Source organism: Thalassotalea sp. SU-HH00458 (assembly GCF_040362795.1).
GTDB lineage: Bacteria > Pseudomonadota > Gammaproteobacteria > Enterobacterales > Alteromonadaceae > Thalassotalea_H > Thalassotalea_H castellviae.
The window spans coordinates 1-57,671 of record NZ_BAABWW010000006.1 but is presented as its reverse complement, the minus strand read 5'-3'; the positions used below and the strand labels follow the sequence as shown (position 1 = coordinate 57,671).

General features: G+C 37.6%; 53 protein-coding genes (1 of these 53 running past the window's edge). 28 read left to right on the top strand and 25 right to left on the bottom strand.

What is annotated here, in order from left to right; translation table 11 throughout:
- Positions 1-1,226 carry the 3' end of an XrtA/PEP-CTERM system TPR-repeat protein PrsT gene (gene prsT, locus ABXH06_RS10540; RefSeq protein ID WP_353518187.1) on the top strand. The gene continues 1,597 nt to the left of window position 1, outside the view, so 1,226 of the gene's 2,823 nt are visible here — the last part of the coding sequence; its start codon lies beyond the left edge, outside the window; the stop codon is at positions 1,224-1,226.
- 64 nt (positions 1,227-1,290) lie between these two features.
- Here the strand turns inward: prsT and ABXH06_RS10535 are convergent, their stop codons facing one another.
- Complete coding sequence (locus ABXH06_RS10535; protein ID WP_353518186.1) at positions 1,291-2,943, bottom strand: DUF8614 domain-containing protein; 1,653 nt, start codon at positions 2,941-2,943, stop codon at positions 1,291-1,293.
- 158 nt (positions 2,944-3,101) lie between these two features.
- Positions 3,102-3,362, bottom strand: coding sequence for a 30S ribosomal protein S20 (gene rpsT, locus ABXH06_RS10530; RefSeq protein WP_311576594.1), 261 nt, complete (start codon positions 3,360-3,362; stop codon positions 3,102-3,104).
- A 247-nt stretch (positions 3,363-3,609) separates the two neighbouring features.
- Between rpsT and murJ the strand changes: the two genes are divergently transcribed.
- From murJ to ABXH06_RS10470, 12 genes are all read left to right on the top strand, one after another.
- The gene (murJ, locus tag ABXH06_RS10525) at positions 3,610-5,181 is read left to right on the top strand and encodes a murein biosynthesis integral membrane protein MurJ (RefSeq protein WP_311576591.1); all 1,572 of its coding nucleotides are present in this window, start codon (positions 3,610-3,612) and stop codon (positions 5,179-5,181) included.
- Positions 5,182-5,314: 133 nt separating this feature from the next.
- On the top strand, positions 5,315-6,265 hold the full coding sequence (gene ribF, locus ABXH06_RS10520) for a bifunctional riboflavin kinase/FAD synthetase (protein WP_311576588.1): 951 nt from the start codon (positions 5,315-5,317) through the stop codon (positions 6,263-6,265).
- A 54-nt stretch (positions 6,266-6,319) separates the two neighbouring features.
- Complete coding sequence (gene ileS, locus ABXH06_RS10515; RefSeq protein WP_353518185.1) at positions 6,320-9,157, top strand: isoleucine--tRNA ligase; 2,838 nt, start codon at positions 6,320-6,322, stop codon at positions 9,155-9,157.
- Between the two features lie 116 nt (positions 9,158-9,273).
- The gene (lspA, locus tag ABXH06_RS10510) at positions 9,274-9,786 is read left to right on the top strand and encodes a signal peptidase II (protein WP_353518184.1); all 513 of its coding nucleotides are present in this window, start codon (positions 9,274-9,276) and stop codon (positions 9,784-9,786) included.
- Between the two features lies 1 nt (position 9,787).
- Positions 9,788-10,222, top strand: coding sequence for an FKBP-type peptidyl-prolyl cis-trans isomerase (gene fkpB / locus ABXH06_RS10505; RefSeq protein ID WP_311576580.1), 435 nt, complete (start codon positions 9,788-9,790; stop codon positions 10,220-10,222).
- 31 nt (positions 10,223-10,253) lie between these two features.
- Positions 10,254-11,183 (top strand): 4-hydroxy-3-methylbut-2-enyl diphosphate reductase, encoded by a 930-nt coding sequence (gene ispH, locus ABXH06_RS10500; RefSeq protein ID WP_353518183.1) that lies wholly within the window; start codon positions 10,254-10,256, stop codon positions 11,181-11,183.
- A 315-nt stretch (positions 11,184-11,498) separates the two neighbouring features.
- Positions 11,499-12,047, top strand: a complete 549-nt coding sequence (pilV, locus tag ABXH06_RS10495; RefSeq protein WP_353518182.1) for a type IV pilus modification protein PilV — start codon at positions 11,499-11,501, stop codon at positions 12,045-12,047.
- Between the two features lies 1 nt (position 12,048).
- Entirely contained in the window at positions 12,049-13,026 is a 978-nt protein-coding gene (locus ABXH06_RS10490; RefSeq protein WP_353518181.1) for a PilW family protein, read from the top strand.
- On the top strand, positions 13,020-13,526 hold the full coding sequence (locus ABXH06_RS10485) for a pilus assembly PilX family protein (protein WP_353518180.1): 507 nt from the start codon (positions 13,020-13,022) through the stop codon (positions 13,524-13,526). Before ABXH06_RS10490 ends, ABXH06_RS10485 begins: the two co-directional genes overlap by 7 nt.
- 30 nt (positions 13,527-13,556) lie before the next feature.
- The gene (locus ABXH06_RS10480; protein ID WP_353518179.1) at positions 13,557-17,108 is read left to right on the top strand and encodes a pilus assembly protein; all 3,552 of its coding nucleotides are present in this window, start codon (positions 13,557-13,559) and stop codon (positions 17,106-17,108) included.
- The gene (locus ABXH06_RS10475) at positions 17,108-17,515 is read left to right on the top strand and encodes a type IV pilin protein (RefSeq protein ID WP_311576562.1); all 408 of its coding nucleotides are present in this window, start codon (positions 17,108-17,110) and stop codon (positions 17,513-17,515) included. The genes ABXH06_RS10480 and ABXH06_RS10475 overlap by 1 nt, the downstream gene beginning before the upstream one ends.
- Position 17,516: 1 nt before the next feature.
- Entirely contained in the window at positions 17,517-17,837 is a 321-nt protein-coding gene (locus tag ABXH06_RS10470) for a TapY2 family type IVa secretion system protein (RefSeq protein ID WP_353518178.1), read from the top strand.
- 42 nt (positions 17,838-17,879) lie between these two features.
- Here ABXH06_RS10470 and ABXH06_RS10465 read toward each other — a convergent pair whose 3' ends face one another.
- The 4 genes from ABXH06_RS10465 to ABXH06_RS10450 form a co-directional block, all read right to left on the bottom strand.
- Complete coding sequence (locus ABXH06_RS10465; protein WP_353518177.1) at positions 17,880-18,653, bottom strand: DUF2884 family protein; 774 nt, start codon at positions 18,651-18,653, stop codon at positions 17,880-17,882.
- A gap of 15 nt (positions 18,654-18,668) precedes the next feature.
- Positions 18,669-20,354, bottom strand: a complete 1,686-nt coding sequence (locus ABXH06_RS10460) for a flagellar assembly protein A (protein ID WP_353518176.1) — start codon at positions 20,352-20,354, stop codon at positions 18,669-18,671.
- A 46-nt stretch (positions 20,355-20,400) separates the two neighbouring features.
- Positions 20,401-20,727, bottom strand: a complete 327-nt coding sequence (locus tag ABXH06_RS10455; RefSeq protein WP_353518175.1) for a hypothetical protein — start codon at positions 20,725-20,727, stop codon at positions 20,401-20,403.
- 240 nt (positions 20,728-20,967) lie between these two features.
- Complete coding sequence (locus ABXH06_RS10450) at positions 20,968-22,245, bottom strand: CinA family nicotinamide mononucleotide deamidase-related protein (protein WP_311576545.1); 1,278 nt, start codon at positions 22,243-22,245, stop codon at positions 20,968-20,970.
- Positions 22,246-22,372: 127 nt separating this feature from the next.
- On the opposite strand from ABXH06_RS10450, the gene ABXH06_RS10445 reads away from it, so the two are divergent.
- The 3 genes from ABXH06_RS10445 to dapA all read left to right on the top strand — a co-directional run bounded on the left by ABXH06_RS10445 (position 22,373) and on the right by dapA (position 24,594).
- Positions 22,373-23,140 (top strand): DUF4097 family beta strand repeat-containing protein, encoded by a 768-nt coding sequence (locus tag ABXH06_RS10445; RefSeq protein ID WP_311576542.1) that lies wholly within the window; start codon positions 22,373-22,375, stop codon positions 23,138-23,140.
- Positions 23,141-23,259: 119 nt separating this feature from the next.
- A complete protein-coding gene (locus tag ABXH06_RS10440; protein WP_311576539.1) occupies positions 23,260-23,640 on the top strand; it encodes a hypothetical protein in 381 nt (126 codons plus the stop codon).
- Between the two features lie 42 nt (positions 23,641-23,682).
- The gene (gene dapA / locus ABXH06_RS10435) at positions 23,683-24,594 is read left to right on the top strand and encodes a 4-hydroxy-tetrahydrodipicolinate synthase (protein ID WP_432280195.1); all 912 of its coding nucleotides are present in this window, start codon (positions 23,683-23,685) and stop codon (positions 24,592-24,594) included.
- Positions 24,595-24,607: 13 nt separating this feature from the next.
- On the opposite strand, the gene ABXH06_RS10430 is transcribed toward dapA, so the two are convergent.
- Positions 24,608-25,495 carry a pseudouridine synthase family protein gene (locus ABXH06_RS10430; protein WP_353518174.1) on the bottom strand — a complete coding sequence of 296 codons (888 nt, stop codon included), beginning with the start codon at positions 25,493-25,495 and terminating at the stop codon, positions 24,608-24,610.
- 260 nt (positions 25,496-25,755) lie between these two features.
- Between ABXH06_RS10430 and ABXH06_RS10425 the strand changes: the two genes are divergently transcribed.
- Together ABXH06_RS10425 and ABXH06_RS10420 are read left to right on the top strand one after the other, a co-directional pair.
- Positions 25,756-26,103: a ribonuclease E inhibitor RraB gene (locus tag ABXH06_RS10425; RefSeq protein ID WP_311576528.1), complete on the top strand. Its 348-nt coding sequence runs from the start codon at positions 25,756-25,758 to the stop codon at positions 26,101-26,103.
- 5 nt (positions 26,104-26,108) lie between these two features.
- Positions 26,109-26,321 carry a hypothetical protein gene (locus ABXH06_RS10420; protein WP_353518173.1) on the top strand — a complete coding sequence of 71 codons (213 nt, stop codon included), beginning with the start codon at positions 26,109-26,111 and terminating at the stop codon, positions 26,319-26,321.
- A gap of 71 nt (positions 26,322-26,392) precedes the next feature.
- Here ABXH06_RS10420 and ABXH06_RS10415 read toward each other — a convergent pair whose 3' ends face one another.
- Positions 26,393-27,067, bottom strand: coding sequence for a nitroreductase family protein (locus tag ABXH06_RS10415; protein WP_311576522.1), 675 nt, complete (start codon positions 27,065-27,067; stop codon positions 26,393-26,395).
- Positions 27,068-27,450: 383 nt separating this feature from the next.
- Between ABXH06_RS10415 and ABXH06_RS10410 the strand changes: the two genes are divergently transcribed.
- Positions 27,451-28,332: a universal stress protein gene (locus ABXH06_RS10410; protein WP_353518172.1), complete on the top strand. Its 882-nt coding sequence runs from the start codon at positions 27,451-27,453 to the stop codon at positions 28,330-28,332.
- An 81-nt stretch (positions 28,333-28,413) separates the two neighbouring features.
- Here the strand turns inward: ABXH06_RS10410 and purL are convergent, their stop codons facing one another.
- A complete protein-coding gene (gene purL, locus ABXH06_RS10405; protein ID WP_353518324.1) occupies positions 28,414-32,334 on the bottom strand; it encodes a phosphoribosylformylglycinamidine synthase in 3,921 nt (1,306 codons plus the stop codon).
- Between the two features lie 178 nt (positions 32,335-32,512).
- Between purL and mltF the strand changes: the two genes are divergently transcribed.
- Together mltF and ABXH06_RS10395 are read left to right on the top strand one after the other, a co-directional pair.
- Positions 32,513-33,982: a membrane-bound lytic murein transglycosylase MltF gene (gene mltF / locus ABXH06_RS10400; RefSeq protein ID WP_353518171.1), complete on the top strand. Its 1,470-nt coding sequence runs from the start codon at positions 32,513-32,515 to the stop codon at positions 33,980-33,982.
- A 212-nt stretch (positions 33,983-34,194) separates the two neighbouring features.
- A complete protein-coding gene (locus ABXH06_RS10395) occupies positions 34,195-34,323 on the top strand; it encodes a hypothetical protein (RefSeq protein ID WP_311576513.1) in 129 nt (42 codons plus the stop codon).
- A 62-nt stretch (positions 34,324-34,385) separates the two neighbouring features.
- Here the strand turns inward: ABXH06_RS10395 and ABXH06_RS10390 are convergent, their stop codons facing one another.
- Genes ABXH06_RS10390 through ABXH06_RS10375 form a run of 4 tightly spaced genes read right to left on the bottom strand, consistent with a single transcriptional unit; the run spans position 34,386 to position 37,230 of the window.
- Complete coding sequence (locus ABXH06_RS10390) at positions 34,386-34,859, bottom strand: GNAT family N-acetyltransferase (protein ID WP_353518170.1); 474 nt, start codon at positions 34,857-34,859, stop codon at positions 34,386-34,388.
- 50 nt (positions 34,860-34,909) lie between these two features.
- Positions 34,910-35,440: a tRNA adenosine(34) deaminase TadA gene (tadA, locus tag ABXH06_RS10385; RefSeq protein WP_353518169.1), complete on the bottom strand. Its 531-nt coding sequence runs from the start codon at positions 35,438-35,440 to the stop codon at positions 34,910-34,912.
- Entirely contained in the window at positions 35,437-36,606 is a 1,170-nt protein-coding gene (hemW, locus tag ABXH06_RS10380) for a radical SAM family heme chaperone HemW (RefSeq protein WP_311576503.1), read from the bottom strand. Before hemW ends, tadA begins: the two co-directional genes overlap by 4 nt.
- A 12-nt stretch (positions 36,607-36,618) precedes the next feature.
- Positions 36,619-37,230, bottom strand: coding sequence for an XTP/dITP diphosphatase (locus ABXH06_RS10375; protein ID WP_311576500.1), 612 nt, complete (start codon positions 37,228-37,230; stop codon positions 36,619-36,621).
- 94 nt (positions 37,231-37,324) lie between these two features.
- On the opposite strand from ABXH06_RS10375, the gene ABXH06_RS10370 reads away from it, so the two are divergent.
- A complete protein-coding gene (locus ABXH06_RS10370; protein ID WP_353518168.1) occupies positions 37,325-38,233 on the top strand; it encodes an EamA family transporter in 909 nt (302 codons plus the stop codon).
- Between the two features lie 76 nt (positions 38,234-38,309).
- Here the strand turns inward: ABXH06_RS10370 and ABXH06_RS10365 are convergent, their stop codons facing one another.
- The 4 genes from ABXH06_RS10365 to ABXH06_RS10350 all read right to left on the bottom strand — a co-directional run bounded on the left by ABXH06_RS10365 (position 38,310) and on the right by ABXH06_RS10350 (position 41,039).
- Entirely contained in the window at positions 38,310-38,750 is a 441-nt protein-coding gene (locus tag ABXH06_RS10365; RefSeq protein ID WP_311576495.1) for a DUF4426 domain-containing protein, read from the bottom strand.
- Positions 38,751-38,833: 83 nt separating this feature from the next.
- The gene (locus ABXH06_RS10360; RefSeq protein WP_311576492.1) at positions 38,834-39,382 is read right to left on the bottom strand and encodes a YggT family protein; all 549 of its coding nucleotides are present in this window, start codon (positions 39,380-39,382) and stop codon (positions 38,834-38,836) included.
- A gap of 77 nt (positions 39,383-39,459) precedes the next feature.
- The gene (gene proC / locus ABXH06_RS10355; protein ID WP_311576489.1) at positions 39,460-40,275 is read right to left on the bottom strand and encodes a pyrroline-5-carboxylate reductase; all 816 of its coding nucleotides are present in this window, start codon (positions 40,273-40,275) and stop codon (positions 39,460-39,462) included.
- A 77-nt stretch (positions 40,276-40,352) separates the two neighbouring features.
- Positions 40,353-41,039 carry a YggS family pyridoxal phosphate-dependent enzyme gene (locus ABXH06_RS10350; RefSeq protein WP_353518167.1) on the bottom strand — a complete coding sequence of 229 codons (687 nt, stop codon included), beginning with the start codon at positions 41,037-41,039 and terminating at the stop codon, positions 40,353-40,355.
- A gap of 168 nt (positions 41,040-41,207) precedes the next feature.
- Here ABXH06_RS10350 and ABXH06_RS10345 point away from each other — a divergent pair, with 168 nt between their 5' ends.
- A complete protein-coding gene (locus ABXH06_RS10345) occupies positions 41,208-42,251 on the top strand; it encodes a type IV pilus twitching motility protein PilT (protein ID WP_303451645.1) in 1,044 nt (347 codons plus the stop codon).
- Between the two features lie 25 nt (positions 42,252-42,276).
- Positions 42,277-43,401 (top strand): PilT/PilU family type 4a pilus ATPase, encoded by a 1,125-nt coding sequence (locus ABXH06_RS10340; RefSeq protein WP_311576479.1) that lies wholly within the window; start codon positions 42,277-42,279, stop codon positions 43,399-43,401.
- A 157-nt stretch (positions 43,402-43,558) separates the two neighbouring features.
- Here ABXH06_RS10340 and ruvX read toward each other — a convergent pair whose 3' ends face one another.
- From ruvX to rsmE, 4 genes are read right to left on the bottom strand one after another with little or no spacing between them, the layout of a single operon-like run.
- On the bottom strand, positions 43,559-43,993 hold the full coding sequence (ruvX, locus tag ABXH06_RS10335) for a Holliday junction resolvase RuvX (protein ID WP_353518166.1): 435 nt from the start codon (positions 43,991-43,993) through the stop codon (positions 43,559-43,561).
- The gene (locus ABXH06_RS10330) at positions 43,993-44,547 is read right to left on the bottom strand and encodes a YqgE/AlgH family protein (protein WP_311576473.1); all 555 of its coding nucleotides are present in this window, start codon (positions 44,545-44,547) and stop codon (positions 43,993-43,995) included. Before ABXH06_RS10330 ends, ruvX begins: the two co-directional genes overlap by 1 nt.
- A gap of 19 nt (positions 44,548-44,566) precedes the next feature.
- Positions 44,567-45,514 carry a glutathione synthase gene (gene gshB / locus ABXH06_RS10325; protein ID WP_311576470.1) on the bottom strand — a complete coding sequence of 316 codons (948 nt, stop codon included), beginning with the start codon at positions 45,512-45,514 and terminating at the stop codon, positions 44,567-44,569.
- Between the two features lie 47 nt (positions 45,515-45,561).
- Positions 45,562-46,308, bottom strand: coding sequence for a 16S rRNA (uracil(1498)-N(3))-methyltransferase (rsmE, locus tag ABXH06_RS10320; protein ID WP_311576467.1), 747 nt, complete (start codon positions 46,306-46,308; stop codon positions 45,562-45,564).
- A gap of 224 nt (positions 46,309-46,532) precedes the next feature.
- On the opposite strand from rsmE, the gene trhO reads away from it, so the two are divergent.
- Complete coding sequence (gene trhO, locus ABXH06_RS10315) at positions 46,533-47,510, top strand: oxygen-dependent tRNA uridine(34) hydroxylase TrhO (protein ID WP_353518165.1); 978 nt, start codon at positions 46,533-46,535, stop codon at positions 47,508-47,510.
- 65 nt (positions 47,511-47,575) lie between these two features.
- On the opposite strand, the gene ABXH06_RS10310 is transcribed toward trhO, so the two are convergent.
- Both ABXH06_RS10310 and ABXH06_RS10305 read right to left on the bottom strand, forming a co-directional pair.
- Positions 47,576-48,925 (bottom strand): sensor histidine kinase, encoded by a 1,350-nt coding sequence (locus ABXH06_RS10310; protein WP_353518164.1) that lies wholly within the window; start codon positions 48,923-48,925, stop codon positions 47,576-47,578.
- Complete coding sequence (locus ABXH06_RS10305) at positions 48,915-50,336, bottom strand: sigma-54-dependent transcriptional regulator (protein WP_353518163.1); 1,422 nt, start codon at positions 50,334-50,336, stop codon at positions 48,915-48,917. The genes ABXH06_RS10310 and ABXH06_RS10305 overlap by 11 nt, the downstream gene beginning before the upstream one ends.
- A 180-nt stretch (positions 50,337-50,516) precedes the next feature.
- On the opposite strand from ABXH06_RS10305, the gene ABXH06_RS10300 reads away from it, so the two are divergent.
- From ABXH06_RS10300 to ABXH06_RS10290, 3 genes are all read left to right on the top strand, one after another.
- Positions 50,517-51,824, top strand: a complete 1,308-nt coding sequence (locus tag ABXH06_RS10300; RefSeq protein ID WP_353518162.1) for an efflux RND transporter periplasmic adaptor subunit — start codon at positions 50,517-50,519, stop codon at positions 51,822-51,824.
- Positions 51,825-51,908: 84 nt separating this feature from the next.
- Positions 51,909-52,589: an ABC transporter ATP-binding protein gene (locus ABXH06_RS10295; protein WP_353518161.1), complete on the top strand. Its 681-nt coding sequence runs from the start codon at positions 51,909-51,911 to the stop codon at positions 52,587-52,589.
- Positions 52,590-52,601: 12 nt separating this feature from the next.
- Positions 52,602-55,118 carry an ABC transporter permease gene (locus tag ABXH06_RS10290; protein WP_353518160.1) on the top strand — a complete coding sequence of 839 codons (2,517 nt, stop codon included), beginning with the start codon at positions 52,602-52,604 and terminating at the stop codon, positions 55,116-55,118.
- 90 nt (positions 55,119-55,208) lie between these two features.
- Here the strand turns inward: ABXH06_RS10290 and metK are convergent, their stop codons facing one another.
- Both metK and murI read right to left on the bottom strand, forming a co-directional pair.
- Complete coding sequence (metK, locus tag ABXH06_RS10285) at positions 55,209-56,396, bottom strand: methionine adenosyltransferase (protein WP_311576446.1); 1,188 nt, start codon at positions 56,394-56,396, stop codon at positions 55,209-55,211.
- Between the two features lie 167 nt (positions 56,397-56,563).
- Positions 56,564-57,376 carry a glutamate racemase gene (gene murI, locus ABXH06_RS10280; protein WP_311576443.1) on the bottom strand — a complete coding sequence of 271 codons (813 nt, stop codon included), beginning with the start codon at positions 57,374-57,376 and terminating at the stop codon, positions 56,564-56,566.
- Between the last annotated feature and the right edge of the window lie 295 nt (positions 57,377-57,671).

Below are 57,671 nucleotides of genomic sequence, written 5' to 3'. Positions count from 1 at the left end.
GAGATATCGCAAGTGCAAGAGAGAGATTGTTAGCGAAGTTATCTACCTTGTCCGATCATCCTAAGTTAATGGTGGAATTAGGGAATACCTACACACAAAAAAATGAAATAGATCAAGCACAAAAATATTATGAGAAAGCCTATAGCTTAAATAGAAATAGTACGCTTGCGGTTAATAAGGTGTTAGATATTTATTCAGCTAAAGGTGACATTGGTAAAGCAATTGAAGTTTCTACAGAATTTCTCGCTAGGAATAATAAAAATGCACAAATTCAACAAAGGCTTGCAGGATTTTACTTGGCGAATAAGAATTTTGATAAAGCAAGTAACTCATTCCAATTAGCGGTGAAATATGCTGCGGATAAATCCGCCGTATTATCTGCTTTTGCTGACGGCCAATTAACCATGCGTAACCCTGAAGGCGCCATTAGTAGTTTACAAAAATCAATTGCTTGGAATGAAAATTTCATTAGTGCCTATTTGAAATTAATCCATTTATTAGCAAAGAATAATCAGGAAGATGAAGCGCTGGCCGTGATTAACAGCCTGAACGAAAAACTCAACTTTCCTGCATTAATATTGTCGTTAAAAGGTGATGTTTACTTACAGTTAGAGAAATTCACGCAAGCAGAACAATTTTATCGTGAATCTTTATCAATGGATAAATCACAAAAAACAACATTAAGTTTGTCTCAAGCTTTAATTGCTCAAGAAAAGTTTGACGAAGCGACTTCAATGTTATTTAACTTACATGCAACTGAGCCGAAAAGTACCTTGATTGCCATAGCCTTAGCAGATGTTTATATGGCTACAAATAAAGCTGAGCAAGCGGCCACTCTTTATGAAAAACAAATTAACATCAATGGTTCATTACCAATCCTACTAAACAATGCTGCCATTGTTAATATTGCGCTTGACCGTCATGATAAAGCGTTAAAATATGCGAAAGAGGCCTATGATAAAATGCCCGATAATGTCGCTATAATGGACACCATGGCGTGGGCACTCACTAAATCAGATCAACCTGACAAAGCCTTAAATATATTTCGAAATGTGTTAGCCGTAGAATCAGATAATGCTGAAGTTAAATATCATCTTGCGGTAAACTTAGTTATGTTGAAACGAGAAAATGAAGCAATAAAATATTTGAAAGAAGCGATCGACTCTACACAAAGCTTTTCTGAAATAGAACAAGCAAAAGCATTGTTGGTTAGATTAGAGTCTTAAAACGAAAGAATTTTATCGTGAACAATAAAGTGAGGCTAGAGTTAAATAGCCTCACTTTTATTTTTTACAATCCGAGAACTTTTTTCCCTTGCTCAAATACGATATCCACAGGTACATTACCGGCAGATAGTTTTGCAAGATCTTGTGCAAGTTGCTCACCTATATTACCACTTTCATTCACTAATTTTTGTACACCTTGATAATCGCCATCACCTTGAATGGTTAATATCAAAGCAGAAAGTGAATTAATTGCCTCAGTCATTTTCTCCATATTCACCGCATATAAACCTTGTTCATTGCGTGTGAATGCACCATGTTCGGCAAAGTAATTAAAGCGAACCATGTTTGCTTTGCCATGTGCAGAGCTTGCGCCAAAGCGTACTGAACGGAATATTCCGGCTAAAAAAGTCGTATAATAATCAGCTAATTCACCCTCGGTGATCGCTTTCTTTTCCAGCAATTGACTGATCATGTATAAACCAAGAATATCTGCCTTGCCTTCTTCTAAAGCAGAAGCATGTTCTTTCAATGCTTGTCTAACGGTACCTTTGTTATTAATCGTATTTTTAATACCTAAACCATGTGCCACTTCATGAAACATAGTGTTGGCAAAGAAAGCGTTAAAGGTTACGTTTTTCCGTTGCTCTGGCACAATTAAAGTTTGAGCAATAGGTTGCATGATTGCATCATACTTTGCACGCATTGCGTTTTTAAGTTGTAAGCGTCTTGTCCCTTTCTCTAATTGTACTTGTTCATCATTCGGTAAATTAATTGCGATAGTTTTACCGCCTGAATTAGCATGACCTGACACATAAACCACGTCGTAGGCATTTAAATCTGCATCAGAGCCAGGTGTTTCTTTTTTATAGGTTTTATTGACAGGTAAGCCTTTTTGTAGCTCTGGCAAATAAGCGGCATACTTGGCAAGTTTTTCACTCCATGCCATATCTTTAACAAGTACATAAGATTCGAAAGCAGCTCTATAACCATATAATTGGTCTTCGTAAGTTTCAATTGGCCCAATGACTACATCAATTGGATTGTTTTTCATGTCCATCCAAGCAAAATCTGATGCTTGATAATCATCGGTTCTTAATGCTTGTGCTCGCATCTTCAAATATTGTGCGAATTCTTTATCTTGGGCAAACGTAGAAGCTTTCTCTAAAATAACGGCAATTCGGTTTAACTCATCACTATATAATTCAGAATATGCGATAGAGGTTAACTTTCCGTTATCGTCTCGTTTTATAACTGAATATAATCCCGTTTTATCAGCAATATTTGATTGTTCAAACTCTTCCTTTGTCATATCGGCAGGGTAAAATTGTGCTCCTAAAGGTTTTGCATCAACCCCGGAAATGAAGGCTTTGTCGCCATTTAATCGATCCCATGGACCGTAATTTATCTGAGTAAATTGTTTGACTTGCTCATCGGTGATTTTCGCGAGGAAGCTATCTTTGTTATCACCAAAGGCTTGCTGCCAATATAAGTCATCAATAATATCTGATGCTTCTATTAATAACGACAGCATTTTTTTTTGATCAGACGTTAAGTGTGAAATATCACTAGAAAGTTTAACGGTTTTATATATATCAAGCTTGTTTTCATATTCAGGAACAAGTGCTACGGAGTAATTATTTGTTGGTGTTTGCTCTAAACAACCAGTAAGTGATGAAGTTGCTATAGCAACAATTGCTGCAATTTTTGAAAGTTTCATTATCTAACCTTTTTGTCATTATTGGTTAGAGACTAAAAAATTATATAGCTAATGGCAACAGTTATAAGCCGATTGTTGAAAGTTTGTGAGAGTAGGGTAAATTTTGCAGAAAAAAAAACCGGCTATTGCCGGTTTTTTAACTATTTTCATTCAAAAAATTAAAGAGCTTTAATAGCTGCGTTTAAACGACTTTTGCTACGTGCTGCTTTATTTTTGTGAATAAGACCTTTACTTGCGTAACGATCAAGAATTGGTGTCGCTGCAACAAATTCTGCTGCTGCAGTTTCTTTGTCACCGGCTTCAATTGCAGCGTTAACTTTCTTTAATAAAGTACGCATCATTGAGCGACGACTTGCATTGTGTTGACGGCGCTTTTCTGATTGTGTTGCGCGCTTCTTAGCTTGCTTTGAATTAGCCAAGGTGAACTCCTAAAATGATTAAATATAGCCTAAATTTAAGGCGACGAAATATGCCTTTTTTTCAGCGTATTGTCAAACCTTTTCGATGTTTTATTTTAACTTGTTACTATGTTTTATCGCAAGCCTTTACTGAGTTTTTTACATAACAATTAAAATTCCCAGGATGTAAAGGAATAAGGACTTGTTTAACAAGGTAAAAACAACGCATAATTCTAGTATTAAAAAACGTGCTTTATTTGAGGGTACCTTGAGTCGTAAATTAGTAAAATCTGGCATAATTGTAAGTGCGATGACTTTAGTTTCGAGAGTGCTAGGTTTAGTAAGGGATGTCGTTATTGCTAATTTAATGGGAGCAGGGGCATCGGCGGATGCTTTTTTCTTTGCTAATAAAATTCCTAATTTTCTACGACGACTTTTTGCTGAAGGTGCGTTTGCTCAATCTTTTGTGCCTGTCTTAAGTGAATATCATCAAAATGATCAGGATAATCAAACGCAAGAAACACGAAAATTAATTGCCCAAGTTTCAGGAACCTTAGGTGTGATCATTACCTTAGTGACGTTATTTGGCATGATTGCTTCTCCTTTAATTGTGATGGTATTTGGCCCTGGGTTTTACATGGAGTCAATACAACAAGATGGTAGTGAAAAGTTTGATTTGGCTTCGAGCTTATTAAAAATCACCTTTCCTTATTTATGGTTTATAAGTTTAACAGCCCTGTCAGGCGCCATTTTAAACACCTATGGTCGATTTGCCGTTTCGTCATTTACTCCGGTATTGTTGAATATCTGCATTATTTCAATGGCAATATTTGGACGAGATTGGTTTGCCAGTCCTGAATATGCATTAGCTTGGGGAGTTTTTCTCGGTGGGCTTGTTCAGTTTATTTTTCAGTTGCCTTTTTTATATCGAGCGGGTGCTTTAGTTAAACCAACATGGGGCTGGCGAACGAAAGGCGTGACTAAAATTCGCAAATTGATGGCTCCAGCTTTATTTGGGGTTTCTGTTACCCAAATTAACTTATTACTCGATACACAAATTGCTACGTTATTAGTGACTGGCTCAGTGAGTTGGTTGTATTATGCGGATAGATTATTAGAATTCCCCTTAGGACTCTTTGGTATTGGTATTGCAACGGTTATTTTACCCAGTTTAGCTAAGCTACATACCAAGAAAAGTCACGATGAATTTGCGTTGACTATCGATTGGGGCATTAAAATAATAAATTTGTTTGGTTGGCCTGCCTTAGTTGGGCTAATGGTATTAGCTCAGCCGATTATTATGATTCTTTTTATGCGGGGTGAATTTACTCAATTTCATGTTGTTCAGGTCTCTTTTGCGTTATTTGCATACCTTTCAGGACTGGTAAGCTTCATGTTTATTAAAGTGTTAGCCCCAGGGTATTATGCTCGACAAGATACTAAAACGCCGGTCAAAATTGGCATTAAAGCTATGGTGGCTAATATGGCCTTTAATATTATGTTGGCGCCGTTTTTTGGTTATGTTGGTTTAGCTATGGCAACGACGTTATCGGCCAGTTTAAATGCTTATTGGCTATATAGCGGATTAAAAACTCAAAATGTATATTGTTTAACAACAGCGGCCAAAAAACTTATCGTGAAAGTGGCCTTGTCATCTATTGTGATGGCGTTCGTGGTTTACTTTTTATCCCCTCCTTTTGAACATTGGTTAACCTTTACATTTCTAGAGCAAATTTTGCAATTACTGTTTTGTATTGTTTCTGGGGGAATTTGTTATTTTGTTTCGATACTTTTGTTAGGTGTGAGATTTAACGATTTTAAAGTAATTTCGACAAAGTAAAAAAATTACCAACAAATTACGCTCAAGTGCTGATTCTTACTATTGACTACGCTATAATTCGTCGATTTTTTAGATAAAGTTGCTTTTCTTTTTTAGAAAATAACGAATAAGGTAAGAAAGGTTTGTTGGTTTAATGCAGTTAATACGTGGGATCCACAATATAAAGTCAGTCGAAAATTCGAGTGATAATAATGGCTGTGTACTAACCATTGGTAATTTTGACGGTGTTCATTTAGGTCATCAACAAGTCATCAAGGCGTTAGTGGAAAAAGCTAAGCGTTTAAATTGTATTGCTACGGTTTTAGTTTTTGAACCTCAACCACAAGAGTTGTTTTCTCCTGAGACAGCGCCTGCGCGTTTAACTCGGTTAAGAGATAAATATGTTTTACTCGAACGTTTAGGTGTTGAACGTTTGATTTGTGTGAACTTTAATCAAAAATTTGCGCAATTAACTGCTAAGGATTTTGTTGAAAAATTATTAGTTAAACAATTGAATGTCAAATATCTCATTATTGGTGATGACTTTCATTTTGGGAAAAATCGTCAAGGAAATTTTGAGACGTTATGCGATGCAGGTAAATATTTTGATTTTGGTGTTTCTGATACTGCTAGTTATAAAGTATCAGCATGCAGAATTAGTAGTACGGAAATACGTAAAGCGCTCGAAAATAATAAATTAAAAGAAGCTGAGCAAATGCTAGGTCGGCCATATTCTATTATCGGTCGGGTATTTCATGGCGATAAAAGAGGGCGTGAATTAGGCTTTCCTACCGCTAATGTTTTGCTAAAAAGACGCGTATCGCCTGTATCGGGTGTTTATGTAGTTAAAGTAAAGACCAATAACGGTGATTTTTTTGGTGTAGCGAATATAGGCTCAAGGCCAACTGTTTCAGGTATCAGACAACAACTAGAAGTTCATATCTTTAATTTTCAGCAAGATATTTATGGGCAATCTATTGAAGTGGTTTTACTGCATAAACTACGTGAAGAACAACGTTTTAATTCACTGAATGAGTTAAAACAACAAATTAGTAAAGATAGTGAGCAAGCTTGGCAATTTACACAGGCTTTAAGCTTAGATTGATTAATATGCATGTTGGTGTGAACCAGCTAGATTAAATAACGGACCGTAATTTAAATGAGTGATTATAAACATACATTGAATTTGCCAGATACTAAGTTTCCAATGAAAGGAAATATGGCAAATCGTGAACCGCAAATGTTAAAAGACTGGAGCGAAAAGGAGCTATACAGCAAAATTCGTGCGGCGAAAAAAGGTAAGAAATCTTTTATTTTGCATGATGGTCCTCCGTACGCAAACGGTAATATTCATTTAGGTCATTCAGTTAATAAAATTTTAAAAGACGTTATTATTAAATCTAAAACATTATCTGATTTTGATTCTCCTTATGTTCCTGGTTGGGATTGTCACGGCTTACCTATTGAATTAATGGTTGAAAAAAAGGTCGGCAAACCGGGTCATAAAGTAACAGCTGCACAATTTCGTCAAAAATGTCGTGAATATGCGGCCAAACAAGTTGATGGTCAACGTCAAGATTTTAAACGTTTAGGTGTTTTTGGTGACTGGGAGAATCCCTATTTAACCATGAACTTCGATACGGAAGCGAATATCATCCGAGCGCTGGGAAAAATAGCTGAAAATGGTCATTTAGAACAGGGCTTTAAACCTGTTCATTGGTGTACAGATTGCGGCAGTGCTTTGGCTGAAGCTGAAGTAGAATATCAAGATAAAATGTCACCAGCGATTGATGTAAAATTCAATGTGGTAGATGAAGCGCTTGCCGATAAATTTTCCCACCCTGAAGGACATTCAGGTGAAGGCCAAATTGGCGTCGTTATCTGGACGACTACTCCATGGACTTTACCGGCAAACCGGGCTGTTTCTGTTCACCCCGATGTAGAATACTCACTAATACAATACGAGAATGAGCAGGGCAAAGCACGTTTAATTCTTGCAACTGATTTGGTGAAAGCGTGTATGGACCGCTTTGGTATTGAAAAATATCACGCCTTAGGTTTTGCTAAAGGTGCTGAGTTAGATCGCGCTGAAGTTAAACATCCATTTTATGATTTTAACGTCCCTATTATTTGTGGTGAGCATGTTACAACTGATTCTGGTACAGGTTGTGTACATACGGCGCCTGGTCATGGTGTTGACGATTTTGTTGTCGGCAAAGCATACAATTTAGAAGTTGCAAACCCTGTTGGCGCTAATGGTGTTTATCTTGAAGGCACTGAGCTTTTTGAAGGTCAGCATGTCTTTAAAGCCAACAATAGTGTTGTTGAAGTGTTAAAACAACATGGTGCCTTAATGCATTATCATGCTTATGAGCATTCTTATCCTCATTGTTGGCGACATAAAACGCCGATAATTTTCCGTGCTACTCCGCAATGGTTTATCAGCATGGACAAAGCTGGTTTGCGTCAAGATTCGTTAAAAGAAATTACTAAAACACAGTGGATCCCTGATTGGGGGCAAAGCCGTATCGAGTCTATGGTAGAAGGTCGCCCTGATTGGTGTATCTCTCGTCAACGTACATGGGGTGTTCCTATTGCGTTATTTATCAATAAAGACACAGGTGCATTGCATCCTCGTAGTATTGAACTTATTGAAGAAGTCGCTAAACGAGTTGAAAAAGAAGGTATACAAGCTTGGTTTGATCTAGAAGCCAGTGAATTGATTGGCGATGACGCTGAACAATTTATCAAAGTACCTGATACGTTAGATGTTTGGTTTGACTCAGGTACTACCCATTACTCTGTGGTGGATGCACGTGAAGAACTTAATGCAGGCGCTGATTTATATTTGGAAGGCTCTGATCAGCACCGTGGTTGGTTTATGTCTTCAATGATATCTTCTGTTGCAATGAATGGTAAAGCGCCATATAAACAAGTGTTAACACATGGTTTTACCGTCGATGAAAAAGGCCATAAAATGTCGAAATCATTAGGGAATGTTATTACTCCTGATGAAATCACCAAGCAATATGGTGCTGATATTTTGCGTTTATGGACGGCTTCGGTGAACTACACGCAAGAAATTACGGTATCGAAAGAGATATTTAAACGTCAGGCAGATGCGTATCGACGTATACGTAATACGTCTCGATTCTTGTTAGCGAATATAAATGGCTTCGAACCGGCGAATCATTCTGTTGCTTTCGAAGATATGGTTGCTTTAGATCGTTGGGTAGTAGGAAAAGCTGCCGAGTTACAAGCTGACATTATTAATGCTTATGATGAATACGAGTTTCATCAAGTTGTTCACAAGATGATGAATTTCTGTACTAATGAGCTAGGTGGTTTTTACTTAGACATAATTAAAGATAGACAATATACCGCTAAAGATAACAGTGTGGCGCGTCGTTCATGCCAAACAGCTATGTATTTGATTGCTGAAGCAATGACCCGTTGGATGGCGCCTATTTTATCTTTCACCGCACAAGAAATTTGGACAGCGTTACCTGCACCAGTTTCAGGTGAGCGTGATGAATTTGTTTTCACCAATGTTTGGTTTGATGGTTTATCATCTATGGCTGACGGAAGTGAATTAAATAACGAATTTTGGAGCCAATTACTGCAAGTACGCGGTGAAGTCAATAAAGCTTTAGAGCTGGCTCGTAAAGAAAAACAAGTGGGTAAAGCACTTGAAGCAAAAGTAACTTTGTATACGAATGAAGCTTTAGCCGCTATTTTAAATCACTTAGGCGATGAACTACGTTTTGTTTTAATTACGTCTGCAGCGAATGTTGAGGTAGTGATTGAAAAACCAGCCAATGCTAATGATACTGAAATTGATGGTTTATGGCTTAGTGTTGAACCTGCAGAAGGTAAAAAATGCGATCGTTGTTGGCATGTCACGACAGATGTTGGTCAACATTCGGCCCATGAATTACTTTGTGGTCGTTGTATTAGTAATGTTGATGGTGATGGCGAAACACGGAAATTTGCTTAATTTTAACTAAGTAGATGAAGAGAATGCTCAGTTATTAGTGATGTCACTATTGGTAACTGAGCATTTTTCATTCAGAGCATTTGGTTGTTTAACTTAATAATATTTTAGAGAAATTAATGACCTTTTTAAAAATCAATTCAAGTTTGCAGTGGCTATGGCTCACGGCAATATTTTTAATCATCGACCAAATAACCAAGCAATGGGTTGCCGGTTCAATGGAACTTTATCAGTCGATTAATATTCTTCCATTTTTTAATATTACTTACGCACAAAATCATGGCGCGGCTTTTAGTTTTTTAGCGGATCAAAGTGGCTGGCAACGTTGGTTTTTCACTTCAATTGCCGCAATCGCTTCGGTAGTATTTCTAGTTTGGTTAAAACGAACGCCAAAAGAACAACCACTTTTAGCCGCAGCACTGGCTTGTATGTTAAGTGGAGCTTTAGGCAATTTAATTGACCGTTCAATGTTTGGTTACGTTATCGACTTCTTGGATTTTTATGTCAAGGGGTATCATTGGCCAACATTTAATGTCGCCGATTCAATCATCTTTGTAGGCGCGGCTTTAATGATAATTGATTCATTTAAGCAAGAAAAAACCTCTAAAAATCAGGATGCGAAAGAGAACTGATATGTCTAAAATTATAGAAAAAAATTCTGAAGTTATCGTTCATATAACTATGAAATTAGCGGATGGCTCAGCAGCTGATAGTACTAAAGTTAATAATAAACCAGCAAAAATTATTATGGGTGATGCGAGTATTTCACCTGCTTTTGAAGCGCAATTATTAGGGCTTTCCGCGAATGAAAGTAAAGAGTTTACCTTAGCGGCTAAAGATGCGTTTGGTGAGTCGAACCCTGATAATATCCATTATGTTGATGCGAGCAAGTTTTCTGCGGAAACACCAGCTAAAGTCGGTAATATTATTACTTTTACCCAACCTGGCGGTGTTGAACTTCCAGGGATGATCAGCGAAGTATCAGGAAGCTCTGTAACCGTTGATTTTAATCATCCATTAGCTGGGCAAGCAGTAACTTTTGTGATTGATGTTGTTGAAGTTTTATAATGTATTTAACCTTATTTTCTAGAGAGCCATTATGGATATTATTTTAGCTAACCCTCGAGGCTTCTGTGCCGGTGTTGATAGAGCCATTAGTATTGTTGATCGTGCGCTAGACTTATTTGATGCACCAATTTATGTTCGCCATGAAGTGGTTCATAATAAATTTGTCGTTAATGGTTTAAAAGATAGGGGAGCAATATTCGTCGATGAGCTGCATGAAGTGCCCGATGATAGTACGGTTATTTTTAGTGCGCATGGTGTTTCTAAAGCCGTTAGAAATCAAGCTAAAAGCCGTGGATTAAAAGTTTTTGATGCGACTTGTCCGCTTGTGACTAAAGTACATATGGAAGTCACTCGCGCTAGTAGAAAAAATGTTGAATGTATATTAATTGGACATCAAGGCCACCCAGAAGTTGAAGGCACTATGGGGCAATATGAAAGTGAAGAAGGTGGAATTTATTTAGTTGAATCGGTTGATGATGTTGCGGGTTTACAAGTAAAAAATCCTCAAGAACTTTATTATTGTAGTCAAACCACTTTGTCAGTTGACGATACTAGTGATGTTATCAACGCATTAAGAATAAAATTTCCTGAGATTCAAGGCCCAAGAAAAGACGACATTTGCTATGCGACCCAAAATCGTCAAGATGCGGTTAGATCTATTGCCAATGAAGTTGATCTGTTATTGGTTGTTGGTGCGAAAAATAGCTCTAATTCAAACCGCTTAAGAGAACTTGCAGATAAAATAGGGACTACGGCTTATTTAATCGATACTGCCGATGATATCAAAGAGTCTTGGTTAAAGAACGTTAAAAATGTTGGTGTTACTGCAGGGGCATCCGCACCTGAAATATTAGTAAAACAAGTTATCGATGCCTTAAAAGAGTATGGGGGAAAAGCCGTAACTGAGTTTCCTGGGCGTGAAGAAAATACAGTATTTGCGGTACCGATTGAATTGCGCTAATCTTAGTTTAGGTTGAAATTTAAGCAACGAAATCTTCACAGAGATAATTAAACTGCTATATTTTTATAAATAATTACTATTAAACAAATAGTTACTGTGCGTCTATTGTTGGATGACTATTTGTTATATGGATGTAAGGTATGGGTTAATGCTGTTCACGTTGGTGATTTTTAACACATATAAGCTTTTCTTCTCGATATTAAATGTTTCTTTTATATCGACATTTCCACTTGTCAAAAAATCAATGTATGCTCAACAGATAATACGTTCTTGTTGTTATTTGGATCCTTGTAATTTATTCACAAAGGAAGGGATATGAAAAAAGCATATAAAAATAATAATCAACTCGGTATGACCTTTATTGAAGTACTTGTTGCACTCTTTATACTTGTAACAGGTGTGTTAGGCGCTGTGGCTATGCAGGCCACCGTTAAAAAAGGCAGTTTTGATGCTATGCAACGTTCTTTAGCTTCTGCATTAGCTCAAGACATTGTCGAAAGAATGCGTAGTAATGGTCCGGCAACTATTGCAGGGTATATGAAAACAAATTATGGCGTTGCATTAGATGCAGTACCTGCTAAACGTTGTAATACCGTTGCTAGCCTATGTACTCCTACTGAAATGGTGATCAATGATACTTATGAGTGGGAAGCTGCTTTAATGGGCGCAAATGTTACCCAAGGCACAACTAAAACAGGTGGATTAGTGGGCGGTAGGGCATGTATTAGTAATACACTTAACGCGATTACGGTTGTGGTTAGCTGGCAAGGACGGGTTGACATTTCAGATAGTAAAAAAGTGAATGCTTGTGGTACGGCTGGGGATAAAAGACGTCAAGTCGTTGTTGAGGCGTTTATAAATTAATATGAAAACATTTAACTATTCTCACCATAAAGGCTTTAGCTTAATTGAATTATTTATTGCATTAGCGGTAGGTTTAGGCTTACTTGCTGGCGTATTAAGTGTTTTTGTCAGTATGAAAACGACAACCAAAGAAACGTCAACTTATGGGGAATTACAAGAAAATGGACGATTTGCATTAACCGTTTTATCCGATGATTTACTAAGACAAGATTTTTGGGGCGACTATGTTGGTACCTTTGATTTAGCTAATTTAAATGGTGCTGCTTTGGGAGCTCCTGGTAATGATTGTCAGGGAGACGGTATCAACAATCGAACATTTCCTGTGGCTGTAGGACATTTTAGAACCCTTTGGGGAGAAACGGCTACCACGGATGATCCTTTGGGATGTTTTGCTACATCGGCACCAGCGAAAGCTGGTTCAGATATCTTACAATTAAAACGGGTTATTTCAACGCCCGTGTTACCTGCTGATATTTCAGCAGACAATTATTATTTAATCACCAACTTAAGCGATGGTGAGTTATTTGATGGAGGTTCGGCGGTACCAAGCGTTGACAACAGCCAAATTTGGGAATATCAGCATCATGTATATTACGTCACTGAACAAGTACAAGGCACGATCAGTGTACCAGTTTTGATGAAAGGGCGCTTAACGAACTCGATGACTTTTTCTCCTATCATAGATGGCATTGAAATGATCCGTTTTATGTATGGGGTGGATACCACCGATGATGGTGTCGTCAATGCTTTTATTTCGGCTGATAATATGACAGAAGCATTATGGAATAATTCGACAAACTCAAATATATTGGCGGTAAAAGTTTTTGTACTTGCTCGAAGTGTTTTACCTGATAATAATTACACCAATGATAATACGTATTTATTAGGGGATTTGTCCGTTACACCTAATGATAATTTCCGTCGGTTATTATTCAGCTCGACAGTCACTTTATTTAATGCGAGGGTTGATTCATGGTAGATAGCAATCGTAACATTCGTATTTTAAAACATACACAACAAGGCGCGGTACTGATTGTATCTTTGATATTTTTAATTTCATTAACCGCAGTTGCTGCAGCTTTAATGCAAAATACTACCTCAGATATGAAAATGTCAGGGGCCAGTGAAGAAAAATTGGTTGCCACGCAAGAAGCAGTCAGCGCAATTGATGAAGTGATCTATAATCAAGTAGCTCCGGGTCAAACTAATGAGTTTGCGAAACCACTTGTGGTGGCAAATTTTCCCAATACAGATCAATCTTTATTGTTACCAGCTACAAAAACGGGCGCCACAGCAAGTGTTGATGTGGCAAATAATGATTTAAGGCTAGAGGCCGATTGCCCCCACTCTCGATCTGCCTCTTCGGTTCAGGTTTTTACTTGTAATGTCTTAAGAGTTCAAGTAAATCGTAATTATGGTCGAAACAATGTAAATACTATTGATGTTAACTCTGGGGTGGCTCAGCAGTTACTAAAATAATGTTTTCATTCGATTCATGGGGATAGGAATATGAAGAAAATTCTAACGCTGATTTTAACGTCTGCACTCACTTTATCTTTTTTTTCAATCGGAGAAGATATTGAGCTCTATATTAGTGATACGGTTAAACAGTTAGCTCAACGCCCGCAGGTATTAATTATTTTTGATAATTCCGGCAGTATGGGAACAGTAGAAAATGTCAACGCATCCTATGATCCTGACACTGAGTATGACGCGGTTGGTGGCTTAAACTCTCTGTCTGATAAGTTTGTCTATTTCGTGAAAGGCGGCGTTGATGGTGTAAGTTTACCTGTACCTGATAGCCCAAGTGAATCACGTCGCTTTTTAGATGAAATCAATAGCTGTCAAACGGCACGAGATATTTTAGCTACTACAGGTTTTTATACTGGGCATATTCGCGAGTATTCGTTAAAAGGTAATACAGGAACATGGGAAGAATTACCTGACAACAATGGCGCTAATATTGAAGTGATTGATTGTGAAGATGACGTCACGAATGAAGATCCTACCAATGTAGATGGACTAGATTCTGGTTATCCTGTTGATAACCAAGGTGACAAAAAAAATCCTGTTTATCATACCACTGATGTCAATGATTCTAATGTCAGTTGGTCTGGTACCTTAGTGACATTATATACTGACAATTATTTACGCTGGCATCATGGTGAAGATATAGCCCAAGTTTCCAGATCCCGTTTAGATCAAGCGAAAGAAAGTATTACCAATGTAATTAAATCAGCTCCATCGGTAGATTTTGGTTTGCAGATTTTTAATTATGATGATGGTGATAAATCAACAGATCCTAATGGTGGGCGTATAGTTTTTGGTATTGATGAACTTGATAACACCAAACAAGCTGCATTTTTAAAAATCATAAATGATGAATTAAAAGCGCAAACGTGGACACCGCTTTGTGAGTCTCTTTACGAAGCTTATAATTATTTTGCTGGTAAAGCGGTAGATTTTGGCGATGATGATCAGAGCCAAGGAGGCTCTTATAAAAAGAATAATCCGCCAAGAGATACTTCTATAGAAAGTAGCGGTAAATACATCACACCGTTTAGTAATTGTAATGGAAAAGCTTATGTTATTTTAATTACCGATGGTGAGCCAACGTATGATAATGGTGCTGATACAAAAATTAAAGCGCTAACGAGTGAGGAAGATGGCAGTACAGTAAATTTTAATGGCACAAAATATAAAAGTAATTATTTAGCAGGCTTAGCAGGTTGGATGAATGACTACGATGTTAACGTCGATTTAGACGGCTCTCAGAAAGTGAGTACCTTTACTATAGGATTTAGTAAAGGTGCGGATAGTGCAGCAGATCTTTTAAAAGAAACTGCTTCAAGAGGTGGAGGGCAATACTTTAAAGCTAAAGATAGTGTTCAGTTAACGGCGGCACTTTTAACAGCACTCGGTGAATTAGAACCGAGTAACGATAGTTTAACCTCGGCCTCTGTTGCTTCAAATAACTTTGATAGAACAGAAACATTAAATGCCGTTTACTACGCCATGTTTAATCCGCAAAATGGCCCACGTTGGCAAGGTAATTTGAAAAAATATAAAGTCATAGGTGGTGAGCAAGTAGGGCAGTCAAGTGTACCGGCGTTGAATGATGATACAGGACATTTTTCAGACAGTGTCACCAGCTTTTGGTCAAAAACCAATTCGAAAGATGGCGATAAAGTTGCAGAAGGTGGCGTTGCAGATATGCTGCGAAATATGACCAGTAGAACACTTTACAGCGATTTAACGGTTGACGGAGATAGCTTAGTAACCTTTAACCGTTCAAATGCTGAAAAAGCTTTTACCGATGCGGCAGGTTTAGCAGCAGAGCTAGATGTGTTAGAAGATGAAATTGATGATACGTTAAATTGGCATGCGGGTATGGATGTCGATGATGAAGATGATGATAATTCCACCACCGACATGCGATACGATGTATTTGGTGATCCATTACATTCAAAACCTTTAGTGGTGAATTATGGTGATAGTATCCGTATTGTCATAGGGACAAATGCTGGCGTGCTTCATATGTTTGAAGATAATACAGATACCGATGTGGTGACTGAGAATTGGGCCTTTTTACCTAAAGAGTTTTTCCCAAATATTAAACATCTGAGAAATAACTATTCATCTGCGGATAAAGTATATGGCATTGACGGGCGTATAACGTCTTATATTAATGATGCAAACGGTGATGGCATTGTTAATGGTTCGGATAAAGTGTATATCTTTTTTGGACTTCGTCGTGGTGGTTCATCGTATTATGCACTTGATATAACATCGCCTACCTCTCCTAAATTTTTATGGAAAATTGATAGTAACACCCCAGGATTTAGCGAATTAGGCCAATCATGGTCGCAACCTAAAATTGCTTATTCTGCGCTTAATGTCACGGGGACAACTGCAGAGCCAGTATTAATATTTGGTGGTGGTTATGATGCAGGAAAAGACGCTGCTGGTGTGGGCGGAAATGATTCTAAAGGCCGCGCTATCTATATGGTAGATGCAAAAACAGGTACGTTAAAATGGAGTTTAGCACCGAGCGGTGGCACAACAACATTTACTGGGATAACTGATAGTATCCCTTCTAGTATTGGCATGTTAGATAGTAATGGTGATGGTTTGGTTGATCGCTTATATGCCGGAGATACTGGAGGAAACCTTTGGCGTGTCGATATGCCAGATGAAAGTCCAACAGATGCTAATAACCCATGGACAGTATTTAAGTTAGCATCGTTGGGAGGTACCACAAATGATACTGACCGTCGTTTTTTTAACGAACCTTCAATTGTTAGAACTTTTATCACTGAAACTATCGAAACAACGGTAACCGATGAAGAAGGTGCGACGACTAAAATTACCAGTAAACAAGAAAAACCTTATGAAGCAATCCTCATAGGTAGTGGCGATAGATCTAATCCACTTGGAGAAGATACACAAGATAGTTTCTTTATGATCAAAGATGAAAATATCAAAACACAATCTTTTCCAAGTAAAACTCTGCCAACAATACCGGCGCCAACAGCGATCACGATGAGCCAATTGTATGATTATACAAATAATCCATTTGGCCAAACGATGACCACGACCCAGCTAAATACTTTAGAGCTTGCGGTTAGTCAGAAGCAAGGTTGGTATATAAACTTTGGCAAGTCAGACGGTGAAAAAAATACCGAGTCCGCTATTGTTATTAAAGGCGTGGCATATTTTACTTCTTTTATGCCGCCATCATTGGTTGGTAATCAGGCGATTTGTGAAATACCAGGTGGTCAAGGCTGGTTATATGCAGTTGATTTAGCACTTGGAACTAAAAAATATAATTGGGTGGATTCAGAAAATCCTGATGGTATAACCGATGGTGATGAACGAAAAGTTTACATCAGTGAACAATTTTTAGGGACACCAACTTTAATTGTCGTACCTGAAGACGATGGTGATGAGAACACCATAGATGAAGCCGTTGGCAATATTATTGTTGGCCGAAAAATAGTACCTGTGGGTTTTAGTTTACAAACGATGAGAACACACCTTTATATTGATGAGAATAATTAATGAAAAATAACATTAAAAAGTTACAGGGCTTTACCTTAGTAGAGCTGCTGATAGTAGTCGCTATTATTGGTATATTAGCTTCTGTGGCCTATCCGTCATACATAGACTTTGTTCTTAAATCTAATAGATCTGAAGGACAAAGAGAGCTAGTTCGCCTTGCTAATTTACAAGAACAACTTTACGTTGATAGTCGCGCGTATACCGCTGATATGACTAAATTAGGCTTAGCAGCCGATCCATATATCACTGAGAGTGGCTTTTATAGTATTGATGCTAAGGTTGTTGGTGAAACTTTTACATTAACGGCTACGGCCAAAGGCACCCAAACAAAAGACACCAATTGTAAAACAATGACAATTACTGAAACGGGCAAGAAAACACCAAGCAGTAATTGCTGGGAGCAGTAAAATGAATAAAATATTACTTTTCGTGGCGAGTACCACTTTGATGATAGTAAGTCATCAAGGGATAGCAAAATCATCTATCCAAGACAATACGATTAAAACAAAATGTTTCGTCACTTTATATGGTGGCCAAAAAACGATTCTGTATCAAATTATTAATGCGAAAGAATTGTCTAAATTACCAAAAACATTAACAAATTCAACGACAATGACAACTTTATCTGAAGAAAAACAAAAGGTTTATAAAGTGACGGAATGTATTAAGTCTTCGGAGCCATTTAAAAATAAATTTGCACAAGCGGTTGAGAAAATTACACCGCAATAGATAAATTACACCATAAAAGGGGAGTCGGTGACGATATAAGCATTAATGTTTATCAATTAAGTTAAATGATTTAAGGGCATTAATATCGTCACTTAGTTGTTGCTCAACGATATTTAATGCTTTTAATTGTTGGCAAAATGCAGAAACCTTAGATTCAATCGTACTGACTTTGGTATTCAATTTAAGTTCTTTACTAATATTTCCCATGTTATTTACATGGGTATTAGGTCTTTGTTCACTACTTTCGCTATCACTATTACTCATTGCTTTTCCAACAGCCGAAACAATTGTTCCGATTGAGTTAGCAATGATAGCCTCAATTTCTTCTTCAAACTCACCGGCTAACACATCATCAAAATTATCGAAATCTTGAGGCGCGATATAAAAGCTATTGTCGCTATGATTAAAGCGGGTACGGATACGCCATTGTAATTCGTCGAATTGTTTCTGCAGTTTCTGATGAGATGCGCTGTTTTCTCCGGTGATCCCTGCGATGACTTTATTCACTACGTTTAACCCAACGTCGACGCTTTCAATGGCGATAGAAACTATTTCAGGGATTTGACTACGTATTCCGGAAAAATACTCTTTGATCAGTTGTCGTTGAGGCGCGGATAATTCGATTTCACTACCGTTTATGAATAACTGGCTCGCGCCATTTACTTGAACATAGGTTTTGCCATTATCAATTATTCGCACATGTGTAGGGTCAATGATTACACCGTAATTCAGGTTTATATCACATTGGTGAGCTAAAGCATGCGGTATAAACAGTGAAGTGCTAACTAGTGCTAAATTACGAAAAAATTTATACATGTATCGAAAGACGCATTAAGAATTTACGATGGGATCTATAATTATTTTTCTTTCTTTATAGCGCATTTTACTTGGCCCATATTCTCTTTTGGTTTTATCATGATATTCACCGATAATTAACTGTACACTTTGATAAATACGCTCACTTGCTTCGACAAAAACACAGGCCATATAATTATTTTTTTCTTCTTCGACACTTTCTTTTTCGTTAAGTAAAGTTCCCATGCGTTCCGCGTGATGTTTATAAGTAGACATGACTTTATTTAAGACTTCAGGGTTCACTTTATCTTTTGGTAATTTTTTTAACTTGTTGCTCGCTTCTTTTAATTCATTGGTCGCGTTAGATTCAACTTCTAGTTTGTCTTCTATTGCGCTGAGTTTTTCTTGGATTTCTTCTAAACGTTTCTCAAAAGTAATAATGGTTGTGCTTCCCGCTGTAGCACCAACAGTGCCAGCATGAACTGAACTCCCAGCACTAATAAAGCCCGCAATTAATTTACCGTTTGCTTTATCTTCCGTGCCTAACCATAATTTATCTTCTACATTTATGATGCTATGCATCATTTGATTTTCAATGCGCATTTCTTTACAAGCAATATCAGCATATTGACAATATTTAGCAAAAACTTTCCCAGCCGCTTTAATGGAGACACTCATGATGATGTCGGTCATTTTTTGAACTTCAACATCTTGTTTTTTACCGATTATGCCGCCGCCAATCGTGATATCACCGCCTGACTCTAAATACGCCGATTCAACAAAACCAGCAACAGAAATATCACCGCTTGCGATCACTTTCATCCCTTCACAAACGTCACCATCAATGATCACACTCCCTTCAAATTGAATGTGTCCGGTACTCACATCGACGTTTTTGATTTTATAGACTTCATCAACTTCCATACCGTTATCAATAACACGCGGTAAACCCACTCGGGTTGAAACTAACACATCTTTATTTTTAGGACTGATGGTTGTGCCTTCACCTACATTTAATGAAACGTCTTCACCAGGAACCGGCTCTAATGGCGTTCCGGTAACAGAAAAACCTTTTATGCCTTCTGTCGGAGGGATTTTTTTCGCTAATGGATCGCCAACTCTTACGCAAATGATGTCGCCTAAATCACGCATATCAACAGAGCCATCTTCTTTTTCTTTCGGCTTGAGTATTCTTTGTTGCGCACTTTCAACCAATAATTTTATATTGCCATCTTGACCATTGATCGGGTCTTTACCTAGTGCTATTTTGCCTTTAACTATAGAACCCGGTGGCTCTTTTGCAGCGTATTGGGCAAGTTTTACTAATTCTTCTTTACTAAAACCTTTAGTCACTCCGGCTTTTTGTGCGGCATGAAGAATTGCTTTTGCAGATAAATGTTTACCACCTAACGCTGTGGATATTTCACCGGTAGCAGACATTTCATCTTTATCTATTTCAATGGAAATCTTGGCGTCACGTCTTTCTAAAACTTGATATCGTATCTCGCGACCAGACTGGTTCGCTTGTAGAGGTTTTAAAACGCTGTTTAATTCAGCGATAGCGTTTTTAATGTTACCGTTATCAACATATAAATCAGAATATTCTGAATTTTCAATAAGCTCGTTAATTGTAACTTCAGTGATCAACTTATCGTCTTTTACTGGTTGCAATAATAAGTCGATATTATCTTTTTTATTGATTTCTAAACACGCTATGGTCACGTTATAAGCTCTCTTTTACTTAATTATTACTTTATTACAAAGAATGTTAAGTATAATTTTCTTGATGAATTCTAATGAAGTTTTTGGTGCCAACTTTAGAATAATCAATTTTATATTCTTTATTATCCAATGCTTGGATAAATATCAACGTTTTCTCTTCACCGAATACATCGGTAGAGGCAACATCAACAACATCTTGATAAGCTTTTTTTGCATCTGATTTTTTTCGAGGTATCTCTCCGGTATATATGCCAATACCTCTATTACTGATTACCACAACCGGGTGAGCACCATTGATGATTAATAAATCAAACTTACGAATTTTATGGATGATTGTGTTTCTACCACTGGTGATAAAATTCTTCTCAATCAAAATATACTCCTAAATAGCTTTATGATGATGTTAAAGGCTAATAAATTATCGGGATTTCCCTGTTAAGACACTAAATATCTTTATTCATAGCCAATATTTTTCACACCCTATTGCCTTTTTTTTGTGACAGTTTAGTTTAGATTAATATAAATATATAAAGTTTTGATTTAATACGCAATAAATAACAAGTTATCACATGAAAAAGTTACTATTATGGCGTGTGACTTATGCCTTTCTTTTTTAGTTAAAATAATAAGGTTGTTGCGTACTAGCAATTAATTCTCGTCTTATTAAATCTAATGCTCTATTGGCTACAGCCGTTTGAAAGTAACGTCTTGTGCCTTTTATACAAAGGTAAACGGTTTTGATCTTTTTGTCACTTCCCCAGGCTATCCATACAGAGCCGACTGGTTTTTCTTTCGAACCACCATCTGGACCAGCAATCCCAGAAACAGCAATTGCATAAGTAGCATCAGATTTCGCTAATGCACCTTGTGCCATTTCGATAACCACTTGTTCGCTAACAGCACCATATTGTTGAAGTGTTTCATTGCTGACATCTAGCATCTGTTGTTTAGCTTTATTGGAGTAAGTAACGTATCCCGCTTCAAATGATTTGGAAGAACCAGCAATATTCGTCAATAAACTTGATATCAAACCGCCGGTACAAGACTCCGCAGTGCAAATACTTTGATTTTTTTGTTGTAATAAGTGTAATACGTATTCTGCCATGGTGGGCGTTTTATCATTCAGTTGGGATAAAATATGATCCCCTAATAAATGATAAAGTTTATCTCGACACGTTGTTAAACTCTCAATATGTTGCTTTTGATGAATCGTTAATTTTAATTCTAAAAAGGGTGAAGAAGCTCTAAAGCCAATATCAACTTCTTTTGGCCACGCAGGGAATTTTTCTACTAATAACGCTTGTAAAGTTGATTCACCTAGCCCGAAAACATGAAGTCGTAATACCTGATAATGCTGATGTTGTGATAATTTGGGTTGTATTAACGGTATCACTTCTTCTTGGAGCATGATGGCTAATTCGCTAGGTACTCCAGGTGTACAATATATATCGCATTGTTGAAAATTAAGATGGAAACCGACAGCGCTTCCCGTCCTATTTTCGATAATATTGACACTTTGGGGAAGCATCGCTTGTTTTAGGTTTGTTTTATCTAAAGGAATGCCGCGACGACTCGCCCAATCTTGTAGATGGTTAACAGCACTAGGGTGTTCTGTTAAAGGCAGCTGACAGCTTTTGGCAAGTGCTTGTGCGGTTAAATCATCAATTGTTGGACCTAAACCACCATTAATGATCAGTACATCGGCCTGTTTACTTATTGTTTGAATTTCATGAATGAGTAACTCTATGTCATCTGCCACCGTTACTTTCCGCTCAATCGAAGCACCTAAAGGTAATAAATATTGTGCAATCATGGCAGAATTTGAATCAATAATATCTCCCACCATCAATTCATTTCCGGTTAAAAGCAATTGAATCTTAAGATTATCCAAACCTGTGTCCCTGTTATTAATACTCACGCTAGGAAAGTAATTTAACTATTTACTGAGGGTATTTAAACCTTTTTATTATTTGTTGTTACTAATGGTATAAATCAAGTTTATGAGAAAAGGAATAAAGATGAAATTATTAAATATGAGTAGTGTTGTTGGTTTCGTTTTGTTGACATCAATACTTAGTGGTACTGCAACGGCGGAAGTACATGATGAAATTACTAAAATATTTACAGTAGCAGAGCCAACTGAATTTCGCTTAGATAATGTCAATGGTGATGTGGAAATACGTGCTTGGGATAATGATAAAATTAAAGTGAATGCTGTTATTAAAGCTAAAAATCAAGCTGCACGAGAAAGGATCACGATTGAAATGAATGAGAATGATCGTGGTATAAGTGTTGAAACGCATTATAAAAAATCATCAGGGTGGGGGAGGAATCACTCCGGTAGTGTTGAATATACCGTGATGGTGCCACGATATACTCGCTTGTCTTCTATTGATTTAGTTAACGGCTCATTAATTGTTGAAGGCGTAGAAGGCGAGGTCAATATTGATTTAGTCAATGGGTCTATTGAGGCTAAAGGCTTAACAAAAGACAGCGAAATCAATTCCGTCAACGGGAGTATAGTCGCCACCTATCAGTCGCTATCCAATGATTTACGCGATATCTCTATAGATACCGTTAACGGCCGTATAGAATTAAATTTACCTGAGTCAATTAATGCCGATGTTGAAATAGATACGATGAACGGAAGTATCCGAAATGACTTTGGCTTATCGGTTAATAAAAACATGTTCTCTGGTAAAAATTTACACGGAACGATTGGCTCTGGAGATATACGTATTTCTATTGAAAGTGTTAATGGCGGTGTCAAATTACGGAAAAATTAATATCTGCTGACCTATGGTTAAAAAAGTAGTTAATTTAAGCGACTTATTGTCGCTTTTTTAATGCCTAGTATGTATGAATAGCGTATTATTGCCGGTAAAGAAATTAATTATTTTCAAAGATGAATTTTCAACGGCAACAATTATTTGGTTCTTGGTATCGTAGCGAAGTGCTACCAGATGGCGCCATTCAAACAGAACTTGCTAAAATGTCTGAAGATGGGGCATATGAATTTGCTTTTTCAATCCATGGAAAGCAAGGTGAAGTAATAGAACACTCGATCGAGTTTGGTGATTGGGGACTTGTTGGTGATATCCATTTTACTATAGCAAAAGCAGAATACATCGATGATGAACAATACGCCGCAGATTTAGCTGACCAAAATAATTATCATGCCTATAAGGTCTTAGAATTAACCCATCAATTTTTTAAATATAAGCATATTGTTAGCAATGAGGTGTTTATCCTTAGACGCGTTATTGATAAGATCGCCCACTGCTAGTTTCCACCCTTTAAATATTTAACCCAATACATGAGATTACGGATGAAGCAATTAAAAGCCGCTAGTTTAATTACCGCGATAAAAACCCCATACCACAGCAATGGTGATATTGATTTACCGACGTACGATAAATTAATCGCTGAGCAAATAGCTGCAGGTGTTGATGGTATTATTGTTGGAGGTACAACCGGTGAAGGTCATTTATTGAGTTGGGAAGAGCACTTAATGTTAATTGCACATAGTGTTCATCAATATGGCGAAAAGTTAATTATTGTGGGTAATACCGGTAGTAATAATACCCGTGAAGCTATTAAAGCCACTGAAAATGGCTTTGCGATGGGAATGGACGCCGCTTTACAAATCAATCCTTATTATGGTCGTACATCTACTGCGGGTGTCATTGAACACTTTAAACGAGTATTAGCAATTGGACCGGCGTTTATTTACAACGTGCCAGGTCGTACGGGTCAAGACTTAACACCGGATATTATTGAACCATTAGCTGAACTAGAGAATTTTATCGGGGTAAAAGAGTGTGCGGGCAACGAACGTATTGCTTATTATGAAAAGAAAGGTATTGCCTGTTGGTCTGGTAATGATGATGAAAGTCATGATGGTCGTCATCAATTTGGCTCGCACGGCGTTATTTCGGTTACGTCTAATATAGTCCCAGGTTTAATGCGTAAGCTTATGGATGAAAAAAATGATTCATTGAATGGAGAAATGAATGGCTTAATGAAGTGGTTGTTTTGTGAGCCAAATCCTATTGCTATTAATACGGCTTTAATGATGACAAACGCAGTTTCTGCAAACTTTAGATTGCCTTATCAAGCGCTAACCCTTGAACAACGTCAGCAAGGTTTCGCATTATTGTCTGAACTATCGCAAAGCGATATCGTTGGCGATACATTACAACTTCTCAGCGATGATGATTTTACTTACAGCCCTGCATAATGTTGTCGGTGATTTATCTCAATAAATTAACCAAGTCGGTTAACGATAATGATAATTGACTTGGTAATTTAAAATGTTTATCTATTTGGCTGACAGGGCAAGTAAACTGCAATTCAACTGCACATAATTGTAAATTTACCGTCTCAGGTATTTTCTTGGTTTGATCGCCGTGCAACCTATCGCCCACCACAGGTAAATGAATGCTCGCCGCGTGTTTTCTTATTTGATGTTTTCTACCGGTTTCAATGCTTACTTTCGCTAAAGTTAATTGAGCTTGTTGATCGACCTCTAGTCGGTAAAATGTAGATTTGGCACTTTTATCATCAATCTTTTCAGTGACTTCTAAACCCATTTTATTATCAAAGTTATCAGGTAAAATTCCGTGGACAATTATTTGATAAATTTTTTGTAAATGGTGATTTTCAAATATTTCGCTAAAAGCTCGTGCCATTTTTTTACTATGAGCAATGATGATTAAGCCCGATGCAGCTCGGTCTAACCGATGAACAATAAACGCCGGTCTTTGGGGTAATAAATGAGTTTCTGCCCAGCGCGCAATAGTGCAATGGTCGCTCCATTTCGACCCCTGACTTAACATGCCGTATGGTTTGTACCACACACTGTATTGATTCAGGTCTGCAATTAACTGTGCTTGCGGAGGAAGTTGATTCAACACTTTTTCATCGTAGTAAAAGTGAATAACATCATGTGGTTGTAGACTTTTTTTGATTTTTCTAATGCGTTGCGTATATTTACCGCGTGACAACCACAAGGCGCCTTTATTGATTGCGTCTTTTAATTTCGCCTTACTTAGTGAAAATTCACTGCAACTCTCGGCTAATAACTCAAGTAAATTGAGGTTATCCGTCGAAACATTAATATGGCGTTCAAATTTTATCATGTAAGCTTAGTTTCATTAAATTATGCTGGTCAAAGCAAGTGGGTTGTTAGAGTTAACAAGGACTTCACCCAAAAACGTATTGTAGCAATTAGCTTCTAGAATTCGAACATTAAATAATGGGTTTTATCATTTAATGAAATTAGCTAAAAGTTTACATGTTAATTTACCAACTTTACTATTAAACTTAACGGTAACTAAATACGGTATTGAAGTGCTATGGCGCTGTGTTAACGCTCATAGACACAAAAAAGGCAAAATAAATGGAACGTGACCTAACACTTTTCCCAAGTGATAATAATGGTGATGCTTTATGGCAAATGTTGTTAGACGGCGATGATCTTTCACAAGCACGAGAAATAGAATTTTCTGTAATTTTTCCTGATCAAGAATTGGCATTGAAATTTGGCCAATTGTTACTTGAAAACAATCAAAAATTATCTTTTTGTAGTTATCAAGAAAGCGAAGAATACCCATGGGAAATCACCGCTTACCCAGAAATGCCGGCTACTTATGAAAACCTGTCGGCTTATCAGCATTTATTAGAAACTAGCTCTGAGCCATTAAAAGGAAAATTTGATGGTTGGTATTGCGTTAGCGAAAACAAATAGTGGTTATGTTTGAACTTACTCAATTAAAGTCATTTAATAAGTCAACCAGTGACTCTTTTCATCAGCAAAAAAATTTCATCAAAAAAGTGTTAGCGGGCCGGATTAGCCAATGTCCGCAATGTAAGCAAAACTTGACTATAAACTTGAGCCATTTAGACGAACCGTCGACGATACGTTGTGCAAAAAAATGTACTGACATTGAACTTGATTGTAGTTAATATATTTGACTCAATATTGAAAAAAGGAATGCCAACTGAGCATTCCTTTTTTTGTCGTAATTATTTGTTCGTTATAAAATGGTGCACACTTCGTCGAAAGATTTTTTGACTAAAGCATGATGCGGCACCGTGGCATCTTCAGCAGGATAACCTGTGATAATTAACATGTAAGCACGGTCATTTTCAGGGCGTTGACAAATTTTACTTAAAAAAGACATTGGCTTAGGGGTGTGGGTTAAGGTAACTAAGCCAGAAGAATGCAGTGCGTTAATTAAAAAACCAGTCGCAATCCCGACCGATTCATGGACGTAATAATTAGTATTATTGTCATCGGCATGAATACCGCCCTTTTTTTGGCTAAAAATAGCAATTAACCAAGGTGCTTCTTCTAAGTAGGGTTTATTGGCATCAGTGCCTAAAGGCTTTAAAGCATCTAGCCACTCTTCACCCGCTCGACCTTCATAAAAACTCCGCTCATGGCTTTCTGCTTGTTCACGGATTTGTTTTTTAATATCGTCACTATGAACGGCGACAAAATGCCAAGGCTGATGATTGGCACCGCTTGGTGCCGTAGCTGCAGATTTGATACAGTTTTCAATCACAGCCTGTGGGACCGGACGATTGCTAAAGCTGCGGATCGAATGGCGGCGCTTTATTTCGGCATAAAATGTTTCTGAGCGAGCAAGCATTTCTTCACAAGAATACTCAATGTAATCTGTAAGCGGGTCAGCGTCATGAGATTGCATAATAGTTGATTTCCTATCAATGGTTTTTGACAGAATAACCAATCGAAATTATATTGCAAGTGCAACAACTTTGTATTTTAATATTTTTATTTCTGTATAAAAATCTTTACAATTTAAAAGTTGATCTTTTGAAATGACGTTTGAAAGCTAACAGTGATAACAAAAATTATAAGGTGGAATAATTTATAACATATTCATTTTAAGTCATATTTTAATAAGCATTTCAGTGTGAATACTTTACAGTTAATAATTTTACAATTTTTTACTCTAACGAAGCTTTTTTTAGTTTAAATCAGTCTTATTCTTATTTAGGTTTTTTTTACAATTCAGCTAATGTTTATTATTCAGAAATAAGTAAAATAACGTCATTGGGAGTTATTTCGATGGAATGTATTAACAACATATTGGCTTTAGCACACTCAAAAAATGAAGGGTTCCCGGCTATTAAAAAGGCAATACAACTTGCGAATATTAGCCATGCAAATCTCAAAGTTTTGTACTTTGAAAAGAGTCCTTCTTATATTAATAAATGGTTAAAAAAAGCTGAAGTAGCTCAAAATAAAGAATATATATTATTGCATAAACTCGTTGAATCAGCTCATCAGCAAGGTATAAATATTAGTTGTGAGAAATTTAATGTAGGTGATAAAAACAAGATTTTGCATAGTTTTTTTAATCAAAATAACTGTGATTTAGTGGTATGTGAATACCAGAATAAAGATGAAAGTTTGTGGTCATTTGACGGACATGAAAATTCAAATTTACTGTATGCTTCTAATATTCCGACGATGTTTGTCAAAAATAAAACATGGCATAATAAAGGGCAAATTTTAGCGGCTATTGAAACAGAAGAGGAGACACTAGTACATCAAAGGCTCAACCGAGAAATAGTCGATAGTACTTGTTATGTTGCTCACCTATTAGATGGGGATATTCATTTATTAAACTGTTATTTAGAAAGTTGTTTGATGTCTTTTCCTACAATTGATGTTCAACCGGAAAAAAGTAAGTTTTCTAGCCATTCTGAACATTTAACATTACTTGCTGAAAAACATCATTTGAATAAAGATAATTTGCATATAGAGCAGGGGTTAGTTGATGACTTATTACCCCAACAAGCGTCAAAAATGGATGCTGATATCGTGGTTTTAGGTTGTGGAGAACATAAAGGTATTTTATCAATGATTCAAGGACATACGATTGACTTTGTTTTAGGCAAACTTGATTGTGATTTGCTTGCGTTAAAACCGGGCGTAATTCATTAATATTTTATTACTCAGCAATAAAAAAGGACCAAGCCTCGCTTAGTCCTATTCTATTTCTGGAAGTTTATCGGTTAATTGATACTAACCAATAAACTTACGCGCATTTCTAAACATTCTTACCCAAGGTGAGTCTTCTTGCCACTCGTCAGGGTGCCAAGAGTTTGCGACAGTTCTAAAAACACGTTCAGGATGAGGCATCATAATAGTTACTCGTCCGTCTGTAGTTGTTAAAGAAGTTATACCATCGGGTGAGCCATTAGGGTTAGCTGGGTAAGTTTCTGTTACGTCGCCGTAATTATTCACGTATCTCATTGAAACTGTACCCGAATTATTGGTATCAGCAATGGCTTGTTCTGATGTGAACTCAGCACGACCTTCACCGTGAGACACCGCAATTGGCATACGAGAGCCAGCCATACCTTTAAAGAAAATTGACGGGCTTTCTTGAATTTCAACGAGTGAGAAACGTGCTTCAAAACGCTCTGATTTGTTTTGAACAAAATGTGGCCATGCTTGTGCACCTGGGATAATTTCTTTCAGGTTTGACAACATTTGACAACCATTACATACCCCTAAAGAGAATGTATCTTCACGGTGGAAGAAGGTTTTAAACATTTCGCGCGCATTCGCATTAAATAAAATGGATTTTGCCCAACCTTCACCAGCTCCTAAAACGTCACCATAAGAGAAGCCGCCGCAAGCAACTAAGCCATTAAAATCTGCTAAATCAGTACGACCTGAGAGAATATCTGACATGTGCACGTCTACTGCAATAAAACCAGCACGGTCAAATGATGCTGCCATTTCAACATGCGAGTTAACACCTTGCTCACGTAGAATTGCCACGCGTGGATTGGTAATGTCTTTTGCATCTTTTGCAATTAAATCAGCGACAATGTCTTCATTGATATCATAAGTTAATTCGACGTTTAAACCAGGATCTTCTGTATCAAACTTAACATCAAATTCTTGTTGCGCACATTCTGGATTATCGCGTAAAGCTTGCATTTTAAGGGTTGTTTCTGCCCAAATAGTGCGGAAATAAGTACGAGTATTTTCTAAAACTACGGTATCGTCACGTTTAAAAGTGATCATGTCATAATCATTTAAACGACCAATATCGGTACAAAGCGATAAGATGCCGTGCTTTTCAAAAGTCGCGTGAATATCATCTACATCTGCTTCACGTATTTGGATCACCGCACCTAATTCTTCATTAAACAATACTTCTAAATCGCTGCCACCATCAGTCATAGCTAGGTTTGAAAGATCGATATCAACACCGGTATGACCGGCAAAAGCCATTTCAGTCACCGTTGTGAATAAACCACCATCAGATCTGTCATGATAGGCAATTAATTTTTCTTCGCGAACTAAGGTTTGTATAGCATTAAAGAAACCTTTTAAGTGCTCTGCGTTATCAACATCAGGCGTTTCATCGCCTAACTGTTTATATACTTGAGCTAAACATGAGCCACCTAAACGATTTTTACCGCCCGATAAGTCAATGGCAACTAATCGTGTGTCGCCTTTATCGCTACGAAGCTCTGGTGTCACTGTTTTACGAATATCTTCTACACGACCAAAAGCGGTAATAATAAGCGACAGTGGTGAAGTTACCGACTTTTGCTCACCATTTTCATTCCATTGGGTTTTCATCGACATTGAATCTTTACCAACTGGAACAGTTAACCCTAATGCGGGACATAATTCTTCACCAACGGCTTTAACGGCTTCATAAAGACCAGCATCTTCACCAGGGTGACCGGCTGGAGACATCCAGTTTGCTGATAATTTTATACGATTTAAATCGCCAATGTCCGTACCAGCAATATTCGTTAAAGACTCGGCAATTGCTAAACGAGCAGATGCGCCGTAGTTAAGTAAAGCAACGGGCGTTCTTTCACCTAGTGACATTGCTTCACCATGATAAGAATCTAATGCTGCTGCAGTCACGCCACAATCCGCCACAGGCACTTGCCATGGGCCAACCATTTGATCTCGGTTTACCATACCCGTTACCGATCTATCACCAATGGTAATTAAAAAGGTTTTTTCAGCAATGGTCGGTAAGCGTAATAATCGATCAGCAGCTTCGCTGATGGAAATATCATTCAATGATAACGCTTCACCCGTTTCTTTCACGGATTTTACATCTTTGATAATTTTAGGCGTTTTACCTAATAGAACATCAAGGGGTAGATCGATAGGTGTATTGTTATGGTGAGAATCCGTTACCGTTAAATGCTCTTCTTCTGTTGCTCTACCTACGACAGCAAAAGGGGCTCTTTCTCGGTTACAAATAGCTTCAAAGTCGGCTAAACGTTCATCAGAAACCGCTAATACATAACGCTCTTGAGATTCATTACACCAAATTTCATGCGGGGCCATGCTACGTTCATCATTGGGTACATTACGTAGTTCAAAATTACCACCACGGCCACCATCTGATACTAATTCAGGGAAAGCATTGGATAAACCGCCAGCACCGACATCGTGAATAAATAAAATAGGGTTGTCATCACCTAATTGCCAACAACGGTCAATGACTTCCTGACAGCGTCTTTCCATTTCTGGATTTTCACGTTGAACCGAAGCAAAGTCTAAGTTTTCAGCCGATTGACCTGATGCCATTGAAGATGCAGCACCGCCGCCTAAGCCGATATTCATGGCTGGACCACCTAATGCGATTAGATTTGCGCCAACACTAATTTCACCTTTTTGGACATGTTCGTCACGAATATTACCTAAACCACCGGCAAGCATGATAGGTTTGTGATAACCGCGAACTTCAACACCGTTAAATGAGTTAACTTGTTCTTCATATGTTCTGAAGTAACCTAAAATCGCAGGGCGTCCAAACTCATTATTAAATGCCGCGCCACCTAATGGCCCTTCCATCATAATATCGAGGGCTGACACAATGCGTGAAGGCTTGCCAAAGTCTGTTTCCCACGGTTGTTCAAAACCTGGAATACGTAAATTTGATACAGAAAAACCGACTAATCCCGCTTTTGGTTTTGAGCCAACACCGGTTGCACCTTCATCACGAATTTCACCACCAGATCCTGTTGCGGCTCCAGGGTACGGAGAAATCGCGGTAGGGTGGTTATGAGTTTCTACTTTCATTAGAATTTGAATGTCTTCATGATGATAGCCATATTCTAAGGTTTCAGGATCTGGGAAGAATCGCCCGCCTTCACTACCGACCATAACTGCCGCATTATCTTTATAAGCACTTAACACATAATCAGGGTTGATTTCATGCGTATTACGGATCATTTTAAATAATGATTTTGGTTGTTTAACTCCGTCAATAGTCCAGTCAGCATTGAAGATTTTATGACGACAATGCTCAGAGTTTGCTTGGGCGAACATATATAATTCAATATCGTTAGGGTTACGACCTAACTTAGCAAAGTTTTCAGCAAGATAAGTAATTTCATCTTCTGCAAGGGCAAGACCTAAATCTACGTTTGCTTTATCTAATGCTGCACGACCGCCAGAAAGCACATCAATAGATGTAAAGTGACCCGGCTCAGCTGTGGCAAATAATTGTTCTGCTTCTTGATAATCATTAAAAAGCGTTTCCATCATACGGTCATGAATCAAACTTGCTAATTGCGCCTTTTGATGTTCATTTAGTTCATCCGCAGAAACATAATAAGAAATCCCTCGCTCTAACCGTATTACTTTATCTAAGCCACAGTTATGAGCAATATCGGTTGATTTTGATGACCAAGGAGAAATAGTACCAGGGCGAGGCGTAACTAAAATAAATTGTCCAACAGGCTCATGTTCTTCTATGGTTGGGCCATAGGTTAATAATTTAGCCAGTACCTTAGTTTCAGTATCATCTAATGCCGATGATAATTGAGCAAAGTGAGTAAACTCCGCATAAATATCGTTGATAGGAAGGTTTAACTCAGCACATTGGTTTAACAGTTTTTTGATACGAAAATCTGATAGTGCCGGAGCGCCACGAAGTGTTTGGATCAACATCGCCATTTGTTTACTCACTAGTAAATTAAATTAGGGGAAAAAATCGCGCGTATTATAGTGGATATTGAAGTCAATGATAAGCAAAATTATTATCAGAAATTAGCTATACTGAAATAATACTTTCACAAAAAATAAAACCAAGCCACAATAAGTGCTTATGAAGCAAAATCAATTTTATATGAAGCAAAAAAGACTTAGTATTTTTGTTTGTACAATAGTATCAATATTATTGCTACAAGGGTGTAATCCGGAAAAAAAATCAGCTAGTTTATCGCGCATTCTCGAGCGCGGCTATCTTGTGGTTGGCACCCTTTATGGGCCAACCAGTTATTATGTTGGTGCTGAAGGTGACACAGGATTTGAGTACGAATTAGCAAAAAAATATGCTGACTCGTTAGGCGTTGATTTAAAAATCATGGCAAGTTACAGCTTAGACGAACTCTTTAGCCGTTTAGATAAAGGCGAAGTCGACTTGCTTGCCGCTGGGCTTACCGTCACAGAAAATCGTCGAGAAAAGTATGATTTTGCACCCAGTTACAACAAGATCAGTCAAAAACTCGTTTTTAAACAAGGTAAAAAACGTCCGAGAGAATTAGAAGATCTTACCGGCACTATCATGGTGACAGCGAACTCAAGTCATGTCGAAAATCTTACTCGTTTGTCCGAAAGCCATGCAGGCTTGAAATGGCAAGAAAGCGAAGAACTCGATAACGAAGAGTTGCTTTTAAAAATATTAGCGGAAGAAATTGATTATACCATAGTTGATAGTCATACCTTAGCCGTCAGTCGACGTTATTATCCGGAAATTAGTATAGGTTTTACCATCAAAAAATCTGAGCCAATGGCATGGGCTGTTGCTAATACAGGAGATGATTCAATTCTTGCAAGTTTAATTGATTTTTTTGGTAGCGTTCATCATAACGGGACATTGCTGGCGTTAGACGATAAGTATTATGGACATGTTGAAGAATTTAATTATGTTGATACACGTACTTTTATCAAAGCGGTTGAAGAAAAACTTCCGAAATATCGTGCTATTTTTGAAAAATATAGTCAAGACGTAGATTGGCGTTTATTAGCCGCAATTAGTTATCAAGAATCTCACTGGGAACCACATGCTCGTTCACATACGGGGGTTAGAGGTATGATGATGTTAACTTTACCTACCGCAAAACAAATGGGCATTAAAAGTCGTTTAGATGCCGAACAAAGTATTCGAGGGGGGGCTAAATATTTTAAGCAAATGTTTGAACGGATGCCTGATAGAGTGCCACACCCAGATCGACTTTGGTTTGCGCTTGCTTCTTATAATGTTGGTTTAGGTCACTTAAATGACGCTCGTAAAATAACGAAACAACAAGGCGGTGATCCTGATCGTTGGGTGGAAGTAAAAGACAGATTGCCATTATTAAAACAGAAAAAATACTATAAAAATACCAAATACGGTTATGCTCGTGGCGATGAACCGATTAATTATGTGGATAATATACGACGATACTATGACACCTTAACTTGGATGGATAACAAACAACAAGCTGAGTTAAAACAAGAAGAAGCGCTGAAATTACAAGAGGCGGAAAAAGCATTACTAGAAGAGGCCATCCCAAATAGCCAAAAGACTAGCGATATTGCAACCAGCCCGAAGTAGTTTGCTTGTTTGCTTTTTTTAATAATCGTTAAACAATAAAAATTAGTGGTGAAATTTTTATTGTCATCATTTGGTCATATAACTCATAGATACTTAGGTTGTAAAAGTAAATACTTGTTATCGTTTTATTGAGCGATCACTAAAAACTAATTGTCGAAAGTATTTATGCCATTAATGTATTTATATAACATTCAATTTATTAGGAGACTTGTATGCGAAAAAAATCTCATTCAATTCAAAGAAAACGTTTGATCAGTCAACAAAAACATAAAGTAAGTGCACGACGTCATGTGCAGTTTATTCAAGAAAATCAATCGCTTTCTCAATCAATAACAAAGTAATCACTCGAATATTTTCGAGTGACACCTTTGTCCCTATCTCAACTCTATTTCAATGTTCGTTTTCAACAGTCAACTTTTGTTAGATATAAACAGTCATCTAAAGGCATTTTTTCTGGATAGCATGTTTCGATAAAACCTAATTTTTTATATAAGGTTAATGCTGCGGTATTATTTTGATAAACAAATAATGATAAAGGGGATAACTTTAAATCCTGCTTTGCTTTCACAGATAATGTTTCTACTAAAATGCTAGCAATACCTTGTCTTCTATATTCAGGATTTACGATTAACCTACCTAAGTGACAATGACCTAATCGTTGATAATATTGTCCAAAGGCAACTAGTTCTTTTTTATCGTTTATTAAACCGTAACTAGGTAGTTCTTGAAATTTTAGGTCGGTTAAAAATGTGTTAAGGGTATGAGGGAAACGTATATTTGGTCCTGCCCATTGGGTCAATTCATTTTTCCCAGATGACCAAGTGCGTACAATCTCTAGCTGTTTTTTACTACATGGGATTAATTTAAGACGATTCATATTGATGTTATTCTCTCCAATGATGAGCCGATGAAAGTTTCACAGGTTATTTATTGCCGTTGACTTGTTTTAGCAGCTTGCTTTAATGCTTTTTTTTCTAGCCGACGACGTTTAAAAAAAGCGGATAATAAATGACTGCATTGCTCGGCTAAAACCCCTGAAGTCACTGGAATTTGATGATTGAGTTTTTCACTACCTGTAATATTAAAAACACTTCCAGCGCTGCCTGTTTTTAAGTCTAGAGCACCAAAAACGATGCGCTTAATTCTGCTATGTACTAATAATCCTGCACACATTGGGCAAGGTTCAAGTGTTACGTATAGGGTGCAATCGAGTAATCGGTAATTATTTTGCACTTTACCTGCTTGGCGAATGGCTATCATTTCAGCATGTGCTGATGGATCGTTTAACATAATCGATTGATTAAAACCTTCACCGATAACGTTACCGTTTGCCACTACCACAGCGCCTACGGGAATTTCGTTGTGTTGTTCTGCTTGGTGAGCTAATTTAACCGCCAATGCCATGAATTTTTCATCAATACTGTGTTGCTCATCGGTTATGATCAAATCTTCATTCATGACAAAAACATCTCGAGTAAATCATTTAAATATCGATGACCTTGCTGAGTGACTCGCCAACTATCATCTTGATTTTCCATCAAGTTTTTAGCTTTAGCTTGATGTAAAATAGTGATTATTGTATCGGCGGCTAAGCCAGTAGCTTCTTGATATTCATTAAGTGTGAAAGATGAGAATAAACGCAAACGGTTCATCATGTATTCAAAAGGCAGCTCTGATTGTTCAACGATATTTAAATGATCAAGATGTGCTCTCGATTGATCTAAATAGCCCTTAGGGTGCTTGACTTTTACGGTGCGGTAAATGGTTTGTTGCGCTACGTCTGATATTTTTCCATGGGCTCCACAACCAATGCCGAGGTAATCACCAAACTTCCAATAATTTAAATTATGTTGGCATTGATAACCTTGTTGGCTAAAGGCCGATATTTCATATTGTTGATAACCCGCTTGAGCTAATAATTCAAAACCTTTATCTTGAATTTTCCATAAGGTTTCATCCATTGGTAGTTTCGGTGGTTTTGAATGGAAAGCAGTATTAGGCTCTATGGTTAATTGATACCAAGATAAGTGACGGGGATTAAGCGAAATAGCAGTTTTTAAATCGTCTAAGGCATTAGCGATTGTCTGATTAGGTAAACCATGCATCAAATCTAAATTAAAACTTTGTACGCCGCAGCTATCGGCAAGATTAGCAGCATTCTTTGCTTGTTGACTATCATGAATGCGCCCGAGTTTGATTAATTTGTCAGATTCAAAACTTTGTACACCCACCGATAACCTTGACACTCCTGCATTGAAAAAACCAATAAACTTTTCGGCTTCAACCGTGCCTGGGTTTGCTTCTAGGGTGATCTCAATATTATCGTCATGATCAAAACGTTTTAAAACTTGTGAAAGCAAGCGTTCGATAGCGCGTGCTGAAAATAAACTCGGTGTGCCTCCACCAATAAAAATAGTATGTAGTTGACGGCTCTCCAGCGAAAAACGTTTAATATCACTGTCTAAATCTTTGATGAGTTCCGTGACATAAGCATCTTCAGGCAGGCCATTTTCTTGCTTAGATTTATTGTGCGGTAGGGCATGAGAATTAAAATCACAGTAAGGGCATTTTTCCACGCACCATGGAATATGAATATATAAAGAAAGTGGCTGTTCAATGAGCATTATATTAGTAACTTACCCTGTTTTGTCAGTGAAAACGTGATTTAATTTAGCGGTTAGTAACTGTAAAGCTTGGCCACGATGGCTTAAGGTATTTTTAATCTCACGGGGTAATTGCGCTGACGTCATATTAAGGCTTGCTTGCCAAAATAGCGGGTCATAACCAAAACCTTGTTCGCCTTGAGGAGTGGTGATTATTGAACCTTCCCATTTGCCATGACAAATAATCGGCGTAGGATCATTTTCATGTTTCATAAACACTAATACGCAATGAAATCGTGCACTTCTGTTTTCTTCGGGAACATTTTTAAGTGCGGTAATTAATTTTTTGTTGTTGTCTTGATCGCTTGCTCCTTCACCGGCATAACGTGCCGAGTAAACACCGGGTGAGCCATGCAAGGCATCAACTTCTAAACCTGAATCATCAGCAATGGCTGGTAAGCCGGTAATTTTTGCCGCATGTCTTGCTTTGATAATTGCATTTTCAACAAATGTGGTGCCAGTTTCAGGCACGTCAGGCACATTAAATTCACTTTGTGGTACAACATTAATATGATGTTCGGCTAATAATTCAGCGAGTTCTTTCACTTTTCCTTTATTGCCTGTTGCCAATACGATAGTAGACATAGTGCATTCTCAAAATATTCATTCAATTGCCGTGCATAATACCTTAATCTAAAGGAAAGAGGGAGACCTGTATTGATTGAATGTAAGGATAGTAATGACCATTAAAGATAGTTTAATCAGTTTATTGATTATCTTCATTTGGGGATTTAATTTCGTCGTCATTTCATGGGGGGTTGATGATTTACCGCCATTATTTATGGGAGCCGCGAGGTTTTTATTGGTGGCTTCCTTGGGCTCGTTATTTATTAAAAAGCCTGATATTCCTTGGCGTTGGATGGCGGCTTATTCATTGACCTTATGTTTCGGACAATTTGCCTTGTTATTTTCAGCTATGGCCTTTGGTATGCCAGCCGGTTTAGCGTCATTAGTTTTACAATCTCAGGCTGTTTTCACTTTAATTTTGTCGGCATTGTTTTTACATGAAACGATTAAAATCAATCAAATTATCGCGATGATTTTTGCTGGAATAGGGCTAAGTATTATAGGTTTTACTGGCGAACACGGTAATATGACAGTGATTGGATTTGCATTAACGATTGCCGCCGCTATTTCATGGGCAAGTGGAAATGTTTGTAATCGCATGATTAATCAACGTGGTTATCAATCGAATACGGGGTTGGTTGTGTGGTCATCTTGGATTGCAATGATACCTTTTTTTCTAACCAGTTTACTTTTTGAAGGCAGTGATGCCATTCTCAGTAGCTTACAACAAAGTAGCTTTACTACTGTTTTTGTGATTTTTTATTTGGCAGTAGCAGCCTCTATATTAGGTTATAGTTTATGGAGTTACCTGTTATCTCAATACCCGGCAGGACAAGTTGCACCATTAACATTAGGCGTTCCCGTAGTTGGTATTATTTGTGCGGCGTTATTTCTTAATGAAAGTATAAGTGAGCAACAATATCTAGGAATTCTAGGAATTTGTTTAGTGATGGTGGGGCTGGTGATAAATGCCGTAGGCGGCCGATGGTTTAAATGTTTTTCACGTTCAACGGTTAGTTGACATCGGCTTTTAAATACAAGCCGACAAGAGCTGTCGGTTTGTATTTAGTACAGATTATTTTCAATGATAAATGTTGCTAATCGACATAAAACTTTTGTGAAAACTTTAATTGATGACTTTCTTTACTATCGGTAATCGTTAAATCAAAAACGATGGTTTCCTCGTTACGATAATTGACTTGTGCTAAATAATAAATCGCATCGCCTTCTTTAACTTCAACAAATGCTAATTTTTTGTCTTGTCCGGCTAAATTTCTCGCAGTTCCGGTAATCGACACTGTTTTTGCTGGTGTTGAAGCTAAAGTATTATCTAGCACTGAAATATTAATTAAGCCATTGTATTTACTACGCACTATGTCATAAGCTTTAGCTATTTCAGGGGTTAAAAAGCTGGCATTTAGGGCAATATAATGAATATTCATGTTACCCATTTTTTTCATGTTTTCAGCCTGTGCGTTTAACAGGGTGCTTGCCAATATTATTAAGGTGATTAACGTAACTTTTATGTAGGTATTCATGATATCTCCAATAAAAAAGGGTATGACACGTGAAGTGACTCATACCCCTAGTTTAGATTGTTTTGTAATTAAAAAGGCAATTGTTAAAGAATTCGCCAGTAGGGGATCCAATCAGAGAGTAATATATTAATCACATTCAATAATAAAAATGCCGCTAAAATTGATAAATCTAAACCACCAATATTGGGAATAATATTTCTGATCGGACGTAAAACAGGTTCTGTTAATTGATGTAAGATCATCAGTGTTGGATTATATCCTTGTACAACCCAGCTCATTAATGCCATTACCAGCATTAGCACAAACAATAAAAATCCAGTTTGTTTGGCTAAATACAACAAGCCTAAAAATAGTGACGAGATAATATCGATTGGTCCACCATTTAATACTGGGATAATTATAAATTTCAAAGAAGCAACAAGGTACGCGATAACAAGCGTTGCCACATCTATTCCACCAAAGCCTGGAATTACTCGACGAAATGGAATGACCACTGGGTTGGTAACTTTTACAACAAATTGACTCAGTGGATTATAAAAGTCAGCTTTAACTAGCTGAAGCCAAACACGAATTACTAATACCATTAACAAGGCGTCAAAAACAAAGCCAAGTAAATAATTTATTGCTGCCATTGCATACTCCAAATTGCTTCACTTACTTATAATATTTGGTCAAGTGAAGCATTTTTCAATTGTGATTTTAAGGTTAATTAACGATTACTTTGTGCCATTTCTTTCGCGCGGTGCAAGGCTCTATCCATAGCGTCAGACACTAACTGTTCTAAGCCACCGTCAATAAAGGTGCTTAATGCAGCTTGTGTGGTACCACCTTTAGAGGTGACATTTTCACGCAGCTCTTTAATTGAAATGTCATTTTCTACCACCATTTGTGCAGCACCGAGTGCTGTTTGTTGCACTAATTCTCTACTTTCATGTTCAGTAAATCCTAAGGTGAGCGCTTTTTTTTCCATGGCTTCCATAAATAAGAAAAAGTAAGCCGGTGCTGAACCTGTCACGGCGATGATATTGTCAATTTCTTCTTCTTTATCAAGCCATTTAGTTATGCCAACGGCAGACATTAACTGCTCAGCCAGTTCTTTTTGACGAGTGTTTGTGTTTTTTGAAGGATAAATTCCGCTCACTCCTAATCCTAATTGAGCTGGCGTATTCGGCATGGTACGTATCACTGAACAGGATTTGTTTAACGCTTTTTCCATGGTTGCCATTGAACAGCCAGCAGCAACTGAAATAAAACATTTATCACTGACATCCATTGCTTGACTGATTTGTTGACAAACCTCGGCGATAAAATGTGGCTTTACTCCTAAAACGATAAAATCGGCAAATTTTGCTGCCTCGATATTATCTGAGGTATGTTTAATGCCAAGAGTATTGGCTAAGGCTTCTCTTTTGCCAGCTGAGGGATTTGAAACCATCACATTGTTGGCATCATAGCCTTTTTTAATGAGTCCCGAAATAATGGCGCTGTTCATATTTCCAGCACCGATGAAAGCGATATTTGTCATAGAAAACCTAGTTTGTTTTGGAATTGACGTTTAGTCAAATTGTCGTTGAATTGAAGCAAAAAGTCGCGCTTTTTCTGTTATTCTTTTGCTATTTCTCGCTCGCCGAAAATCGCAGTACCTATACGGACCATGGTCGAATGATTAGCTATTGCTTCGGTTAAGTCTCCAGACATGCCCATAGAAAGGGTATCAATGGATGGATGGCTTAATTTTAACTTGGTAAAAAGTTCAGCCATTTTATGAAAGCTTTCGCTTGAGTCATTTTTTTTCGGTATGGCCATTAATCCCCGTAAAGTTAAATGTTTAGCTTGCTCAATAAGCGACGCATAACGTTCTAACTCATTGACATTAATACCAGATTTAGCTTTTTCATCACTAATATTTACTTGTAAACAAACGTTGAGAGGGGTATCTTGATTTGACCTTTGTTCATTAAGGCGGTGAATAATTTTTTCTCGATCGACACTATGAACCCAAGAAAAATTTTCGGCAATCAGTCGCGTTTTATTCGATTGAATAGGACCGATAAAGTGCCAAGAAATATCATTAAGGTGAGTTAATTGCTGAATTTTTTCAACCGCTTCTTGAATATAGCTTTCACCAAAAGCTCGTTGTCCACTGTCATAGGCTTGTTGGATAAGATCTGCCGATTTAGTTTTACTTACCGCCAACAAACAAACTTCATCTATACTTCGGTTAGCAAGTTCGCAAGCTTGCGTTATTTGCAGTTTAATAGCGGCGAGATTATTTTTAATATGGGTCATGTTTTTTTATTCAATTACCTGAGAAAAATGTTAAGTTTAAGCATTCATCGTTTATGCTTTCATAAAATATAGAATTTAAATAAATAGTTATTAGAAAAATTGCTTAGTATAAAAATAGTTACTTAGTTTATAAAAATAAAAGTTAAAATTAGTTTATAAGAGGTTTTTATGGATATTACCGAATTACTCGCGTTTAGCGTAGAAAATAATGCATCTGATTTACATCTTTCTACTGGCACTCCTCCTTTAATTCGTGTTGATGGGGATGTTCGTAAACTCAATATCCCCGCATTTGACGCGAAAGATGTGAATGCGCTTGTTTACGATATTATGAATGATCGTCAACGTAAAGAATATGAAGAGAATATGGAAGTCGATTTCTCTTTTGAAGTGCCAAATCTTGCTCGATTCAGGGTGAATGCGTTTAATCAAAATCGTGGTCCATCAGCAGTATTTCGTACCATTCCAAGTAAAGTATTATCACTAGAAGATTTAGGTTGTCCTGATATCTTTAGACAAATATCTGAAAAACCACGTGGTTTAGTTTTGGTTACCGGTCCGACAGGTTCAGGTAAATCAACAACCTTGGCTGCCATGGTCGATTACATTAACAATAGTAAACATGATCATATCTTAACGATTGAAGATCCTATCGAATTTGTCCACGAAAATAAAATGTGTTTGATAAACCAACGTGAAGTGCATCGCGATACTTTAAGTTTTAGTGCGGCGTTACGTTCGGCATTGCGTGAAGATCCAGATGTTATTCTGGTCGGTGAAATGCGAGATTTAGAAACAATTCGCCTAGCTATGACAGCAGCAGAAACCGGTCATTTAGTGTTCGGAACCTTGCATACTACCTCAGCACCAAAAACAATCGATCGTATAATTGATGTTTTCCCAGCGGAAGAAAAGTCGATGGTTCGTTCAATGTTATCTGAATCATTACAAGCGGTTATTTCACAAACCTTAGTGAAAAAAGTCGGTGGTGGTCGTGTTGCCGCACATGAAATTATGATCGGTGTGCCGGCTATTCGTAACTTAATTCGTGAAGCAAAAGTTGCCCAAATGTATTCTGCAATTCAAACCGGTATGCAACATGGGATGCAAACCATGGATCAATGTTTACAAAACTTAGTGAATCGCGGGATGATCACGAAACAAGACGCGATGGAAAAAGCATCGGATAAAACACAATTTCAAAGCTATTAATTAGTGTTAGTAAAGGTTTTCATTTATGAGATTTCATAATTATTTAGAGAAAATGGTGCAAGAAGACGCATCTGATATGTTTGTTACGGCAAAGTTGCCGGTGAGTGCCAAAATTAATGGTGAATTAACCCCCATTGATGAACATTCATTATCAGCGGATGATGCGTTAGACCTTGTTCATAGTGCGATGAATGAAAAACAAAAAGCACAATTTGATCAAGAAAAAGAATGTAACTTTGCAATATCAATTGATGGCATTGGCCGTTTTCGTGTTTCGGCCTTTTGGCAACGAGATATGGCGGGCATGGTAGTTCGTCGTATCGTGACAGAAATTCCTGACGCCGATGATTTAGGCTTACCTTCCGTGTTAAAAGATGTGGTGATGTCGAAACGCGGCTTAGTCCTTTTTGTCGGGGGAACAGGTACAGGTAAATCAACCTCAATGGCTTCTTTAATTGGTTACCGTAATCGTAACTCTAAAGGCCATATCTTAACGATAGAAGATCCGGTTGAATTTGTGCACGAACATGGCAAATCGATGATCACACAACGTGAAGTAGGTTTAGATACTGAAAGCTTTGATGCTGCACTAAAAAGTTCTTTACGACAGGCGCCTGATGTTATTCTTATTGGTGAGATCCGTAGCCAAGAGATTATGGAACATGCGTTAAGTTTCGCTGAAACCGGCCATTTATGTATTGCTACTTTGCATGCTAACAATGCGAACCAAGCGATTGACCGCATAATGCACTTAGTACCAGCAGAGCAACATGGTAAGTTACTCTTTGATTTGGCGTTGAATTTACGTGGCGTGATTGCCCAGCAATTAATTCCAACACGAGATGGAAATGGTCGAGTTGCCGCTATTGAAATACTACTGAATTCTCCTTTTGTTGCTGAATTAATTAAAAAAGGTGAAGTAGGGAGTATTAAAGAAGTAATGCAAAAATCGACCGATCAAGGCATGCAAACTTTTGATCAGGCACTCTTTAATTTGTACCAAAGAGGACTGATTAATTATGCCGATGCGATACATCACGCCGACTCTCCAAATGATTTACGCTTAATGATCAAACTAAGAAGTAATGACCAAGGTGGCTCGGGTTCACTTTCAGGCGTAACTATTGATGGTTTAGAGCCGACAGAATAGGCTTATTGCTTTAAAAGTTAAAAGTTAAAAGTTAAAAGTTAAAAGGGCGATAACGATCGCCTTTTTTATTGCTGCTTTTTGCGGTTAAATCGACTAAGTATAGGTTTAAAAATTTAGCTATATAAATTCAATATGATTGGAGAAAATGACTAAGCTATTACAAATATTGACTCTCAAAAAAGCTTTCAATGATCAGTCTAGCTGATTCAGCATCGATATTATCTTTTTTTAAATTACGGTAACCGCCTTGGGCAAAAAGCTGCTCTTTCGCATCTGCAGTGGTTAAGCGTTCATCAACAAATTCAACCGCTAATTTAAATTGGTTCGCTAGTCTATTTCCAAATTTTTTTGCCGCAAAGGTGACGTTTTGATTCGTTCCATCCATGTTCAATGGCAAGCCAACTACAATTAAATTTGGCTGCCATTCTTTAAAAAATTTACTCAGTTGTTCTTGGTTAGGAATACCTTCTTTTGCTTTGATAGAGCCTAAAGGGGAAGCCGTTCCCGTTAATTCTTGGCCAACGGCTACACCAATATATTTTGTGCCAAAATCAAAACCGAGTACCGTTCGCTCTCCGATTGCTTTTGCCATTAAGCATGACCTACTTCTGAAGATAAATGTGCGACATTAACGCCTATTTTTTCAGCGGCCTTTTGCCATCGTTTCTCGATTGGCGTATTAAATAAAATATCATTGTCAGAAGGCGTGGTTAACCAAGAGTTCGCTTGGATTTCTTCTTCTAATTGACCAGGGCCCCATCCAGCATAACCTAAAGTAACCATATATTTTTCAGGCTCTTGATCGCTGCCCAGAGCAATTAAAATATCTTTTGAAGTGGTGATCATCACATCATCACTTAAGGCAAGCGAGCTACTCCAACCGGCTTGTGGGCTATGTAAAACAAAACCACGGTCGGTTGAAACTGGCCCTCCAGTTAATACCCGTTGTGTTAAATGAGAGCGAGAGGGAATATCATCTTCTAATTGTGCAAGTAATTCATTAATAGTGACATTCACTGGTACATTAATGATTAATCCCATCGCGCCTTCTTCGTTATGCTCACAAATATAGGTAACCGTTTTGTCAAAATAAGAATCTTTCAACGTCGGCATTGCAATTAATAAATGATTTTCTAAGCTTTCCATATCAACACCTCAACAATTATTATTGTATGTTTTGCTCAATAGCGTCCATTAATTTACCACTGATATTAATGGGATAGGCTGCTTCAATTTCTCTAATACAGGTTGGGCTGGTCACGTTTATTTCAGTCACTTTGTCACCAATGACGTCTAACCCTACAAAGTATAGACCACGTTTCTTTAATTCTGGGGCAATCGTCTCTGCAATCATTTTATCGCTTGCAGATAAAGGTTGTGCTCGCCCGCTACCACCTGCAGCTAAATTGCCACGTGTTTCACCTTGTGCAGGTATACGAGCTAAGCAATAAGGCATAGGTTCGCCATTAACGATTAAAATGCGTTTATCGCCATCTTTAATTTCCGGCATAAATTCTTGCACCATAGCATACTGGCTACCGTGATTAGTTAAGGTTTCAATAATAACGCCAACATTTGGGTCTTGCTCTTTAATGCGAAAAATTGACGAGCCGCCCATGCCATCAAGCGGTTTAATAATCACGTCTTTTTCTTCTTGATGGAATGCGCGAATTTGTTCGCTTTTACGTGTCACTAATGTTTTTGCGGTTAATTCAGGAAACCAAGCAGTAAAAAGCTTTTCATTACAGTCTCGTAAACTTTGTGGCTTGTTAACAATTAATGTTCCGGCAACTTCAGCACGTTCTAACATATACGTTGCGTAAATATATTCGGTATCAAAAGGCGGATCTTTTCTCATTAACACGGCATCTAAAGACTCCACCGCAATGTCTTGAGGCTCAGCTAATTCATACCAATGTTCAGGATCATCATACACAGTTATTTTTTGTGTGCTCGCTCGACATTGCCCTTGATACAGATACAAGTCTTGCATTTCCATATAATGAATTTCGTAACCACGTTTTTGTGCTTCTAACATCATTGCCATGGACGAATCTTTTTTCACCTTCACTTGTGAAATGGGATCCATGACGATACCTAGTTTAATTGTCATTGTAAGTCTTTTCCTAATTGGTTGATGTTGCGTGTACCATGATATGGTTATTTTATATCGCCATAACGACACTGTAGAGCTGTTATGGCAGTTAACGCTGCTGTTTCAGTACGTAATACTCTAGGACCGAGTAATACATCAATAAATTGCTGTTCATTTGCTTGCGAAATTTCCTCGTCGCTTAGTCCACCTTCGGGCCCAATCAGTAGGCGTATACGAGAATTTTCACTGGGTAAATTCATTATAGAATGTTCCGCTTTCGGGTGTAGGTTTAATTTTAACGCAGAACTTTCTTGTGCTAACCAATTATCCAAAGGCAATGCAGGATGAACGACAGGTACTGTGCATCGCCCACTTTGCTCACAAGCACTAATGACAATTTTTTGCCATTGTTCTATTTTCTTGGCCAATCGTTCACCAGAAATTTTCACGCCGCAGCGCTCAGTAAACAATGGCGTAATGCTATTTACGCCTAATTCCACAGATTTTTGTAAAGTAAAATCCATTCTATCGCCGCGTGAGATTGCTTGACCTAAATGAATATTAACTGGAGATTCATTAGCAATGGCTTTAAAACTTTGAATAATTGCTTGTGCACTTTTTTTACCAACATTGACTAATTCAGCTTGAAATTCACCCCATGACTCTTGATATTTTGAGCCGTTAAATAAGGTAACGTTATCGCCGTTTTTTAACCGTAATACACGAACCGTATGACCAAAAGCGTCATCACTTAATGTAATCGTGTCGCCAATCGTCCATTGGTTATTTTGATAAATTCGAGGGTTACGCATAGTCATTAAATAGTAAACAGTTATGTCTTTGAAGATAAGGACAAAAGGGGGGATTTTCAATGACTAATTTATTTCAATGGGATTTATTTTTTCATTTTAGTTATTTTTTGGTAAACTGCGCGCCTTTAGTCGATCGTGCAATGAAATTAGTGAGTTATTTTGCACGGTTAATTTTTTAATCTACAGCTCCAGATTTACGCTCTGGCTGGCTCAATGGGTATGATATGAAGAATATTACGGTTTGTGCACTCTATAAATTTGTCCGTTTAGAAAACTTTGAACAATTAAAAACACCATTACTAAATGTGATGTTAGAACATGAAGTAAAAGGCACTTTACTGCTTGCTAATGAAGGGATTAATGGCACGATTGCTGGTCCACAAAGTGGAATTGATGCAGTGCTAGCTCATATCAGTAAAGATGAAAGGTTAGGCCTTGTTTCACATAAGTATTCGTATGCGGATGAAAATCCTTTTCAACGCAGCAAAGTTAAACTTAAAAAAGAAATTGTGACTATGGGGGTTGAAGGTATTGACCCAACATTAACAGTTGGTACTTATGTAAAACCGCAAGATTGGAATGCCTTAATCTCTGATCCTGAAGTATTATTAGTTGATACCCGCAATGATTACGAAGTTGAAATCGGCACCTTTGAAAATGCAGTAAACCCTAATACGGAAACCTTTCGAGAATTTCCTGAATATGTCGCGAAAAACCTCGACAAAACCAAACACAAAAAAGTAGCCATGTTTTGTACCGGAGGTATTCGTTGCGAAAAATCAACCGCTTACCTAAAAGAACAAGGCTTTGAAGACGTATATCACCTAGAAGGCGGTGTACTGAAATATTTAGAAGAAGTGAAACAAGATGAGTCGATGTGGCAAGGTGAATGTTTTGTTTTTGATGGCAGAGTTGCCGTTGGACACGGTTTAGAACAAGGTCAATATGATCAATGTTTCGCTTGTCGTTATCCAATAACCGAAGAAGAAAAACAAAGCGAACATTATGTTAAAGGCGTGAGTTGCCCTAAATGTATCGACAAATACAATGAAGAACAACGTAGTCGGTTTGCAGAACGTGAAAAGCAGATCAATTTAGCCAAAGCTCGCGGCGAAAAACATATTGGTGGTGAAATCGAAAGCGTTATCAAACAACGTCGAGAAGAAAAACTAGCCGCTAAAAAAGAGCAGGCTAGTAAATAAAAATCAATTAATGTGGTAGCGTTAACCGACGTCAGTGTTGTGCTTTTTATTGCTTGAGTTTATGTTTAAAATGTCAGGGTAAAGCAAGCACCCTCATTGGTATTTTCAACTTTAATATGACCGCCATGAGCAATCATTATTTGTCGTGTTAACGCTAAACCAACGCCTGAGCCTTCCCGCTTGGTTGTAAAAAACGGCACAAAGATCTGTTCGATGATTTCCTTCGCCACCCCGTTACCATTATCGGCAATCGCAATCATTACTCTGCCTCGCTTATTAAGCTTTGCATGAATATTTATGATTGGCTTAGTCTTATTAACTAGTGCTTGTTGAGCATTTTTCAATAAGTTGATAAACACTTGTTCCATCATGGCAACATCAACCTCAAATTCCAAGGTTGTTGGCTCCACAAGGATAGACATTGTAATGTCGTGACAAAACCCTGTTTGACTCATCACATTACTGATATCCGATAAAAACGGCTCTATTTTGATACGCTTTTTATTTGGGGTAGGGAGCCGTGTTAATTTTCGATAACTACTAACAAAGCTCATCAAACCATCACTTCTATTAGCAACTGTTTTTACCGCGTCAGCGACATCTGATAAATCTTCAAGAGCTGCTTGGTTATGATGATAGTTTTCTCTGACATCTTCCACGAGATCGGCAGCTGTTTTTGTTAAAGAAGCGATAGGCGTAATACTATTCATAATCTCATGAGTTAATACACTCACTAAGTCTTGCCATGCTTGCAGCTGTGCAATATTTAACTCGTTTTGTATATCTTGCATACTAATTAAAATTTCTTGCTGTTGGTTGACGGTAATTTGAGTCGCAGAAACACTTAATCTATGCTCCATTCCATCAATCATTATATCAATCAGTAAGTTACCACTATGATTAATATTCGCTAACGTTTGTTCGAAATCTTGAGAAAATTGCTGTAGATCTGACAGTTTTGTGACGTGATTACTGCCAAATAAACGACGTGCAGCGTTATTCCATAACGTGATGTTTTTATTATAATGAACCGTCAGTAAAGGCACGGGAACTTGTTCTATAACTGCCTTGAAGTATTTGAGGTCTTTCTCTTGCTCAACTCTGGCTAATTGCAATCGGTTTAAGATTTCCGTGAATGCCTTGCCAAGTTCATCAAAACCCATACCTAATTCTGCTAATTCAAATCGTTGAGAAAAATCGGCATATCGAGCTGCATTTAAAAACCGTGTTAATTCCGCATTGGTTTTTGTGATGAATCGGATCATTTCATGAAATTGAAATCCGATGATTAATAAGGTCACAAAGCTTGCCGCATGATAGCCTGGTGAATACATAAAATAGGCAAAAAGTAATGCAGTTAAAATGACTAAAAGAGTGCGAGTTATTATCATTAAAGAAAAACGTTTAAAGCCCATGTTTTTCCATCCTTCTATAAAGTGCCGCTCTTGTTAAACCTAGCTCCTTGGCTGAATGTGAAATATTGTATCGATGTTTTTTTAATGCCTGGTGTATGGTTTGCTTTTCGATTGATTCTAAATTTAAATCACCCCGAAAAAATTGCTTATCTTCATGATTATCAATACTGAACTCTTTGTTGTGATTCGTTGAAGGGGCTGAACTTACATCGGTTAATTGAAAGTCATCTATCGTCAAGGTTTGATTGTCAGACATAATCACTGCGCGTTCAATTGCGTGCCTTAGGGCTCTTATGTTGCCTAGCCATTGCTCTTGCTGTAAACGTTTAATAGTTGCAGCTGAAATACTTAAATTAGCTTTATGATATTTTTTTCCATACAACTGGATGAAATACTCGCTAATTGGTTTAATGTCATCGATCCTCTCGCGCAGGGGGGGTAAGTTTACTTCAACCGTATTTAAACGAAACAATAAATCTTGTCTAAAAATACTTTCATTTTGAAGTTTATCTTTTGCAAGATTCGTCGCACACACAATTCTAACGTCAAACGGAATGGCTTTATTTTCTCCTAACGGCGTTACTTCTCTTTGCTCTAACACGGTTAATAGTTTTGCTTGAAGGTGTAAGGGTAAATTGCCTATTTCGTCTAAAAACAAGGTGCCGCCATCTGCGGCTTTTAAACGTCCTATCCGATCATGTTGGGCGCCGGTAAATGCGCCTTTTTTATGACCAAACAACTCGCTTTCAAATAAACTTTCAGAGATAGCACCTAAATCTACCGACATAAAAATGTTATTTGCACGCAAACTTTGTTGATGTATTTCTCTGGCAACAAGTTCTTTTCCCGTGCCATTTTCTCCGAGAATTAAAATATTAGCCTCAGTAGGTGCACTTCGTTTAATTAAGCTTTTTATCTCTGTTAATGCGGTTGAATCGCCGATAAGTAGCGGTTGATTGACCTGATTGCTGGCTGCTATCAAGATATTATTTTTTTGTCTTAATGCTTGGGCTTCAGTTCGTGTTTGCCCTAATTGAATCGCGGTAGATAAGGTGGCGATTACTTTTTCATTTTGCCAAGGCTTAGCGATAAAATCAGTTGCGCCTAGTTTCATTGCTTCAACGGCAACATCAACACCGCCATGTGCTGTGATCATGATGATAATACTTTCTGGTTTGATCGCTAAAATTTTTTTTAACCAATAGAACCCTTGTTTACCGGTACTTTCTCCTGGACCAAAATTCATATCTAACAAGATAACGTCAAAATCTTGGTTTTGTATAAAAGCAGGAATATGTTCTGGTAAATTACAGGTACTGATATGCGAAAACTTGCGTTTCAGTAATAATTTTCCTGCCGTTAAAATATCATCGTCGTCATCAACAATTAAAATTCTGCCGTTTTCTTTCACAAAAATTTGTCTTTTTACGAATAAAAGTGTTCATTATCGTACAGCTACTGTTCGATAACGTACAGTAGAATTCGAGTATATCGAATAAAATAAAATTAAGTGTTTATTTATCAATAATTTAATTTTTGGAACGTTTATTGTACTTCATTCTTTATCAATAAGAAGGAATCGATAAACGTTATGACAAGTAAAGAAACACCCTTAACTGCTGTTACCGCGAAAGCCTCTGTCTCTGGTGCAAGTATGGACAAGGTGGTTGAGCATCAAAAAAGTCACACTAAGCGTGTGATGATCTTTATCGGTATCCTTATTTTGCTTTACATTGGCTATAGTGTGTTTTCGACTCCATCAGGAAAAACTCTGAAAGTTGATAGCCAACGTATTGTTATTTCAACAGTAAGTGAAGGAATATTTGAAGACTTTATACCGGTTAGAGGCAGAGTTATTCCAGCTAAAACTGTTTTTTTAGATGCGGTTGAAGGTGGTCGGGTCGAAAGAATTTTAGTTGAAGATGGTGCAAAATTAACGGAAGGCGCACTTATTGTTGAACTTTCAAATGCCTCATTGCAATTAAACGTGTTAGGAAATGAAGCAAGAGTTGCTGAACAATTAAATAACATGCGCTCAATTGAACTAAGTTTAGAACAAAACAGATTGCAGCATAAACGTAATTTAGTTGATATCAATTATCAAATAAAAATGTTAACTCGCCAACTTAAGCGTGAGGCAGCTTTAGTGAGCAGTGGCGCTATTATGCAGTCAAAATACGATGACACTTTTGACACATTACAGTGGTATAAAAGTCGTTTAACGTTAACGTTAGAAAGCCAAGCTTCCGATACTAAAATGCAAGAAGAGCAGCTTGCTTTTCTAAAAGACACGAGCCAACGCTTGGAAAGCAACTTGGCCATTTCTCGACAAAATTTAGATAACATGAATGTTCGAGCGCCCGTTAATGGCACCTTATCTGGCTTTAATGTTGAAATAGGGCAGAGCATTGGTCGGGGCGAACGTCTAGGACAAATAGACACCCCAAATGATTATAAAGTCACAGCCTTTATTGACGAATTTTACTTAGGACGAGTAGACATTGGCCAGTTAGCGCAATATGAAAATAATGGTGATTTTTATCCTCTAACCATTGCCAAAATTTATCCGCAAGTCCAAAACGGGCAATTTGAGATTGATTTCAAATTCGAAGATCAACAACCGCCTGGTATCAGACGAGGACAAACCTTACAAACCAAACTGACCTTAGGCGATGCAAGCTCAGCGACCTTGATCCCCAATGGTGCCTTTTATCAAGATACGGGCGGAAAATGGGTTTTTGTTGTTGCTGAAGATGGTAGCGAAGCGGTAAGACGTTCAATTCGGTTAGGACGAAGAAACAATCAATTTATAGAGGTGCTTGACGGTTTAGAAGTTGGCGAAAAAATCGTAACTAGCCCTTATACCAGTTATCAAGATATGCAACGGCTAGCACTTTAATGTTTAAGGGGACTTCAGCCGCTGACTTTAACCGCTAACTTTAATCAATAATGAAAAATATAACGAACGAAGCAGGAATTTAATATGTTGAAATTACACAATTTATCAAGAGTCTTTCAAACTGACAATGTTGAAACAACCGCATTAAATAATATTAATATCGAAATTGAAAAAGGAGAGTTCGTCGCTATTATGGGGCCGTCAGGTTGTGGAAAATCTACCTTATTAAATACCATTGGTATGCTCGATTCCCCTTCAGTGGGACAATATTTTTTCGATGATGAAGAAATTTCAACTTACAGCGAAGCACAACTGTCTGTTATTCGAAAAAAGAATATTGGTTTTATTTTTCAAAATTTCAATTTGATTGATGAACTTACCGTTGAAGAAAATATCGAGTTAGCGTTGCTTTATCACAATATCCCCGCAGCCGAAAGAAAAGAGCGTGTTCTAAACGTGATGGATAAGGTTGGCATTGCACATCGAGCTAAACATATGCCAAGTCAGCTTTCAGGGGGACAACAACAACGAGTCGCAGTTGCTCGGGCAGTGGTGGGAGATCAAGCGATGATTTTGGCGGATGAGCCCACCGGAAATTTAGACAGCGCCAATGGTCAAGAAGTGATGGAAATGTTGCAAGCTTTAAACGATGAAGGCACCACTATCGTAATGGTGACGCATAGTCCTTCACATGCAGATTATGCCCGACGCACCATAAATTTATTTGATGGCAAGGTTGTAACTGAAAACGTTAAAGCGGCATAAGTCGAGGTTATTATGTTTAAAAATTATTTAGTGACAGCATGGCGCAATATGCTAAAAAATCGCATGTTCTCAGCCATCAATATTTTCGGTTTATCTATCGGCTTAATGAGTTGCATTTTAATTATGCTGTTTGTTCGAGAAGAGATGGGCTTTGATCAATGGATAAAAGACAGTGATCGTATTGTTCGTTTACATACGGCTTATAAAATGGGTGATCAACCTGATTTTTTAACGGTTCGTTCAGCTGGCCGCATGATGGAAGCTATTCGTGATTATGCTCAAAACGAAGTTGAGGCGGGCGTTCGGTTTATTCAATTTGGTACTACTATTCAACAAAACGGTGAAGGCTTTTCTGAACAAGGAACTATGGTTGATGGAAGTTTTTTTGATGTTTTTGATTTACCTTTTGTTCATGGTGATAAAGCTAGCTCGTTTTCAAAGCCGATGGATCTTGTTATTACGGAAGAAATGGCAATCAAGTATTTTGGAAAAACAGCCGTTGTTGGCGAAACATTAACATTTTGTTGCCTATCTGGAGGGCCCTCAACGGTGCCTATTGCAGGTGTTATTAAAGACTTACCGAATGCAACACACCTTAATATGAATTTTATAATACGCTTAAACCCAGCATTATTCGTCAACGATACAGGAACCTTACATACATGGACTAGTGTCAATGTATATACCTACTTTAAACTCACAGAAAATACCTCTATTGATAAATTGCAAGAAAGAGTGGTGTATTGGCTAAATAATGAAAGTCCATTTGTGGAAATGTATAAAGATAGAATGTCTGGGTTAAACAACACGATGAAAGTGTCTAACTTTGTAGAACTTCGATTGATGGCGTTAACTCAATTGCATTTACATGCCAAAAAACATGCAGGCAACATGGGAGATTTGACTCCGATGGGGGATGCAAAAATGATCAATACTTTTATTATCGTTACCGGCTTAGTGTTATTGATTGCTTGTATAAACTTTATGAATCTATCGACTGCTAAAGCCAGTAAACGAGCCCGTGAAGTTGCCATGCGTAAAGTCTTAGGTGCATCTCGTTTTCAAGTGGCCGTGCAGTTTTTAAGTGAAGCGATCGCGATCGCGTTAATCGCCTTAATATTTGCGTTAGTAGCCGTTGAATTAGTCTTACCTTTTTATAACCAAATCATAGGAAAAGAGCTGAGTTTTCATTTGCTAAATGACCCACTCATGTTAGGTAGTTTATTAGCCGTTACCGCATTAGTTGGCTTAGGGGCAGGTTTGTATCCAGCACTTTATTTATCTCGTTTTTTACCCGGTCATATTTTAAAATCGAGTAAAAGTGCTGAATCGGGCAATTCAGCCAAGTTTCGTACTGTGTTAGTTGTGTTTCAATTTGCCACTTCAATTATTTTAGTGATATCAACCATTGTTGTTTATGGTCAAACGCTTTATTCAAATAATGTTGACGTTGGTTATCAAAGCGATAATAAATTAATACTTAATATTCGTCCTGCGCGTGATAATTTATCCAGCTTAAAGCAAGAATTGCTTAATTTACCTCAAGTTAGCTCTGTTGTGTTTTCATCTGAAGCTCCGACGCAAGATAATGAAAACAATACTGATTTTAAATTATTAGAAAATCAGGGTAGTCAAACGGCTAATGAACAGCGGTTTATTAATTATCATAATATGGGCTTTGGCTTTTTCGAAGCGTATCAAGTGAAGCCCATTGCAGGACGTTTATTTAATGAAGCATATGGGAGTGACTCATTTAAAGCTATTTCGGAAAATTCATTGAATGATCATCAGGTTAATAAGGCAAGTGCGATATTAAATTTAAGTGCCGCTAAAAATTTAGGTTTTGATAAAGCTGAAGATGCAATAGGTAAAACACTGATCTCAGGTCAACGTCAGTTAACCATTATTGGTGTTATCCCTGATTTACATTTTAGATCGATTAAATTTGGTATTCGCTCGACTGTTTATACGTTAAACCCACGTCGATTTAACGTTGCAAGCATTAGCTTTAATAGTTCGAACCCAGGTAAGGTTATGGAAGATATAACCCAAATTTGGAAACGCAATGTTCCTATGCAGCCTATCGAAATGGAGTTTTTAAGTGAAATGATGGCGGCTCAATATCAAGCTGAAAAAACCACGGCACAATTGTTTTTAGCTTTTTCAGTATTAGCCATTTTAGTAGCATGTTTGGGGCTTTTTGGCCTCTCCGCTTTTACTGTTGAACGCAGAACAAAAGAAATAGGGATCAGAAAAGTGATGGGAGCGAATGCATCTCAAATCGTTACTTTACTTATCTGGCAATTTTCTAAACCCGTAGTTATCGGGAATTTAATTGCTTGGCCAATTGCAGCCTTTGTGATGCTTGATTGGCTTGAAGCGTTTCCATATAGGTTAGAGTCTTGGTGGTTAATCCCTTTATGCTTTGTTGTTGGCGTTATTTCAATGTTAATTGCTTGGTTTACCGTGGGCAGTAATGCTATTAATGTCGCAAGAAAAAATCCGATAAAATCACTTCGTTATGAATAGATATTTTATGCCAGGTTAATGAACTTGTACCCATAAAAAAACCGACGTAAATGTCGGTTTTTTTGTTTCAAGATATTAGTTATTTGCAGTTTACAAACCCGCTGAAGCTTTCAATGCTTCAGCTTTATCGGTTTTCTCCCATGAAAAGGCCGTAAAGGTATCGTCACCAACTGTCATTTCAAAAGGCTCACGACCAAAGTGACCATATGCCGCTGTTTGGCGGTACATAGGATGCAATAAATCTAACATTTTTGTGATACCGTAAGGACGTAAGTCAAAATGCTCACGGACCAATTCAATTAAACGCTCTTCAGACACCTTTCCTGTGCCAAATGTTTCAACTGAAATAGACGTTGGCTCAGCAACCCCAATGGCATAAGACACTTGAATTTCACAACGATCAGCTAAGCCTGAAGCTACAATGTTTTTTGCAACGTAACGACCCGCATAAGCAGCACTGCGATCAACTTTTGATGGATCTTTACCTGAAAAAGCGCCGCCACCATGACGAGCCATACCGCCATAGGTATCTACAATTATTTTACGTCCGGTTAAACCACAATCACCCACAGGACCACCTATAACAAAACGACCGGTTGGGTTGATAAAATACTTGGTTTCAGGCGTTAACATTTCAGCAGGTAATACAGCTTTAATGATGTTTTCCATTACCGCTTCATGCAAATCTTCTTGAGAAATCTCAGGATTGTGCTGGGTTGATAATACTACCGCGTCAATGGCAACTGGCTTATTATCTTCATAGATGAAAGTTACTTGAGATTTTGCATCTGGACGTAACCAAGGCAAAACACCTGATTTACGCATTTCAGCCTGTCTTTCAACTAAACGGTGTGAATAAAATAATGGTGCAGGCATTAACGTTTCTGTTTCGTTAGTTGCGTAACCAAACATTAACCCTTGATCACCAGCTCCTTGATCTTCAGGTTTTACGCGATCTACACCTTGCGCGATTTCTGGTGATTGTTGGCCAATCAAATTCATGATGCCACAGGTATCGCCGTCAAAACCAACATCAGATGAGGTATAGCCAATATCAGTAATCACTTTACGTGTTAAGTCTTCTAAATCAACCCAAGCTGTTGTAGAAACTTCACCCGAAATAATCGCTACGCCGGTTTTTACCATAGTTTCACAGGCAACACGTGCAAATTTATCTTTCGCGATAATCGCATCTAACACGGCATCAGAGATCTGATCGGCAATTTTATCAGGATGACCTTCAGAAACAGACTCTGAAGTAAAATAATGTTTTGACATAAACCCTCGGAAATTAAGCTGGTTAAAATAGTACTTTATTCAATAAAATGAATTGTAACCCGAGTTTTAAAATATTTCTAGTTTTTTACGCCTAGACGTCTAAATGGCTTAAACTTAAATGATATATCTAACAACTTTAACGGAGGTATACTTATTAACTGATTGTTTTATTTGTATAATTCAACATTAATACTTGTTCCCCATAATTGAGAAAATATTTTATTTTGCGTTGGGGTTTCCGACGAGCTATAAAACTGATGTGCTAAATTCGATGTTTTTTTTGCAAGCAAGTGATGTTTAATTAGTTGCCTTTTTAACTGTTCACTCACAGGCGTAGCGGTTTCAATAAGTTCAATACCACTTGGCATTATCTTTTTGATCGCCTCGCTCATAAATGGATAATGAGTACAGCCTAATACAAGTGTATCAATCCCTTGAGCAATCAAAGGGGCAAGATACTGTTCAAGTAAATGAATAAATTTATCTGATGTTTGCAGACCTTGCTCGATCAATTCAACTAAGCCCAAACAGGGCTGAATAAAGACTTGTGCACCATTTTTATATTGTTCTACTAAGGCTAAGAAGCGGGCGTTGTTTGCCGTGGCTTGAGTGACTAAAATACCTATTTTTTGGGTTGTACTAATCCTTGCTGCCGGTTTAATTGCCGGTTCAACACCAATGATAGGGAGGGTTACACGATTTCTTAATTGATCAATGGCATTGACAGTCGCCGTATTACAAGCAATCACTATTGCTTTACATTGTTTGGTTATTAACGTATCGGCAATAAAATTTACCCGTTCAATGATTTGTTGATTGGAAATATCACCATACGGGGCAAACTGTGAATCAGCAAAATAAATGAGTTGTTCGTTAGGTAAATGTTCAGAAATACGTTTTGCAATAGACAAGCCGCCAACGCCAGAGTCGAAAATACCTATCGGAGCATTTGTATTATGAGTGAATGTGTCTGAAGGCAACGTGTTTATAACCAAAAGAGTAATAGTTAATGACTAATGGTGATGTTATAGGGAGTTAAGCATTAAAGTAAAGATGAAGTTAGCGGTTCACAGATATTTTATTTCTTTCGTGGCTTTTAGCGTTGCGCGGAAATATCTTTATATCTTAAACGCAGAAGGAGAAAATTGAGTTTTCATAAAGTTAAAGCAAGAAAGGTAAGACTTCCAGAATGCCGCAGTCGACTTTAGTCCTGAACATTGTGTGGGTTTTTAGCGTTGCGCGGAAATACCTTTATATTTTAAACGCAGAAGGAGA

Bases quoted from the DNA above. Each gene is read 5' to 3' on its own strand.
- ABXH06_RS10310 (WP_353518164.1), bottom strand. From the start codon at position 48,925: ATGGGCTTTAAACGTTTTTCTTTAATGATAATAACTCGCACTCTTTTA.
- fkpB (WP_311576580.1), top strand. From the start codon at position 9,788: ATGTCTAAAATTATAGAAAAAAATTCTGAAGTTATCGTTCATATAACT.
- ribF (WP_311576588.1), top strand. From the start codon at position 5,315: ATGCAGTTAATACGTGGGATCCACAATATAAAGTCAGTCGAAAATTCG.
- ABXH06_RS10390 (WP_353518170.1), bottom strand. From the start codon at position 34,859: ATGAATCGTCTTAAATTAATCCCATGTAGTAAAAAACAGCTAGAGATT.
- ABXH06_RS10340 (WP_311576479.1), top strand. From the start codon at position 42,277: ATGAGATTTCATAATTATTTAGAGAAAATGGTGCAAGAAGACGCATCT.
- ABXH06_RS10440 (WP_311576539.1), top strand. From the start codon at position 23,260: ATGAATTTTCAACGGCAACAATTATTTGGTTCTTGGTATCGTAGCGAA.
- ispH (WP_353518183.1), top strand. From the start codon at position 10,254: ATGGATATTATTTTAGCTAACCCTCGAGGCTTCTGTGCCGGTGTTGAT.
- ABXH06_RS10420 (WP_353518173.1), top strand. From the start codon at position 26,109: ATGTTTGAACTTACTCAATTAAAGTCATTTAATAAGTCAACCAGTGAC.
- ABXH06_RS10345 (WP_303451645.1), top strand. From the start codon at position 41,208: ATGGATATTACCGAATTACTCGCGTTTAGCGTAGAAAATAATGCATCT.
- ABXH06_RS10465 (WP_353518177.1), bottom strand. From the start codon at position 18,653: ATGTATAAATTTTTTCGTAATTTAGCACTAGTTAGCACTTCACTGTTT.
- ABXH06_RS10480 (WP_353518179.1), top strand. From the start codon at position 13,557: ATGAAGAAAATTCTAACGCTGATTTTAACGTCTGCACTCACTTTATCT.
- mltF (WP_353518171.1), top strand. From the start codon at position 32,513: ATGAAGCAAAAAAGACTTAGTATTTTTGTTTGTACAATAGTATCAATA.
- ABXH06_RS10445 (WP_311576542.1), top strand. From the start codon at position 22,373: ATGAAATTATTAAATATGAGTAGTGTTGTTGGTTTCGTTTTGTTGACA.
- rsmE (WP_311576467.1), bottom strand. From the start codon at position 46,308: ATGCGTAACCCTCGAATTTATCAAAATAACCAATGGACGATTGGCGAC.
- ABXH06_RS10360 (WP_311576492.1), bottom strand. From the start codon at position 39,382: ATGGCAGCAATAAATTATTTACTTGGCTTTGTTTTTGACGCCTTGTTA.
- ABXH06_RS10365 (WP_311576495.1), bottom strand. From the start codon at position 38,750: ATGAATACCTACATAAAAGTTACGTTAATCACCTTAATAATATTGGCA.
- ABXH06_RS10410 (WP_353518172.1), top strand. From the start codon at position 27,451: ATGGAATGTATTAACAACATATTGGCTTTAGCACACTCAAAAAATGAA.
- ruvX (WP_353518166.1), bottom strand. From the start codon at position 43,993: ATGGCAAAAGCAATCGGAGAGCGAACGGTACTCGGTTTTGATTTTGGC.
- ABXH06_RS10415 (WP_311576522.1), bottom strand. From the start codon at position 27,067: ATGCAATCTCATGACGCTGACCCGCTTACAGATTACATTGAGTATTCT.
- ABXH06_RS10535 (WP_353518186.1), bottom strand. From the start codon at position 2,943: ATGAAACTTTCAAAAATTGCAGCAATTGTTGCTATAGCAACTTCATCA.
- metK (WP_311576446.1), bottom strand. From the start codon at position 56,396: ATGTCAAAACATTATTTTACTTCAGAGTCTGTTTCTGAAGGTCATCCT.
- ABXH06_RS10485 (WP_353518180.1), top strand. From the start codon at position 13,020: ATGGTAGATAGCAATCGTAACATTCGTATTTTAAAACATACACAACAA.
- ABXH06_RS10395 (WP_311576513.1), top strand. From the start codon at position 34,195: ATGCGAAAAAAATCTCATTCAATTCAAAGAAAACGTTTGATCAGTCAA.
- gshB (WP_311576470.1), bottom strand. From the start codon at position 45,514: ATGACAATTAAACTAGGTATCGTCATGGATCCCATTTCACAAGTGAAG.
- dapA (WP_432280195.1), top strand. From the start codon at position 23,683: ATGAAGCAATTAAAAGCCGCTAGTTTAATTACCGCGATAAAAACCCCA.
- ileS (WP_353518185.1), top strand. From the start codon at position 6,320: ATGAGTGATTATAAACATACATTGAATTTGCCAGATACTAAGTTTCCA.
- hemW (WP_311576503.1), bottom strand. From the start codon at position 36,606: ATGCTCATTGAACAGCCACTTTCTTTATATATTCATATTCCATGGTGC.
- ABXH06_RS10330 (WP_311576473.1), bottom strand. From the start codon at position 44,547: ATGGAAAGCTTAGAAAATCATTTATTAATTGCAATGCCGACGTTGAAA.
- ABXH06_RS10300 (WP_353518162.1), top strand. From the start codon at position 50,517: ATGACAAGTAAAGAAACACCCTTAACTGCTGTTACCGCGAAAGCCTCT.
- ABXH06_RS10490 (WP_353518181.1), top strand. From the start codon at position 12,049: ATGAAAACATTTAACTATTCTCACCATAAAGGCTTTAGCTTAATTGAA.
- ABXH06_RS10425 (WP_311576528.1), top strand. From the start codon at position 25,756: ATGGAACGTGACCTAACACTTTTCCCAAGTGATAATAATGGTGATGCT.
- pilV (WP_353518182.1), top strand. From the start codon at position 11,499: ATGAAAAAAGCATATAAAAATAATAATCAACTCGGTATGACCTTTATT.
- ABXH06_RS10290 (WP_353518160.1), top strand. From the start codon at position 52,602: ATGTTTAAAAATTATTTAGTGACAGCATGGCGCAATATGCTAAAAAAT.
- purL (WP_353518324.1), bottom strand. From the start codon at position 32,334: ATGTTGATCCAAACACTTCGTGGCGCTCCGGCACTATCAGATTTTCGT.
- trhO (WP_353518165.1), top strand. From the start codon at position 46,533: ATGAAGAATATTACGGTTTGTGCACTCTATAAATTTGTCCGTTTAGAA.
- ABXH06_RS10375 (WP_311576500.1), bottom strand. From the start codon at position 37,230: ATGTCTACTATCGTATTGGCAACAGGCAATAAAGGAAAAGTGAAAGAA.
- ABXH06_RS10350 (WP_353518167.1), bottom strand. From the start codon at position 41,039: ATGACCCATATTAAAAATAATCTCGCCGCTATTAAACTGCAAATAACG.
- proC (WP_311576489.1), bottom strand. From the start codon at position 40,275: ATGACAAATATCGCTTTCATCGGTGCTGGAAATATGAACAGCGCCATT.
- ABXH06_RS10370 (WP_353518168.1), top strand. From the start codon at position 37,325: ATGACCATTAAAGATAGTTTAATCAGTTTATTGATTATCTTCATTTGG.
- ABXH06_RS10475 (WP_311576562.1), top strand. From the start codon at position 17,108: ATGAAAAATAACATTAAAAAGTTACAGGGCTTTACCTTAGTAGAGCTG.
- lspA (WP_353518184.1), top strand. From the start codon at position 9,274: ATGACCTTTTTAAAAATCAATTCAAGTTTGCAGTGGCTATGGCTCACG.
- tadA (WP_353518169.1), bottom strand. From the start codon at position 35,440: ATGAATGAAGATTTGATCATAACCGATGAGCAACACAGTATTGATGAA.
- ABXH06_RS10470 (WP_353518178.1), top strand. From the start codon at position 17,517: ATGAATAAAATATTACTTTTCGTGGCGAGTACCACTTTGATGATAGTA.
- ABXH06_RS10430 (WP_353518174.1), bottom strand. From the start codon at position 25,495: ATGATAAAATTTGAACGCCATATTAATGTTTCGACGGATAACCTCAAT.
- ABXH06_RS10295 (WP_353518161.1), top strand. From the start codon at position 51,909: ATGTTGAAATTACACAATTTATCAAGAGTCTTTCAAACTGACAATGTT.